This window comes from Alphaproteobacteria bacterium (assembly GCA_016699305.1).
In the GTDB taxonomy this organism is placed as follows: domain Bacteria; phylum Pseudomonadota; class Alphaproteobacteria.
On the sequence record CP064970.1, the window covers coordinates 172216 to 229121 of the forward strand.

At 56.9% G+C, this 56906-nt stretch carries 55 protein-coding genes, 1 tRNA gene and 1 pseudogene (2 of these 57 only partly in view); 34 read left to right on the forward strand and 23 right to left on the reverse strand.

From position 1 onward, the window contains the following. Nucleotides 1-760: the 5' portion of a hypothetical protein gene (locus IPI58_00855; GenBank protein ID QQR69268.1), read on the reverse strand. 275 nt of this gene lie to the left of the window's left edge; the window shows 760 of its 1035 coding nt (coding positions 1-760); it begins with the start codon at nt 758-760; its stop codon lies beyond the left edge, outside the window. Between the two features lie 15 nt (nt 761-775). Next, nucleotides 776-1315 carry a hypothetical protein gene (locus IPI58_00860; protein ID QQR69269.1) on the reverse strand — a complete coding sequence of 180 codons (540 nt, stop codon included), beginning with the start codon at nt 1313-1315 and terminating at the stop codon, nt 776-778. 26 nt (nt 1316-1341) lie between these two features. Between IPI58_00860 and glmS the strand changes: the two genes are divergently transcribed. After that, nucleotides 1342-3162 (forward strand): glutamine--fructose-6-phosphate transaminase (isomerizing), encoded by a 1821-nt coding sequence (glmS, locus tag IPI58_00865; GenBank protein ID QQR69270.1) that lies wholly within the window; start codon nt 1342-1344, stop codon nt 3160-3162. 126 nt (nt 3163-3288) lie between these two features. Beyond that, nucleotides 3289-3918: an HAD family hydrolase gene (locus IPI58_00870; protein QQR69271.1), complete on the forward strand. Its 630-nt coding sequence runs from the start codon at nt 3289-3291 to the stop codon at nt 3916-3918. On the opposite strand, the gene IPI58_00875 is transcribed toward IPI58_00870, so the two are convergent. The 3 genes from IPI58_00875 to IPI58_00885 form a co-directional block, all read right to left on the reverse strand. Continuing rightward, nucleotides 3911-4267, reverse strand: a complete 357-nt coding sequence (locus IPI58_00875; GenBank protein QQR69988.1) for a DUF2155 domain-containing protein — start codon at nt 4265-4267, stop codon at nt 3911-3913. The two genes, IPI58_00870 and IPI58_00875, sit on opposite strands and share 8 nt — an antisense overlap. 225 nt (nt 4268-4492) lie before the next feature. Next, nucleotides 4493-5152, reverse strand: coding sequence for an outer membrane lipid asymmetry maintenance protein MlaD (locus IPI58_00880; protein QQR69272.1), 660 nt, complete (start codon nt 5150-5152; stop codon nt 4493-4495). 6 nt (nt 5153-5158) lie between these two features. After that, complete coding sequence (locus tag IPI58_00885) at nt 5159-5602, reverse strand: NADH:ubiquinone oxidoreductase subunit NDUFA12 (GenBank protein ID QQR69273.1); 444 nt, start codon at nt 5600-5602, stop codon at nt 5159-5161. 196 nt (nt 5603-5798) lie between these two features. On the opposite strand from IPI58_00885, the gene IPI58_00890 reads away from it, so the two are divergent. The 3 genes from IPI58_00890 to IPI58_00900 are packed head-to-tail and all read left to right on the forward strand — an operon-like array spanning nt 5799 to nt 9992. Next, nucleotides 5799-7523 (forward strand): ABC transporter ATP-binding protein, encoded by a 1725-nt coding sequence (locus IPI58_00890; GenBank protein ID QQR69989.1) that lies wholly within the window; start codon nt 5799-5801, stop codon nt 7521-7523. 4 nt (nt 7524-7527) lie between these two features. Further along, complete coding sequence (locus IPI58_00895; protein QQR69274.1) at nt 7528-8382, forward strand: alpha/beta hydrolase; 855 nt, start codon at nt 7528-7530, stop codon at nt 8380-8382. After that, on the forward strand, nt 8379-9992 hold the full coding sequence (locus IPI58_00900; protein ID QQR69275.1) for an ABC transporter ATP-binding protein: 1614 nt from the start codon (nt 8379-8381) through the stop codon (nt 9990-9992). Before IPI58_00895 ends, IPI58_00900 begins: the two co-directional genes overlap by 4 nt. A 71-nt stretch (nt 9993-10063) precedes the next feature. On the opposite strand, the gene IPI58_00905 is transcribed toward IPI58_00900, so the two are convergent. The 3 genes from IPI58_00905 to IPI58_00915 form a co-directional block, all read right to left on the reverse strand. After that, entirely contained in the window at nt 10064-10801 is a 738-nt protein-coding gene (locus IPI58_00905) for a hypothetical protein (protein QQR69276.1), read from the reverse strand. Between the two features lie 373 nt (nt 10802-11174). Next, the gene (locus IPI58_00910; protein QQR69277.1) at nt 11175-12602 is read right to left on the reverse strand and encodes a cytochrome P450; all 1428 of its coding nucleotides are present in this window, start codon (nt 12600-12602) and stop codon (nt 11175-11177) included. Beyond that, nucleotides 12580-13260 (reverse strand): conjugal transfer protein TraI, encoded by a 681-nt coding sequence (locus tag IPI58_00915; GenBank protein ID QQR69278.1) that lies wholly within the window; start codon nt 13258-13260, stop codon nt 12580-12582. Before IPI58_00915 ends, IPI58_00910 begins: the two co-directional genes overlap by 23 nt. A gap of 215 nt (nt 13261-13475) precedes the next feature. Here IPI58_00915 and IPI58_00920 point away from each other — a divergent pair, with 215 nt between their 5' ends. Continuing rightward, entirely contained in the window at nt 13476-15107 is a 1632-nt protein-coding gene (locus IPI58_00920; GenBank protein QQR69279.1) for a rhomboid family intramembrane serine protease, read from the forward strand. Nucleotide 15108: 1 nt separating this feature from the next. Here IPI58_00920 and IPI58_00925 read toward each other — a convergent pair whose 3' ends face one another. Continuing rightward, nucleotides 15109-15702: a hypothetical protein gene (locus tag IPI58_00925; protein QQR69280.1), complete on the reverse strand. Its 594-nt coding sequence runs from the start codon at nt 15700-15702 to the stop codon at nt 15109-15111. Nucleotides 15703-15858: 156 nt separating this feature from the next. Between IPI58_00925 and IPI58_00930 the strand changes: the two genes are divergently transcribed. Further along, nucleotides 15859-17832, forward strand: a complete 1974-nt coding sequence (locus IPI58_00930) for a PBP1A family penicillin-binding protein (GenBank protein ID QQR69281.1) — start codon at nt 15859-15861, stop codon at nt 17830-17832. A gap of 448 nt (nt 17833-18280) precedes the next feature. On the opposite strand, the gene IPI58_00935 is transcribed toward IPI58_00930, so the two are convergent. The 5 genes from IPI58_00935 to htpG form a co-directional block, all read right to left on the reverse strand. Beyond that, entirely contained in the window at nt 18281-18994 is a 714-nt protein-coding gene (locus IPI58_00935) for a hypothetical protein (GenBank protein QQR69282.1), read from the reverse strand. Nucleotides 18995-19385: 391 nt separating this feature from the next. Beyond that, on the reverse strand, nt 19386-20132 hold the full coding sequence (locus IPI58_00940; GenBank protein ID QQR69283.1) for a hypothetical protein: 747 nt from the start codon (nt 20130-20132) through the stop codon (nt 19386-19388). A 414-nt stretch (nt 20133-20546) separates the two neighbouring features. Beyond that, complete coding sequence (locus IPI58_00945) at nt 20547-21242, reverse strand: hypothetical protein (protein ID QQR69284.1); 696 nt, start codon at nt 21240-21242, stop codon at nt 20547-20549. A 258-nt stretch (nt 21243-21500) separates the two neighbouring features. After that, entirely contained in the window at nt 21501-22148 is a 648-nt protein-coding gene (locus IPI58_00950; protein QQR69285.1) for a hypothetical protein, read from the reverse strand. Nucleotides 22149-22255: 107 nt separating this feature from the next. Continuing rightward, complete coding sequence (gene htpG / locus IPI58_00955) at nt 22256-24166, reverse strand: molecular chaperone HtpG (protein QQR69286.1); 1911 nt, start codon at nt 24164-24166, stop codon at nt 22256-22258. Between the two features lie 431 nt (nt 24167-24597). On the opposite strand from htpG, the gene IPI58_00960 reads away from it, so the two are divergent. Next, nucleotides 24598-25263 (forward strand): alpha/beta hydrolase, encoded by a 666-nt coding sequence (locus IPI58_00960; protein QQR69287.1) that lies wholly within the window; start codon nt 24598-24600, stop codon nt 25261-25263. A 71-nt stretch (nt 25264-25334) separates the two neighbouring features. Here the strand turns inward: IPI58_00960 and IPI58_00965 are convergent, their stop codons facing one another. Next, on the reverse strand, nt 25335-26459 hold the full coding sequence (locus tag IPI58_00965) for an anhydro-N-acetylmuramic acid kinase (GenBank protein QQR69288.1): 1125 nt from the start codon (nt 26457-26459) through the stop codon (nt 25335-25337). A 55-nt stretch (nt 26460-26514) separates the two neighbouring features. On the opposite strand from IPI58_00965, the gene IPI58_00970 reads away from it, so the two are divergent. Together IPI58_00970 and prmC are read left to right on the forward strand one after the other, a co-directional pair. Next, complete coding sequence (locus IPI58_00970) at nt 26515-27885, forward strand: histidine--tRNA ligase (protein ID QQR69289.1); 1371 nt, start codon at nt 26515-26517, stop codon at nt 27883-27885. Nucleotides 27886-27914: 29 nt separating this feature from the next. Further along, nucleotides 27915-28745, forward strand: a pseudogene (gene prmC, locus IPI58_00975) (peptide chain release factor N(5)-glutamine methyltransferase). Here prmC and fliR read toward each other — a convergent pair. The 3 genes from fliR to IPI58_00990 form a co-directional block, all read right to left on the reverse strand. After that, nucleotides 28741-29532, reverse strand: coding sequence for a flagellar biosynthetic protein FliR (gene fliR / locus IPI58_00980; GenBank protein ID QQR69290.1), 792 nt, complete (start codon nt 29530-29532; stop codon nt 28741-28743). The pseudogene prmC and the gene fliR sit on opposite strands and share 5 nt — an antisense overlap. Before the next feature lie 5 nt (nt 29533-29537). Then, nucleotides 29538-29804 carry a flagellar biosynthetic protein FliQ gene (locus IPI58_00985; protein ID QQR69291.1) on the reverse strand — a complete coding sequence of 89 codons (267 nt, stop codon included), beginning with the start codon at nt 29802-29804 and terminating at the stop codon, nt 29538-29540. A gap of 77 nt (nt 29805-29881) precedes the next feature. Next, entirely contained in the window at nt 29882-30301 is a 420-nt protein-coding gene (locus IPI58_00990) for a hypothetical protein (protein ID QQR69292.1), read from the reverse strand. Nucleotides 30302-30454: 153 nt separating this feature from the next. On the opposite strand from IPI58_00990, the gene parC reads away from it, so the two are divergent. Beyond that, complete coding sequence (gene parC / locus IPI58_00995) at nt 30455-32686, forward strand: DNA topoisomerase IV subunit A (protein QQR69293.1); 2232 nt, start codon at nt 30455-30457, stop codon at nt 32684-32686. Between the two features lie 4 nt (nt 32687-32690). Here parC and IPI58_01000 read toward each other — a convergent pair whose 3' ends face one another. Beyond that, on the reverse strand, nt 32691-33665 hold the full coding sequence (locus tag IPI58_01000) for an RluA family pseudouridine synthase (protein ID QQR69294.1): 975 nt from the start codon (nt 33663-33665) through the stop codon (nt 32691-32693). Between the two features lie 23 nt (nt 33666-33688). Between IPI58_01000 and IPI58_01005 the strand changes: the two genes are divergently transcribed. Genes IPI58_01005 through IPI58_01025 form a run of 5 tightly spaced genes read left to right on the forward strand, consistent with a single transcriptional unit; the run spans nt 33689 to nt 37363 of the window. Then, nucleotides 33689-33865, forward strand: coding sequence for a hypothetical protein (locus tag IPI58_01005; GenBank protein ID QQR69295.1), 177 nt, complete (start codon nt 33689-33691; stop codon nt 33863-33865). Between the two features lie 39 nt (nt 33866-33904). Beyond that, nucleotides 33905-34516 carry a dCTP deaminase gene (gene dcd, locus IPI58_01010; GenBank protein ID QQR69296.1) on the forward strand — a complete coding sequence of 204 codons (612 nt, stop codon included), beginning with the start codon at nt 33905-33907 and terminating at the stop codon, nt 34514-34516. Further along, the gene (locus tag IPI58_01015) at nt 34513-36030 is read left to right on the forward strand and encodes a hypothetical protein (GenBank protein QQR69297.1); all 1518 of its coding nucleotides are present in this window, start codon (nt 34513-34515) and stop codon (nt 36028-36030) included. The genes dcd and IPI58_01015 overlap by 4 nt, the downstream gene beginning before the upstream one ends. Then, nucleotides 36027-36728 (forward strand): HAD family hydrolase, encoded by a 702-nt coding sequence (locus IPI58_01020; protein QQR69298.1) that lies wholly within the window; start codon nt 36027-36029, stop codon nt 36726-36728. The genes IPI58_01015 and IPI58_01020 overlap by 4 nt, the downstream gene beginning before the upstream one ends. Before the next feature lie 11 nt (nt 36729-36739). Further along, nucleotides 36740-37363: a hypothetical protein gene (locus tag IPI58_01025; GenBank protein ID QQR69299.1), complete on the forward strand. Its 624-nt coding sequence runs from the start codon at nt 36740-36742 to the stop codon at nt 37361-37363. Here IPI58_01025 and IPI58_01030 read toward each other — a convergent pair. Together IPI58_01030 and IPI58_01035 are read right to left on the reverse strand one after the other, a co-directional pair. Next, a complete protein-coding gene (locus IPI58_01030; protein QQR69300.1) occupies nt 37345-38262 on the reverse strand; it encodes a succinylglutamate desuccinylase/aspartoacylase family protein in 918 nt (305 codons plus the stop codon). The genes IPI58_01025 and IPI58_01030 overlap by 19 nt on opposite strands. An 11-nt stretch (nt 38263-38273) precedes the next feature. Further along, a complete protein-coding gene (locus IPI58_01035; GenBank protein QQR69301.1) occupies nt 38274-38891 on the reverse strand; it encodes a GNAT family N-acetyltransferase in 618 nt (205 codons plus the stop codon). Nucleotides 38892-38993: 102 nt separating this feature from the next. On the opposite strand from IPI58_01035, the gene IPI58_01040 reads away from it, so the two are divergent. Continuing rightward, nucleotides 38994-39806, forward strand: a complete 813-nt coding sequence (locus IPI58_01040; GenBank protein QQR69302.1) for a LysR family transcriptional regulator — start codon at nt 38994-38996, stop codon at nt 39804-39806. A 32-nt stretch (nt 39807-39838) separates the two neighbouring features. Here IPI58_01040 and IPI58_01045 read toward each other — a convergent pair whose 3' ends face one another. Then, entirely contained in the window at nt 39839-41740 is a 1902-nt protein-coding gene (locus IPI58_01045) for an OmpA family protein (protein QQR69303.1), read from the reverse strand. Nucleotides 41741-42345: 605 nt separating this feature from the next. Between IPI58_01045 and IPI58_01050 the strand changes: the two genes are divergently transcribed. The 6 genes from IPI58_01050 (at nt 42346) to IPI58_01075 (ending at nt 45947) form a co-directional block, all read left to right on the forward strand. After that, nucleotides 42346-42421, forward strand: a tRNA-Trp gene (locus tag IPI58_01050). Between the two features lie 72 nt (nt 42422-42493). Next, nucleotides 42494-42688 carry a preprotein translocase subunit SecE gene (gene secE, locus IPI58_01055; protein ID QQR69304.1) on the forward strand — a complete coding sequence of 65 codons (195 nt, stop codon included), beginning with the start codon at nt 42494-42496 and terminating at the stop codon, nt 42686-42688. 13 nt (nt 42689-42701) lie between these two features. Beyond that, complete coding sequence (gene nusG, locus IPI58_01060) at nt 42702-43274, forward strand: transcription termination/antitermination protein NusG (protein ID QQR69305.1); 573 nt, start codon at nt 42702-42704, stop codon at nt 43272-43274. Further along, nucleotides 43274-43831, forward strand: a complete 558-nt coding sequence (locus IPI58_01065; protein QQR69306.1) for a hypothetical protein — start codon at nt 43274-43276, stop codon at nt 43829-43831. Before nusG ends, IPI58_01065 begins: the two co-directional genes overlap by 1 nt. Nucleotides 43832-43907: 76 nt before the next feature. After that, the gene (locus tag IPI58_01070) at nt 43908-44510 is read left to right on the forward strand and encodes a DUF3501 family protein (GenBank protein ID QQR69307.1); all 603 of its coding nucleotides are present in this window, start codon (nt 43908-43910) and stop codon (nt 44508-44510) included. 96 nt (nt 44511-44606) lie between these two features. Further along, entirely contained in the window at nt 44607-45947 is a 1341-nt protein-coding gene (locus IPI58_01075; GenBank protein ID QQR69308.1) for a globin-coupled sensor protein, read from the forward strand. 28 nt (nt 45948-45975) lie between these two features. On the opposite strand, the gene IPI58_01080 is transcribed toward IPI58_01075, so the two are convergent. Next, complete coding sequence (locus IPI58_01080; protein ID QQR69309.1) at nt 45976-46206, reverse strand: hypothetical protein; 231 nt, start codon at nt 46204-46206, stop codon at nt 45976-45978. A 221-nt stretch (nt 46207-46427) separates the two neighbouring features. Between IPI58_01080 and IPI58_01085 the strand changes: the two genes are divergently transcribed. The 11 genes from IPI58_01085 to IPI58_01135 form a co-directional block, all read left to right on the forward strand. Further along, nucleotides 46428-47279 (forward strand): hypothetical protein, encoded by an 852-nt coding sequence (locus IPI58_01085; GenBank protein ID QQR69310.1) that lies wholly within the window; start codon nt 46428-46430, stop codon nt 47277-47279. A gap of 118 nt (nt 47280-47397) precedes the next feature. Then, the gene (locus IPI58_01090; protein ID QQR69311.1) at nt 47398-47853 is read left to right on the forward strand and encodes a lytic transglycosylase domain-containing protein; all 456 of its coding nucleotides are present in this window, start codon (nt 47398-47400) and stop codon (nt 47851-47853) included. Nucleotides 47854-47923: 70 nt separating this feature from the next. Next, nucleotides 47924-49012, forward strand: coding sequence for a thioredoxin fold domain-containing protein (locus tag IPI58_01095; protein ID QQR69312.1), 1089 nt, complete (start codon nt 47924-47926; stop codon nt 49010-49012). Nucleotides 49013-49072: 60 nt separating this feature from the next. Then, on the forward strand, nt 49073-49381 hold the full coding sequence (locus IPI58_01100; GenBank protein QQR69313.1) for a hypothetical protein: 309 nt from the start codon (nt 49073-49075) through the stop codon (nt 49379-49381). A 130-nt stretch (nt 49382-49511) separates the two neighbouring features. Next, nucleotides 49512-50021: a DotD/TraH family lipoprotein gene (locus tag IPI58_01105; protein QQR69314.1), complete on the forward strand. Its 510-nt coding sequence runs from the start codon at nt 49512-49514 to the stop codon at nt 50019-50021. After that, a complete protein-coding gene (locus tag IPI58_01110) occupies nt 49996-50844 on the forward strand; it encodes a type IV secretory system conjugative DNA transfer family protein (GenBank protein ID QQR69315.1) in 849 nt (282 codons plus the stop codon). The genes IPI58_01105 and IPI58_01110 overlap by 26 nt, the downstream gene beginning before the upstream one ends. Then, nucleotides 50823-52049, forward strand: coding sequence for a Flp pilus assembly complex ATPase component TadA (tadA, locus tag IPI58_01115; protein QQR69316.1), 1227 nt, complete (start codon nt 50823-50825; stop codon nt 52047-52049). Before IPI58_01110 ends, tadA begins: the two co-directional genes overlap by 22 nt. Nucleotides 52050-52157: 108 nt before the next feature. Then, entirely contained in the window at nt 52158-52448 is a 291-nt protein-coding gene (locus IPI58_01120; protein ID QQR69317.1) for a type IV secretion protein IcmT, read from the forward strand. Continuing rightward, nucleotides 52445-53653 (forward strand): phosphoglycerate kinase, encoded by a 1209-nt coding sequence (locus tag IPI58_01125; protein ID QQR69318.1) that lies wholly within the window; start codon nt 52445-52447, stop codon nt 53651-53653. The genes IPI58_01120 and IPI58_01125 overlap by 4 nt, the downstream gene beginning before the upstream one ends. 374 nt (nt 53654-54027) lie before the next feature. After that, nucleotides 54028-55833, forward strand: coding sequence for an alpha/beta fold hydrolase (locus IPI58_01130; protein QQR69319.1), 1806 nt, complete (start codon nt 54028-54030; stop codon nt 55831-55833). 15 nt (nt 55834-55848) lie between these two features. Beyond that, on the forward strand, nt 55849-56906 hold the 5' portion of the coding sequence (locus IPI58_01135; protein ID QQR69320.1) for a bifunctional enoyl-CoA hydratase/phosphate acetyltransferase. Its footprint extends 367 nt past the window's final position; only the first 1058 of its 1425 coding nucleotides appear in the window; the start codon lies at nt 55849-55851; its stop codon lies beyond the right edge, outside the window.

Sequence of the window (56906 nt, forward strand, 5' to 3'; positions counted from 1 at the left end):
CATTGACGGCACCCTTACCGATTTTTCCATCATTTACCTCTTCATATGGCAGGTATGATTTGTAATAAGACCAGTCTTCCATTTTCAGTTTATCTGCAGGAATATCCCACTCCAAAAGCATGAATGGTGGCTGGATTACAGAGCGATACTTATCCGACGGATTCGTATGGATCGTCACCAACTGATCCACGCCGTCATTTTTATAGGGCAGGATTTGCCAGTATTCAAAGGCCGTATCGCCGATCGAAAAACGGCTTCCATTCTCACCATGAATCCCGCCCTGTATTAAATTCCACTGGGTAAAGATGGGATCGCTGAACAGCGGGTTTTGTGAGCGATAGAAATCCACACCCCTCCATCTGAGTTTTTCGATCTTGTCCGGGCGCGGCGTCGGATGCGTCACGCGCTTGATGGCTTCTTTGGGGTCCATACGCAGCGTGTCGTTCAGCGTCTTCACGATCACCTTGCACACCGGATCGCCGTCATAGACCAGTTTATAGGTACGGCGTGGCCGCAGCCCCCAGCCGCCCAGGCAGTCGGGCGCGTAGCAGCCCAGTTTGTCGCAGGCCGTGGCGGGAACGGCTTTTCTTCCCTGATCGCACGCGCCGCCCCATGAGACTTTGGGAATGCCCTCTTCATCATCGGCCTGCGCCGCACCGCTGGGCGGCGTTTGCGCATACACCGCGCTTGGCATCATGCCCATCAAGGCCGATCCCAAAAGAAAGACGGAGAGGACAGAGCGCGAAGCGGAAAAGGTCATCAAATCACCTCGAAGTTAAGCGGCCAGCGCAGTTGCAAATATGTTTCTTGTCCTTACACGCCCGGATATAGCGCATCCGCGCGTGCCGTGCAATGGAAATAATGTCGATTTATTACATACCCTTGGTTGGTTAATGCGCCGATCGCGCGTGCTATACAGCGCCGCCAGTTTGGCAAAACCGTCAACCGAGGCGCTGCCCAGCAGCTCGTTGCCATTGTCGATCAGCCCATTGCCGTTCAAGTCTCGGCACAGCAACCCATCGCCACCCGTCACCCAGGCCAGGTTCTCGGCCATGCCGTCATTGTCCAGGTCAAAATAGACGCGCGGGCGCGATTGGTCTAAGGCCGATACCTCGACCCCGTCTCCGTCCAAGTCCAACACCAACGGCGACACATTCCGCTGCGGCGCGATCTGTTGACGAATCTTCTCCAGCCAGGGGGGAACCGGATCGGCTGCACGAGATTCTCTGGCACTGGGGCTGTAGCAATCCGTCACAAAATGTGAAGGGCCAGGTCCTTGCGCAATCAAGGTTGTTGCCGATACCGTCCGGTGCATCAGGAATACCGGAAAGGATCGAGCCTATGTGCGGCATTGTCGGTGTGGTGGGATGTGAGCAAGCGGTGCCTTTGTTGATCGAGGGCCTTAGTCGTCTGGAATATCGCGGCTATGACAGCGCGGGCGTGGCCACATTGGTGGACGGCGTGATCGAGCGTCGTCGCCAGCAAGGCAAATTGGAAGGCCTGCGCGGCAAGCTGCAATCGGAGCCTTTGTCTGGGCGCGTGGGGATAGGTCACACGCGCTGGGCCACGCATGGCCGCCCGAACGAGACGAACGCGCATCCGCACGCCACCGACGAGGTGGCCGTGGTGCATAACGGGATCATCGAAAACCACCGCGCCTTGCGCCTCGAGCTGGAAGCCCAAGGCTGTGTGTTTAGCAGCGAGACGGATACCGAAGTCGTCGCCCATCTGGTCAGCCACGAACTGCGCCAAGGCAAGACTCCCGCCCAGGCCGTCGCCGCCAGCTTGAAACGCCTGGAAGGCGCCTTTGCGCTGGGGATGATCTTTGCCGGGCACGAAGACCTGTTGATCGCGGCGCGGCGCGGCAGTCCCTTGGCGGTGGGCGTTGGGCCTGGACAGCAGGTCGCCATCGGTTCGGACGCCTTGGCCTTGGCCCCCATCAGCGACAATGTAATTTATCTAGAGGAAGGCGATTGGGCGCAACTGACCCCCGGACATGTCGAGATCTACGACTCCCATGACGCGCCGGCGCATCGCGCGATGCAGCCAGGCCAGCTTTCCGGCGCGATGACCGGCAAGGGGTCCTATCGTCATTTTATGAGCAAAGAGATCGCCGAGCAGCCCGTCGTGATCGGCAACACGTTGTGCAGCTTGCTTGATGAAGCGCAGCGTAAAGTGGCGACGCCAGGAATCGCGATAGACTGGGACAAAATCACGCGCCTGACCGTCACAGCATGCGGTACCGCCTATTACGCCGGGCTTGTGGCCAAATATTGGTTCGAACGTTTGGCCGGAATGCCGGTCGAGGTGGATATCGCATCGGAATACCGCTATCGCGGCGGGCCGGTCGATCCGGCGGGTCTGTGCGTGGTGATCTCGCAATCGGGCGAGACGGCGGACACTTTGGCGGCCTTGCGACATGTGCGTCAAAAGGGCCAAAAAGTCCTGGCCGTCGTGAACGTCCCACACAGTTCCATCGCGCGTGAAGCGGATTATGTGATTCCGACTCTGGCTGGTCCCGAGATCGGCGTGGCTTCGACCAAGGCCTTTACCACGCAATTGGCCGTGTTGGCGTGCTTGGCGATCCAGGCCGGCGTGGCGCGCGGCGCGCTTACGCCCGATGCGGCGGCGGACCTGGTCCAGGCATTGACCGAGGTGCCTGCCCAGATCAACGAGATTCTACACCGGGAAGCCCAGTTGCAACATATGGCCAAGGAATTCGTCGATGCGCGCCATGCCCTCTATCTGGGGCGCGGCAGCACTTTCCCCCTGGCCCTGGAAGGCGCGCTGAAGCTGAAGGAGATATCCTATATCCATGCCGAGGGGTATCCGTCGGGCGAGTTGAAACACGGCCCCATCGCCCTGATTGACGACAGCATGCCCGTGATCGTGCTGGCCCCGCATGACGAGTTATTCGAAAAGACGGTCTCGAACTTGCAGGAGGTCCGCGCGCGCGGGGGCCGCAGTTATGTGTTCAGCGACGCGGCGGGCCTTTCGCATATCGACACCACCGCCGGTTTCGAGATGCCGACCTGTCATCCCTTGACCGCGCCGATTCTCTACGCCATCCCCATGCAGCTTTTGGCCTATCACACCGCCATCGCCAAAGGCACCGATGTCGATCAGCCCCGCAATCTGGCCAAAAGCGTGACGGTGGAGTAGGTGATCGCCCCTAACAACTGACTTCTTTAGGAGGGATCCAGGCGATTAATATGTGGCTAGGGGGATGGCACGATGCTAGGATGCAAATAGACCAGACATGATAGGTCAAAGCCGATGCGTCAGGATATGCCCGCACTATTCTTAGACCGTGACGGTGTCATTAACACCGATACAGGCTGTGCGACGGATCGTCACAATTTCTCGTTGATGCCAGGTGTGGCCCCTGTACTGCGGCATATTCAGGGGATGGGGTGGCGGCTGGTGGTGGTGACCAACCAGTCCTGGATCGGCCACGGCCATCTATCGTTGCAGGACTATCGTGATGTCACCGATCACATGCGTAGTTTGCTGTCGGCGGAAGATGTCGTCTTGGACGATGTTCTGCACGCTCCCTATCATCCCCATGCTCAAATTGAAGCCTTTCGATGTGAGAGTTTCTGGCGCAAACCGGCCCCGGGTATGATCTTGGATGCCGCCCAAAGTCTGCGCATTGATCTATCACGTAGCGCCATGGTCGGTGACCGAGCCCGTGATGTGCAATCGGCACGTCAGGCAGGATTGGCGATGTCCATCTTCATAGCTTCGCCTTTGCCTGAGACGGGCATGCCCGATCCTGATGGACCGAGCTATGCCGATCATGTGATTGAGCATGTGCGCGAACTGCCGGTGCTGTTGCGCAAAGCCAGCATACCTTCCTTGTTGGGTTATATGAACGCAAAAGGTGTAGGGCAGCGTTTGCCGGGGCTTCCTATTTAGCCGACTGGCAATCTAATAGCCATAAGTCATACACAGGATGTTCCAGGCCGGATAAAGAAGGACTGGAGGCATACATCCAGCCGCGAAACAGCACAACAGGCTGGGTACCTTGGCGCGATTCGTTGATCTCCAGATAGGCTGCGGCCTCGGGCTTTTCCTCGGGCGGCGTTTTGGCGCAAGCGCGTACGGTTACATCGAGTGTGCCAAAATGCATGGGTACGCCCACCGGTGCCAGAAAGCGTTCGGCCTTAGCTGCCACCTTGTCCAGTCCGCGCAGCACAGCGACGGGATAATATTCCATTGGGACCGGGGGTGGCTTTGATGTCTCTGATGAAGACGATACGGCCAGAGGCGGCTCGGTCGCAGCCTCTGGCTGTTCGTCAATATTCGCGCCGTCCTGATCATTTGAGTTCTGATCCGGTAAGAACGATTCATTGGGTGGCACAGAAGTATCCGCCGCATAGGCAAGGCATGGCATTCCAGCCAAGACATACAAAGCCAATATCAAACCGAGAATCCTTACTCGGCTTCCTCTTAAATGCGTGGCCATCTCGGGCGGCATCCGTGCGCTCTCTTATTCTTCCGGATCTTCCATTGCGGGCAAGGGCGCAGGATTTTGCATGGGCTTGGGTGCTGGCACTGCCGTGCGCGGAGCCGGGGGCAGTGGGGCCGGAACAGCCGAACTGCTGGACGGCAGCGCGCTCGGTGCGCTCGGTGTTAGAGCTGGCGCTGGGGCGGGAACAGCCACAGGTGCCGCCGCAGGGGCAGGTGCCGCGCCTTCGCCTGATTTCTGACGACTGAAGACCACTTGGCCGATCAGGTCTTCTAATCTCATCGGAGGTTGTGTGCGCGTTAGCTTGCCGGTGCCGTCATTGGCGATCAGGTCTTCTTCCACGCCGATCTCAAGCGACAGATAGCGCCCACCCAGCAGACCTTCGCTGGCCACCACCGCCACCGTGTCGCTGGGAATGCGAATCTCGGGTGCCAGTGTAAAGCGCACATCTGCCAGGAAGGTCTTTGGATTCAGAACCTGGCTGGATATGGTGCCGACCTTGACGCCGTTGATGCGGACATCGCTGCCCATGTGCAGGCCTTCAATATTCGGGAAGGCGGCGGTGATCTCGTAGCCTTCCACTTTGCGCAGATCGGCGCTGCGATAGGCGAAGGATAGGAAGAACGCGGCCACGGCCAGAACGACGGCGCCGATGACGGTTTCAATGACATTCCGTTTCATGAGGATTTACCTTCCCTGGAGGGTGGAGGAAACAGCCCTTTCGGACGCCGATGGTGCCGTGTCCGAAGGCGGTTGCCAAGTCTGAATATCAGCCGTACTGGCCGGACGTTGCCCGCTTGCCATAGGATGACCTGGCGGCAGCCAGGCACCGGGCAGGCCCGACAGATTGGGCCGATGGGATTTCAGCCAAGAATAATGGGATTCGCGCGGATCCAAGGGCACGTCCAGCGTGTGGTGCAGCCAACCATGCCATCGTGCCGGAACCGAACTAGAATCGGTCTCGCCAGGATAGATCACAAAGCGCCTCTCGCGCTGTCCGGGCCGTGTACGGCGGGCGCGGTAATAGCGATTGCCCGCCTCGTCCGTGCCGACCAGGCTGGCGCAAAGGCCAACCGCCAGCAGCGTACCGATTTGGGACAAACGCCGAATCCAAGAGAGTTTTCCAGTCATCACGAAGCTTTATGACAGCCTCCGGCCTCGGGGGCAAGATGGCTGCGCAAAGGGGGTCGCCCAAAGGCTTGCAGTCTGCTATCGGTAACGGCGGGAAAAACGTTCATGAACAAGAAGGTCGCCGCTGCTCTTGACTACATCATCCACATCTTCCGCCGACCACCATCCCACGGAATCATGGCCCTTGCTGAAACGCATGGCCAAGACCTATTTGCGTCCTCATATCGGGACGCTGGTGGGGGCTTTGTTGCTGATGGCCGTGGCATCCTCCATGACGGCGGCCTGGGCCAAGCTGATGGAGATGATCTTTGACGGCTTCCAGTCGCGCCAGACGGATCGTTTGATCGAACTGAGCCTGATTATCCTAGGGTCCTTTGTGTTGCGCGGCTTGGCCACTTATGGCCACAGCGTGTTGATGAGCCATATCGGCCAGCGCGTGGTGGCCACCATCCAGAATCAGACTTATGGCCATTTGATGAATTCGGATTTGTCGTTTTTCCAGGATAACGCCTCGGGCACTTTGATTTCGCGCATGACCAATGACGTGGGCATCATGCGCAGCACGGTGGTGGAATGCCTGACGGGCAGCGTGCGCGGCGTGTTGACTCTGGCCTTTTTGATCGGCGTCATGTTTTGGCAGGATTGGCGCTTGGCGCTTGGCGCATCGCTGGTCTTTCCGTGGACCGCGCTTTATGTGGCGCGCAAGGCCAAAAAACTGCGCCGCGTGGCCTCGCACACCCAGGCGGCGGTGGCCAGTTTTGCCGATGCCCTTAATCAGACCTTCCAAGGCATTCGACATGTCAAGGCCTATGGCATGGAATCGCATGAGCAGAACCGCGTGGGCGGTCTGACCGAGCGCATGTATGCGCTGGCCATGAAGGCCGCGCGCACCGCATCGGCCGCCGCGCCGATTACCGAAGTCTTTAGCGGCCTGACCATCGTTTTGGTCTTGCTGTACGGCGCGTGGCGCATCGGCGAGGGACAAAGCACGGCGGGTGCCTTGTTGTCATTCATGACTGCCTTTTTGCTGGCCTATGAACCGATGAAGCGACTGGCGCGCGTCAATCCGCAGATGCAAGCGGGCATGGCGGCGGCTGAGCGCATTTTCGCCATGTTGGATACCGCGCCTCAGGTGGTGAATACGCCAGGGGCCAAGACTTTGCCGCCGGGTAAGCATGGCTTGAAGCTGGAGAAGGTCAGCTTTCTTTATGCCGATGGTAAACCGGCCCTGACAGAGGTGGATATCGACGTGCCGCCTGGCCGCACCGTCGCCTTGGTGGGACCATCGGGGGCGGGTAAGTCCAGCGTCATCAGCCTGATCCTGCGTTTTTTCGATCCTCAGCAAGGCCGCTTGCTGATCGGCGGAACGGATATCCGCGATGTGACGCTGGAAAGCCTGCGCGGTCAGATCGCCTTGGTCAGTCAAGAGGCCGTCTTGTTCAACGAATCCGTGCGCACCAATATCGCCTATGGACGGCCAGGGGCCAGCGACGCGCAAATCGAACAAGCCGCCCGCTCTGCCAGCGCCCATGACTTTATCGCCGCCTTACCCCAAGGCTATGACACGGTGATCGGCGAGAACGGCTTATCGCTTTCCGGAGGTCAGCGTCAGCGTTTGACCATCGCCCGGGCCATGCTGCGCGACGCGCCCTTGTTGTTGTTGGACGAGGCCACATCGGCGCTGGACGCCGAATCCGAACGCGCCGTGCAGGCCGCTTTGCGTCAGTTGCAACAAGGCCGCACCACATTGGTGATCGCGCATCGGCCTTCGGCCTTGGCGGATGCGGATTATGTCTATGTCCTGGACCATGGCCGCGTTGTCGAGCATGGGACGCCCGCCGAGCTTATGGGCGGCGGCGGGCTCTATGCGCGGCTTTATGGTCTGGGTAAACCCGCATCATCATCTGTTGATGGAGTCTGATTCGATGTCCTCTTCTCGTTCCTTTGTGTCTCGGTTTATGGCGACAGGCTGGGCGCGGTTTCTGCTGGCGGCCTTGGCGCTTTACCTGTTGGCCGTGGCGGGGCTGACCTTGGCGCAACGTCACTTGATATTCCTGCCCGAACCGCGCGCCTTTTCCATCGAGAAATGGCGCCCCTTGCCGGTCGAAGTGATCCCAGTCACCACGCCCGACGGGCTTACGATCTCCAGTTGGCATGTCCAGGCCGAGGATTCCGCCCGTCCCACGATCGTCCTATTCCACGGCAATGGCGGCAATCCCGATGGTCGCCTGGATAAAGTGACGCCGTGGCTGAATGCGGGCTATGGCGTGGTCGTGGCGGGGTATCGCGGCTATGGCGGCAATCCGGGCCAGCCCAGCGAGGAAGCCTTGACCGCCGATGCGTGGCTTTTGTTGGACAGACTGGCGCAGCGCGGCATTGCCGGAGCATCGCTGATTCTATACGGCGAGTCTTTGGGCACCGGCCTGGCTGTTGCCATGGCGACTGAGCGTTCGGTGGCGGCGCTGGTTCTGGAATCGCCATATACCTCGCTGGCGGATGCGGCATCGCATCATTATCCGCTTGTGCCGGTCAGTTGGCTGTTATGGGATCGCTTTGATTCTCTTTCGCGCATCGGACAGATCAAGGCCCCGCTGTTGATCCTGCATGGCGAGGCGGATGATGTGGTGCCGGTGAAACTGGGCCGCCAGTTGTTCGAGGCCGCGCGCCAGCCCAAGCAAGGCATTTTTCTGCCCGGGCTGGGGCATAACGATCTGTTGGCTCCCGAGACTCAGTTGATGGTGCTGGATTTCCTCAAACCGCTGCCCGACGCCACAAGATGAGCGGTATGCCCGATTCTCCGTTGTTGGAAGTGCGCGACCTGGCCGTGGATTTCGCCACGCCGGGCGGGACGGTCCAGGCCGTGCGCGGGGTCAGTTTCTCGGTGCATCGGGGCGATACGCTGGCTTTGGTAGGCGAGTCGGGGTCGGGTAAATCCGTGACGGCTCTTTCCTTGATGAATCTTCTGCCCCAAGGTTCGGGCTGTGTTCGCCACGGCAGCATTTTGTTTAAGGGGCAGGATTTGGCTTTCGCCACGCAAACGCAGTGGCAAGAATTGCGCGGCAATCGCATGGCCATGATCTTTCAAGAACCCATGACCTCGCTCAATCCCTTGCATCGCGTAGGAAGGCAGATCGCGGAAAGTCTGATTTTGCATAAAAGGCTGGATAAGAACGCTGCTCGGGCCAAAGTGGCCGAGCTGTTGCGCCTGGTGGGGTTGGAGGATGCGGGCCGGTTCATGTCGGCCTATCCGCACCAATTATCGGGTGGACAGCGGCAACGTGTGATGATCGCCATGGCACTGGCCAACGATCCTGATTTGTTGATCGCGGACGAGCCGACCACGGCGCTGGACGTGACGGTGCAGGCGCAGATTCTGGATCTGTTGCTGGAACTGCGTCAGCGTTTCGGCATGGCTCTGTTGATGATCACCCATGACCTGAATATCGTGCGCCGCTTGGCCGACCGGCTATGCGTGATGCGTCAGGGGCAGATTGTCGAACAAGGGGCATCCGCGCCGATTTTCACTTCGCCTCAGCATGATTACACCAAGGCCTTGCTGGCCGCCCAACCGGGCCTGGCCCCGCCGCCGCCTGCCGCCCCTACGCCCGAGATTCTGGCGACAGAAGACTTGCGGGTGCATTTTCCCGTTTTGCGCGGCGTGCTGCGTCGTCCGGTGGATCATGTGCGGGCGGTGGACGGCGTATCGCTGCAATTGCATGCCGGACGCACTTTGGGCGTGGTGGGCGAGTCCGGATCGGGCAAGACGACCTTGGGGCTTGCCCTTTTGCGTCTGATCGACAGCCAAGGCCCCATACGCTTTGAGGGTCAGGCGATCCAGGATTTGAAGGGCAAGGCCCTGCGCCCCATGCGCCAGCGCATGCAGATCGTCTTCCAAGACCCCTATGGCGCGCTTAGCCCGCGCATGACGGTGGGGCAGATCGTGGCCGAGGGCATGGAGATTCATGATATCGGCACCCCCGCCCAGCGGGAAGACAAGGTCATCGAAACCTTGCGCCGCGTGGGACTGGACCCACAGGCGCGGCATCGTTATCCGCATGAATTCTCGGGCGGTCAGCGTCAGCGCGTGGCCATCGCCCGCGCCTTGGTTCTGCAGCCGCGCTTGATCGTCCTGGACGAGCCGACCTCGGCCCTTGACGTGTCCATCCAGGCGCAAATCGTGGGCCTGTTGCGTGATCTGCAAACCCAGATGGGCTTGGCCTATCTGTTCATCAGCCATGACCTGCGCGTCGTGCGCGCCCTGGCCCATGACGTGATGGTGATGAAAGACGGGCGCGTGGTGGAATCCGGCCCTGCCGACCAGATATTCAACGCCCCGCAACAACCCTATACGCAAACTTTGTTCAAGGCCGCCTATCTGAACGCGGGGTGATGTGATCGTTCAAGGTTCGAACTTTGCTATAGGCCATGAATATGATGATGTGCTGGATGGGATGATTGCGGCTATTCGCCGTCATAATATGATCTTAGATCGCTTGGTATCTGGCATTTTCTTAGAACATATTGGCTGCATATCCTTGGCTGCTTAAAAATAAGGAATATATTCAGAATTGTTATCAATATAGTCGTAAAGATATATATTTCTTTATTATAAGTAAAGATCATATAAAATATATATATAGAAGACATCAACGAAAAAAATAATATTAACAGTAATATTGTATCAATAATATTCAATATGAAGAAGTAACCATCAAGTATGATGGAGCCATCATCTGGATATTTATATATATGCTTATATGATATACCCCCTTTTATACATATATCGTACAATGGAGAGGATGTTATTACATTCGTAACAAACCCTGATTTTTGAGGAATTTCTTCAGGTAGAAACGAAATTTTGTTATCATCTCTACTTATCCATTGTTCTAGATGAACATTATTCGTGTGAATCTTGGAATGGAAGCCCCTGGAAAGATTTATACTAATACACTCCGTTATGTCGGATTTCTCAATTTTTGCACCCGGATTCCAAATAGCTACAACTGTCATGTATTTGTATTCATCTGAGCCGCCTTTGGATGGTAGCTCATAACGTCTCTTTTTGTAGAAAAGAAATTTAGGTTTTTTTGACAAAAAAAACCTGCATGCCCATGCAGAAACGCCAGCTATTACTAGAACAACCAGGCCGGATATTATCTGCGGAACTACATTTTCAAGGAAAATATTTCCCGTCATATAGCTACCTCTCTATCTTTTTCAACACCGGGAGGCCGATGTTCTTAAAGGCATGTTGGGGCAGAAGATGGTTGTGCATGCTCTTGAAGACCAGTCCAAGGTGTTTCATTAAAGCGATCCAGCATAAATCATGTTTCCTTACAAACAAGGGAACACAGAGACACGATGGATAATGACCGAGTGTAATATGCATGATTCCATTCGTGTTGTGCAAGTGATCAAATGAATAGAAATGACGGCCGTTACAGTAACGCGCGTTATCATTTTTTGTATTTGCAAAGAATATCGAACCTATTCTGCGTCTTCAGCAAGAATCCTAATTAGTTACGAATGTAATTCCATAGGACCCAGGCAAACCTGTCCTAGTACCGTATCAACGCTGCCTAATCCTCAAACGCAGATTCCGGCTTGGGCGCAGCACCACGGCGGCCAGGGGACGAACGGGACGCTTGTTGATTGGAGCAAATTCAAAGCGGCGCGCCAGCATGGCCAATAGCAGAACCGACTCCAACTCGGCCAGCCTTGCGCCGATGCATATGCGTGGCCCGCCGCCGAATGGGAAATAGGCGCTTTTCGCGGCAAGGGCCTGTGCTCCCATGAAGCGGGATGGGTCAAAGCGTTCGGGATGCGGCCATAGGCCGGGATGCTGGTGCAGGGCATGGATGCATCCCATCACGGTTGTCCCTTGGGGAACTCTGACTCGTCCATGGCCGGGGAACGGTACCAAGTCGTCTTGCGTTGCTTGGCGCGAGATTGTCCATACGGGGGGATAAAGCCGCATGGATTCTTGCAAGACCGCATAGGTATAGGGCAGATCCGATAATAGGGTTTCGGCACGAGCTAGGTCATTGGATGACAAGAAATCTTCGGCCTCTTGCGCCATGGCATCCGCCACTTTCGGATGCTGGGCCATCAGCATCAGCGTCCAGGATAGGGCCTGGATGGTCGTGTCAAAGCTGGCGACCATGAAGAATAAGACTTGGTCGCGCAGGAAACGCGCATTCCGATCTCCGTTGTCGCAAGCGGCGATCAGCCGCGCTAACAAGTCGTTTCCTGCCGTTGTTTGGCGGCGGCGCGCGTCGATGATCTCTTGCGCCTTGCGGCGCAGCAGTGCCAAGGCACCCTTGCATGGCGGCAGTGCCAACGCCCATTCTTGCGGCAGGGTCATGGGCGACCACATGCGAAACTCCGTCTCGCGCAGCAAGATCATGCTGGCTCGCGCAAGGGCAGGGGAGTCTTGGCACTGATGGCCGAATAATCCTTGAAGCGCGATACTCATGACGGCGGCGGCAAGGTCGGGCGCTATCGCCACGGGCTTGCCGGTATCGGTCTCTCCCGCCCAGCGTCTCACCAGATAGTCACCCGCCGATTGAATGGCGGGGATCAGGGCTTGGAGTTGCGCTTGGGCGAATGCCGGTGCCGCGCCGCGACGTTGCGACCGCCAAGATTCGCCCTCGGCGATCAACAGGCTGTCGCCGATCACGGGGCGGAAAGGCTCATAGAACGGGCTTTTTCGGTAAACTTGCGCGGCGTCTTGCAGCACATGCCGCATGGCGATGGGATGGTTCAGCACCAACATGCGTTGGCCGCGCGCCTCCAGCCATACCACCTCGGTTGATCGAGTCAGGCGCTGGAAGAATTTCAAACGATCAAGCGTCAGATTCAGCATCAAGCCCCAGCCGCGCCGATTGGCGGGAATAGAGGCGGGGGGATTTAAGATGGGGCCTGTCTGGTTCTCGTTCTCGGCTTCGGTATCGGTTTGTGTCCAGCTTTGCTGTCTATGCGCAACGGGGCACGGCATCCGATGATCCTTTCTTTCTCAATGCCCAGGCTTGTGCGGGCAAATCATCGGGATGCAGCACAGGATGCGCAAAGCCCAGATGGCGGCGTAGGTCTTTGCTTTGCTCGGGCGGCATGAGGAAACGCGCGGCCACGCATTCATAGTTTCCCACTTTTTGCGCGGGACCCACCCAATCGGGCTGATAACCAAGACGGCTTGCCAGTCGCAGCATGGATACCTCGCATGCGGTCCATATCTCGCGCAGTTGCATCAAGGCCGAGAAATCGCATAAGGCGGCGATCATCTCACGCAGCGCCGCGCTGGATTCGGCCAGACTGACCCGGCCTTCCCCGTGCCGCTCGACGACAAAGCGGCTGGCTTCCCAGGCGGCGGGATCGCGGGGCATGGGCTGATGGGCGGGCAACAAATGCCCAAACACGTCGCCCAGCATCGTCGTGCCGGTACTGGGCAACAGCCGCCAGCAGCCGCGCACTTCTTTGCGCTGATTCAAGGACAGAAGGTAAAGAGTGTCGGGCAGGTCATATTGATCGACCTCTAACCCCCGTTGCACCGATACATCCCATTTCAGTTGTTCGCGCAGCACGCGCGCGCGCAATCGGTGCATTTGAAATAAAAGGTCGGATTTGCCGCTTTGCCCTGTCATCACAATTTCGATCATCGGGATTATCCCTTGGCTGAAAAGAATGAGGATGCATGTATTTTCATAAATCCAAAGGCGGGGCATGATCCATGAAAACAGGGGAATAACTAGTTACCATCGTATTTGTATTTGTGATGCGAAGGCATGCGGTTATGAGTACGATTGTATGCTTATTTCCATTCGCAAACCAACTGTGCCAGATGCTCGATCCACCGACATAAAGAGGTATTTCAATGAATATCGTCCATCCAGAGTCCAATCCAACATTCGCCCAACTGTTGTCCTGCCATCTGGTGGCGCGGCGCGGCTATCGCGCGGATATCGATATCCCCGAATTTTTACCTGTGGTCCAAGCATGCGATATGGTGCTGGTGCGTCCCAATTTACAGGGTTTGCAGATCGTGGTTCTGGTGGATGGCGAGGCGGATCCGGATCGGGCATTCGCCTTGTCGCACGAGGAACTTCAAGCATGCGCCGCCAGATTGCGAGAAAGACTGGGGCAAGAGAAACTGGTGCTTTCCCTATCCGTGATCGAGATTCACGCGCGTCCCGTTAGCGTGGCGGATCGGCAAAGATTAAATCGACTGCCATGCGCCGCGCCTGTCCCGATGGTCACGCATGTCTGGCATGTCGATGTCACGCGCGGCGATATCTGGACGAATATGCGGCTGGGCGGTTTATTGAGCTACAAACCCATGCTGCAAAGCGTGTGGCGGCGGCGATGGTGTTCGCAAGATCGCCTGTTCCAAACGCCCCTTGTGCCGATCCCCGCGCGCCCCGGTCCGCCGGTTTTGACTCAAGCCATGCTGATTGCTTTATTGATCGTCTATGTGGCGGAGCTGATGCTTCAAATGGGGATGTCTGGATTCCAGTTCAGCCCCGATGCTCAGACATTGACGGCGATGGGCGGCCTTAGCAATCGAGCGGTACTGAAATTCGGAGAATGGCACCGTCTGCTAACGTCAACCCTGCTGCATGGCAGTGTGCTGCATCTGATCTTCAATGGCATCGCCTTGTATATGGCCGGTCTGGTGCTGGAGTCGATTTTGGGCCGCGCCTGGCTGTTTGCCTTATTCGCTATCGGCGGATTGGCTGGCGCTTTGTTGTCGTTGACGCTGAATCCTTTAAACAGTCTTTCCATCGGGGCATCGGGTGCCATCATGGCCTTGTTGGCGGCGGCCTTTATCGTCAGTTTCCGTTTGTCCTCGAATATCGATCGCGACAAAATCCAGATTCAGTTGATGCAAATTCTCATTCCCTCTCTGCTGCCTCTGACATTTGGCATAGGCGGACACAAGGTGGATTTCAGCGCCCATCTGGGCGGCGCTTTGGCCGGGCTGGCCATGGGCTGGGCATTGCTGGCCGCATGGTCGGACTCTTCGCCCCATCCGCCCTTGCGCGCTGTGGGGATGATCCTGGCCGTGTTGGCAGGGTTAGCCTATGGCGGCTCGGCTTTGGCGGCTGTCGATGCCTATCAGCGCATTTGGTCGCAGCAAGCTTGGTTGGCGGATGACAAATTGATGGAGTCGCAAGGTCGCACGCTTGCCCAGAGTCAAACGCTGACAGAACGCTATCCCCATGATCCCCGCGCCCATATGTTCTATGGCCTTCATCTGTTGCGCGCCATGCGCAGGGCCGAGGCCGAGCAGGCCTTTCGAACGGCGCTTGAGGAAGATGCGATCTTGACCCATATGCTGGATCCCGGTCTTAAACCCGCTCTTCAAGCGGCTTTGGCCGCCACTGTCGCGCTGGATCCGCACCGCCTGGCCGAGGCGCGTGGCTTGGCCCAACCCGTCTGTATCCAGACAGTTCATGCGGATATTCGCCAGCGTTTAACCCAATCGGGATTGTGCGACAGCCGTTAGATTACATACGCAGTGGCGACAGATGCGTGGCGATGCCGTCACGCAAACGGACATCTATGTCTGGCATAATGTCTTGCAACAGGCGGTCGCTGGCCCGGTTCATGGCTTCGGCATCGCTGACATCGTCGGCCAGGTTCATGCCCACGGCGCGATCCACCTCGACATCGACAAAGCCGTTATAACGACGGTCTGGCACGTCCGCGATCACTGAAAGCTTAACGCGCGCTTCGGCGGAAAGTCGGCGGCGGTCGCCTATGAACCAATCATCCGAGGGGATGATATGGATTTTCCCGCTCAACCGTGCATCGCGCAACAGAACCGTTACGCGGCCATCCATGCCCGAGGCGCGTATGTTGTCCATCATCCAGCGCTGAGCGGAGTCGGCCAGAGCCATGCCAAAGCTAGAATCGGGGGCCATACGGGGCAATTGATGCAAAAACCGTATCTCGGACACATTCAAGACGATGGGAGCCACCGGCGGCGGTGTCAGTACGACCGATTCGGAATCCATCTCGGCACAGCCTGTCGCCAGCATTGTGCAGATAAGAAAAGCGGCGCTCAACGCCAGACTCCGTAATGACCGGTGCGTTTGCATGATGTGTACCCTTTCTGTCGCGGTTTCTTGTCCCAGGAAACGCATCCAAGATCAAGCCTCTTGCGCCTGACTCCGCCATGCGCCCGAACTTGGCCATAATCGATCCCCACAGTGACGCCAAACCCGTGCGCAATCAAGACTGCTGAAGCTGCCTCCATGTTACACCGCCGTCGCAACAAATCCACGCCCCATCGCCGTCCGGCCAAGACGGCGCGGCGAAAATCTGCGCCTGCCAAGCCTCGGCGCGTGCATCGAGGGGGATGGTTGCGCGGATTGGTGCTGCTTGGCCTATGGGTGCTTATTGGATTGGCGCTGATGGTCAGTTGGTATGCGTGGGACATGCCCGATCCGCGACAGGCAGTCGAGGCCGAGCGGCGGCCATCCATTACCCTGCTTTCCAACGATGGCAAGGTTTTCGCCCGCTTTGGCGAATTCCACGGCGAAAACTTGGCCGTGGCCGACCTGCCACCTCATCTGGTGCAGGCCGTACTGGCGGTCGAGGACCGACGTTTTTATAGCCATTTTGGCGTCGATCCTTTGGGCTTGGTGCGAGCGGTTGTCAGAAACTTGGGGCGAGGGCATTTGAGCCAGGGCGGATCGACGATCACGCAGCAATTGGCCAAGAATTTGTTTCTGTCGCCGGATCGCACCATCCGGCGCAAAGTCCAAGAAGTGCTGATCGCGGTGTGGTTAGAGCGGAATTTCACCAAGGATGAAATCCTGGCCGCCTATCTGAATAAGGTCTATTTCGGGGCGGGCGCTTTTGGCGTCGATGCCGCTTCGCAGATTTATTTCGGCAAGAGCGCGCGCCATATCAGCTTGCGCGAAGCGGCTGTATTGGCTGGGCTGTTGAAGGCCCCTTCGCGCTATGCACCGACCAGCAATCCCAACGAGTCGGCCTTGCGCACGTCCCTGGTGTTGGACAGCATGCAAGATGCCGGTTTCTTATCCCCCGAACAAAGGGCGCGTTTATCTCTTGAACCGCCGCCTCCCCGGGCTAAGCCGGGGGCGGCAGGCGACGGCTTGTATTTCGCCGATTGGGTGATCGAGCAGGCGGCGGGATTGACCGGCGGAGATTTTGGGCATGATGTGATCATCCAGACGACGTTGGACATTAAACTGCAACGCGCCGCTGAACGGCATTTGGATTCCATCTTGGCGTCGGCCAGCGCGGACCAGGTAGGGCAGGCGGCTTTGGTCGCTTTGGCGCCCGATGGCGCGGTGCGGTGCTTGGTGGGTGGACGTGATGCGCGGACCAGTCCTTTTAATCGTGCGACTCAGGCCAAGCGTCAGCCCGGTTCCGCCTTTAAGCCGATCGTTTATCTGGCGGGGCTTGAAAGCGGGCTGGAACCGGACAGCATCATGAACGATCAACCGATCCGCATGCGCGGCTGGCAACCCGAAAATTATGACGGACGTTGGCGGGGGCAGATGCCCCTGCGCGAGGCACTGGCGCAATCCATCAACAGCATTGCCGTACAGGTGCTGCAACAGGCAGGTATCACAAAAGTCCGCGATATAGCGGCCAGGCTAGGAATCACCACGCCTATGGGCCGAGACCTTAGTCTCGCATTAGGCACCAGCGAGGTCACGTTGATGGACCTGACCACCGCTTATGCGACTTTCAGCCAAGGCGGGCATGCCGTATTGCCCTATGCCATCGAGGAAGTCCGCACGCCCCAAGGAACGGTGCTTTATCGCCGTCCGGACGTGTCCACGCCCCAAATCGCCTCGGAAGATCGCGTGTCGGCCCTGGTGTCGATGATGCGCGACGTGGTGACGGAAGGGACAGGCAAGCGCGCCGCCTTGGGCAGCCGTCCGGTGGCCGGCAAGACGGGGACCAGCCAGGATTATCGTGACGCTTGGTTCGTCGGCTTCACCGCCGACATGACCATGGGCGTCTGGATGGGCAATGACGACAACAAACCCATGCGGAAAGTCGTGGGCGGCAATTGGCCCGCGCAGCTATGGCATGACGTGATGGCCGAGGCCAGCGCCGGCCTGCCGGAACGCGATCTGCTATCGGGCGCGGTGGTGGCCGAGGAGGGGCAGGATCCCGTGAGCGTGGGCAACGGCGATCAAGGTTCGGACATGATCGGCAATCTCATCGACTGGATCGACAAGCTATAACGATGCGACCAAGAGCGTCCCTCAGAAGCCCGCGCCCGCCCGTCATATTCTTGTGATCCATACTTGTTGAGGGGGGCGGTTTTATATGAATAGGGCATGCCTTGTCGTGGGCCTCCCTCTCCTGACCTGGCCGATGGTGCTGGGGTTCAGAAAGGATTCTGCGATTCAGCCCCTTTCAGGCCATCCACGGCCCGTTAAAACCCAAAAGTCAAAAGACGGTCTCCAGGGCGAAGGCTGAACCATCGTTCACCCCAAACAGGCCCATAGGAGGGGCAAGGAAGGGCCTGTAGAAAAAAGCTAGGGTAAGGAGCATCCAGACCATTTCAGGCCATCCACGGCCCGTTAAAACGGAAAAGTAAAAAGATGGATCGGCAGGATAACGAGGAAACCGACAGACGCGACGAACAACGCCCCCTATCTGACAGGCAGGACGGAGAATAAGATAAGTCTAATTTACTTTAAGGACGTAATAAAAAAAATAATGTATGCCTAATTTAATAGGAAAACTGATTTCATTATCATAGATATGAACACAGGCACTCATGACACCCGGCGCATAGTGATCATATGAAAACGCAGTGTAATAACCAATAAAGTATCCAACAGTATATGTCGCGCCATACAGTGCAAAAGTATCATTTATATCGCTGATTCCAAGAATATTGTTTATTGCAGCGCATAGCTTTTGTTCAGAAATTGGTAGATATAAAACTAGCTCGTTACTATTTGTTCCAATATTTGGAATTGCCGCGTATCCACCAATAATATATGGAACATAATCTGTAGTCCAAAAACCTCCACCATCCAAAATTTTATTGGCTCCTTCTGGCGGTTTTTGTAGAACAACTCCACCGCCACTGACATCAAAGACATGGCAAGACTTATCTGATGGTGCATTTGGATTTGTATAGCCACTGACAACATTGTTTTCAAAGCTGATTTGTGTATCTGTGCAGCCCTTTCCCAATACCCTATCCACAGCAAATTTCACTTCATGGGCATATCCAAGAATGGCCGTTGCCTGTGCTTTGGCTTTGACGGCGGAGGTATCGCTATTGAACGAACCCGACCCCGCCGCAATGGCAGAGACCAAGACGGCCAGAATCGCCACGATGTACAGAATCGGCCCTATGGCAATGCCACGCTGATGGGTTTGCCTCATGCTGTTTGACCTTGCCATGCTTCACAGAAACGCAGCCCCCTTGAGAGCCGTGCCCCCCGTTACCCTGTGCGATCATCGGCTTCGCAGCCTGTACCACCCCCAATCCATAGCAATTTCATTCAGTCCCCGCAAACCAGCCATCCAGGATATTTGAAAGAAACCAACCGTTAGAGGGATCGAAACCGCCAAAAGTCAAAAGACGGTCTCCAGGGCGAAGGCTGAACCATCGTTCACCTCGAACAGGCCCATAGAGGCCCGTAGGAGTGGCAAGGAATGGGCTGTAGGGAAAAAAGCTAGGGTAGGAGCATCCAGACCATTTCAGGCCATCTACGGCCCGTTAAAACCCAAAAGTCAAAAGACGGCTCGGCAGGGTAACGAGAAGGCCGCATGATTAGCGGGGGACAAGAACTGAACGGAAATAGGTGTACCCACTTGCATTACGTGCCTGTCCACATCCCATCATTTTACCGATAGTTGCCTTGGCGTCATACCCAGATTCATTATCCTTTGTGTATGAACCGTGAAAATAAAGGTTTAAACTCCCCCAAATGCCACTAGAGTAATTATTCCCAGAACTTAAGATATCTACGCCAAGCATAGTATTAAGTGCGTTACAAACACTTGGCTTGATGTCATGCGTGACCATGACAAGAGATGCGGGACTTGAGTCAGAACGGCACCCAGCAGAAGGCCCACCCTGATACCCGCCACTGGCTGAGCCAACGCCACCAACACACGAGTTCCCATGGTAAACCCAATACCCATTCGTGTAACCTGTTTTAATAGCACTGTAGATATTATCATCAGGCTTCTTCCAAACAATGCCGCCACCATTGACATCAAAGACATGGCAGGATTTATCGGATGGCGCGTTCGGATTCTCATAGCCACTGACAAAAGGATTTTCAAAGCTGATTTGTGTATCTGTACAGCCTTTCGCTAGCACTCTTTCGACAGCAAATTTCACTTCATTGGCATATTGGAGAATGGCGGATGCCTGGGCTTTGGCGCTGACGGTGGAAATATCGCCATTGAACGAACCCGACCCTGCCGCAATGGCAGAGGCGGTGACGGCCAGGAGAGCCACGATGAACAGGATCGGGCCAATGGCTATGCCGTGCTGATGGGTTTGTCTCATGCTCCCTGTCTTGTGCCCGTCCTTGACGGAAACGCGGCCCCCTTGAGAGCCGTGCCCCCCGTTACCCTGTGCGATCATCGGCTTCGCAGCCTGTACCACCCCCAATCCATAGCAATTTCATTCAGTCCCCGCAAACCAGCCATCCAGGATATTTGAAAGAAACCAACCGTTAGAGGGATCGAAACCGCCAAAAGTCAAAAGACGGTCTCCAGGGCGAAGGCTGAACCACCGTTCACCTCGAACAGCCCCATAGAGGCCCGTAGGAGGGGCAAGGAAGAGGCTGTAGGGAAAAAAGCTAGGGGGCAAGGAGCATCCAGCCCCTTTCAGGCCATCCACGGCCCGTTAAAACGGGAAAGTCAAAAGATGGTTCGGCAGGGGAACGAGGAAGCCAGCAGTCGCGGCTAGTTTCTCCCGCTACCCCCCCCAAACTGTTCTGTTATGCAGCACATAGAAGAAGTAGTGAAGACCCAGCGGCAATCCTGGTGTTCCAGCATTTGGCATAGACAAATTTATACATCCAAATTGACCATGTTCCCCAGTGCCCCAAGAAGAATAGATGCCCACAAATTTATTGAGTACTACAGCGCCGTAAGTACTATTATTACCACCTAAATTTATTATTGCATTGCATATATCATCACTTAACCCGGGCAGAAGTATTGCTATATCGCCATTCGCAGCATTATTCGTGACTGCACCTCCCATGAGATTCATATAACCAGTAAACACATATGATTGATAGTTTAAGGGAACGGAACTCAAATCAATCCCGGATGGTGGATTTTTCCAGACAATACCGCCGCCATTAACATCAAAGACATGACAGGATTTATCGGATGGTGCATTTGAATTTGTATAGCCGTTGTCGATAGGGTTTTCAAAGCTGATTTCCGTATCGGTGCAACCCTTAGCAATCACTCTATCCACGCCGATTTGCAACTCATTGACATATCCAAGAATGGCCGTTGCTTGGGCTTTGAGTTTAACCGCCGAGATATCACCATTGAACGCGCCCGACCCCGCCGCAATGGCAGCGGCCAGGACAGCTAGAATCGCCACGATGAACAAGATCGGCGCTATGGCTATACCGCGCTGATTGGTTCGCCTCATGCTGTTTGTGGCCTTGCCATGCTTTACGGAAACGCAGCCTTCTCAAGCGAGAAGACCGCGCCCCCCGTTACCCTGTGCGGTCATCGGCTTCCCAGCCTGTACCGCAATCCCGGCCCTAGTGTAGCGTCTGCATAGCGCTGTTGCAATGAGGGGTCCAGGGGGGCGAGGCCCCCCTGTGATTGTGCGTCAAGTGCTGCAGCACCGAAAGATCAAGGCGTTGGATCATCAAAAATATGACGGGTGGTAAGATCAGACGCCTTAGACGAAATAATCGAAGACGTTAATGTAGGTATAATAATTATAGCTGTAACCGTCTCTTGGGTCTTGAGCATCGCCCACCATATTGGCGATGGAGGTGCCTGTGGATGTGGAGATCGAAGTTTTCTGGAATTCTGAGGCGGGTGTTTCCACGGTGTCATAGTCCTTACTGAATTTGCCCGCGCTCAGCTGAATGGCATAAGAGGGAGATTTTGAAACGTCGCCGCCTGTCTCGCGCGTGGTGCGCAGAACATAATTTCCGGCGGCCATATCGAATTTGTCCGCTCTCATCTTGTCATAGGCTGTCTTTAGGTCGCCGCTGGTGGCTTCGCTGTCGGCGATGACACGGCCATTTTGTAGGACTTCGACTCGAACAGGAGGCCGAGTTGAGGTATCAACGACGCTCTCATCATCTGTTCTACTGGTGGTCAGGGTCAGGCCCACTTGTGTCGATGCGCTGAGGCGAAAGCTGAAGTGATCGACGCGATCTTTGTTTGTGAGGGCGCTGACAACGGTCAGACGTGTTCGATCCGCCGTCAGCGTGCCGATGGCCCGGGCGTTCAAGATGTTCTCTCCGCTGACGTCTTCAGTCGCCTGACTATAGGAGAGCGGATTGCGATACACATCGGTGTCGATGGTCAAGGGCATGGGGTCCCCGCCTTATAGATAAACTGTCCGAGTCCATTTTTTCCCTAAATGGTTGAGAATTTGTTACGATGCGTGTGGGGTAAGCAGCTCCCCCCGAAAAACCTCTTTTATTGATCCTGCACACTCCCCGTCAGCAACCGATCTAACCGTGCCGAGAAAAGGGCGGCATCATGTGGGGGCAGGCCTTCCAGGATGCGGGCTTGATCCAGTAGCAGCCAGGCCGAGTCGGTCATGTGTTGATCCGCTTGGCCTTGCTGGGCGCGAGTCAGCATGGCTTGCACCAAGGGATGGCCGGGGTTGATCTCCAACACGCGCTTGACCGGGTCGGGCAATTGTTTGTGCATGCGCAGCAGTTTTTCAAGATGCATGTCCAGATCGCCGCCATCGGCCACCAGACAAGCCGCGCTTTCGGTCAGCCGCGCCGAGGCTCGCACGTCTTTGACGGCGTCCGACAAGGTGGCTTTCATCAGAGTCAACAAGGGGGCTAGATCGCGCGATGAATCGTCTTGCGCGGGGGCGGCTTCGTCGGTTTTCTTGTCATCACGCTTCGCGCCCGAGTCCATGTCCATTTTGACAAAATCCGCATCGCCGCGCGTGACCGAGCGGAACGGCTTGTCCTGGAAGGCTCCAACCATACTGATCCAAAAATCGTCCACGGGATCCGTCAGCAAGGCAACCTCGATTCCCCGCGCGCGGAATCCCTCAATCTGCGGACTGCGCTTTAAGGTTTGCGCGTCGTCGCCCGTGATGAACCAGATGGCATCCTGTCCAGGCTTCATGCGCCCGATATAATCGGTCAGGGAAACCGGCTGGTCGGGCGAGGTGGTGGTGCGGAATCGCAGCAGGCCCAAAAGCGTGTCGCGGTATTCGCCGCCCGTGTCGTCGTACAGACCTTCCTTTAGCACCGAGCCAAAATTGTCCCAGATATTTGCGTAGGTTTCCGGCTTGTCCTGGGCGCAGCGTTCTAATTCTTGCAGCGCGCGCCGAGTGATGGCACCGCGCAGACGGTGCAAGATGGGGTCCTCTTGCAGCATTTCACGGCTGATATTGAGGGGGAGGTCCTCGCTGTCCACCACGCCGCGCAGGAAACGCAGCCAGGGAGGAATAAGGCCCTGCGCGGCCTCGGTGATGAACACGCGCTTGACATACAGCCGCACCCGATGGGCGCGCTTTGGATCGAACAGGTCCAAGGGGCGCGACGAAGGCACGAACAGCAAGGCCGTGTATTCCATGCGGCCTTCGGCGTGCCAATGGGCGGTCAGCGCCGGTTCGTCAAAGCTATGGGCCACATGGTGATAGAATTCGCGCAGGTCGTCTTCGCTGATCTCGGATTTGGGCCGCATCCAAAGCGCCTTGGCCCGATTGATCATCGGGGCCGTGTCGTCCTCGCCCAACAGGATCGGAACGGCGATATGGTCCGAGTAGGTATGGACGATGTGCTTGATGCGTTCCTCGGTCAGGAATTCATCGGCATTTTGCTTAAGGTATAAAGTGACGCATGTGCCGCGCGGCGATTGTTCGGCCTCGCTGACCACAAAATCGCTCTTACCGTCCGAACGCCAGCTCCATCCTTGCTCTTCGCCCGCGCGGCGGCTGGTCACCTCCACCATCTCGGCGACCATGAAGGCCGAATAGAATCCAACGCCGAACTGTCCGATCAACGACAATGGGTTCGAAGCATCCGCCGCCCCCGCCGCCTTGTCGATGAAATCCGCCGTGCCGGAACGGGCGATGGTGCCCAGATTTTCGATCAGCTCGTCCCGGTTCATGCCGATGCCGTTGTCGATGACGCTCAGCGTCCGCGCCTTAGGGTCCACGGATATGCGGATACGGAACGCAGGATCGCTGTCCAGTAATTCGGGGCGGGTGAGGGCCTCATAGCGTAGCCGATCGCACGCATCCGCCGAATTCGAGATCAATTCGCGCAGAAAAACATCGCGGCCGCTGTACAAGGCGTTGGCGACAATGTCCAACAGCCGGGCGACCTCGGCTTGAAAGCAAAGCCGTTGTTCGGCCATGGTGATGCTCCTCTGTTCGAAACGTTAACAAGTGCGCGACCTTCAAAGTAAATCTGTTGGCCAGGTTGTCAACTCTTTGGTTGTTTTCTCAAATGTGGATAGAAATCAAGCCCATATTGCGCGACATTTTGTCACGCAGACAAAAGTCCAGTTTAACCATATCTTAACGCTGGAAGTAAACTCCTCGGCACTGTATAACGTTCTGACTTCGGTGTAGTCTGGTTCCGGAATGGATGGCGGCCAAATGTCTGCTGACTTCTCGTACGGACAGACACTGAAGACGGTATGGGCCGGTCGTTCTGCAGAGTGCGGATAAGGCTGGCAACGAATGAAACGGTGCGGAAATAAATGCCACTTCCATGCCTCATTGTCGAAAAACGGTGGATCTGACTGTCCTTGTCCGGTAACCATCAACGCACGTGGAGGGAAGCATGCCTGATACGCTTTTTACGGGGCCAGCTGGCCGCCTAGAAGGTCGCTACAGCCCTGGTCGTTCTCCGATCGCTCCCATCGCGTTGGTGCTGCACGCCCATCCCCAATATGGCGGGACCATGAACACCAAGCTGGTCTACTCGCTGTTCAACAGCTTTGCTCAGCGTGATTTTGCCACGTTACGTTTCAACTTTCGTGGCGTTGGTCGCAGTCAGGGCAGTTATGACGGGGGCGAAGGCGAGCTTAGCGATGCGGCAGCGGCTCTAGATTGGCTGCAAACTGCCAACCCCAATGCGCGTTCGGTATGGGTGGCGGGATTCTCGTTCGGCGCTTGGATTGCCATGCAGCTGCTGATGCGCCGTCCCGAGATCGACGGTTTTGTATCGGTTGCGCCGCCTGCTGGCCGTTTGGACTTTAACTTTCTGACTCCGTGTCCGGCCTCGGGGCTGATTGTACAAGGAGGCAGGGATGACATTGCCGAGGAGACGTCCACGGCTGCCTTGGTACAGAAACTGTCTCGTCAAAAAGAAGTGATGATCGACTACCAGGTGATCCCCGAAGCGGGGCACTTTTTCAGCGATCATTTCCAGGATATGGAAAGCGCTGTGGGCGGCTATCTCGACCGCGTTTTGCGTATGCCTACCGCTCTGGCCGCCAGCGCCTGACAACGGTGCCCTCTATGAAGGTGTTCAGCCCAATGAGCCGAGCATCTCCATAATGCGGGGTAAGGGGCGTTTTACGCTGCCATATGAATGACGCCGCCGGTCATAGGCTCGGGTACGCCGGTGGTCTCGGGTACGGAAAGCGGCAGATGGTTCACGCTGCGTACGGCCATCCAGGCAAAGGCCTCGGCCTCAAGGGCGTCGCCGTTCCAACCCAGAGTCTCCACTGCCGCGACGGGCATGTCGCATGCGGTCGAAATCATCTCTGCCATATAGGCGTTATGCCTCCCGCCGCCCGTGACATAGAGCGCGCTTGGTCGTTGGGGCAGATGGCTCAGGCAGCGCCCGATTGCGCGCGCGCTGAAGGCGGTCAAGGTGGCGGCACCGTCTTCGGGTGACAGCGATTCCAGCCCTGGTGTATGCAATTCATCGCGGTCCAAAGATTTGGGCGGCGCGCGGTGGAAATAAGGTTGATCCAGCCAAGTATTTAGTTGGTCGTGGTGAATTTTCCCTTGGCGCGCCAGCTGGCCGTTGCGGTCAAAGGGCATTCCTGTATGGCGCATGACCCAATCATCCAGCAAAGCGCCGCCAGGGCCGGAATCAAATCCCATGATGTCCCGCTCGCCCAATCCCAGCCATGTTACATTGGCGACGCCGCCGATATTCAAGATCGCTGCAGGTCGCCCCTGTTTGCCTAAACGCGCCTGGTGGTATAACGGCACAAGCGGTGCGCCTTGGCCGCCGGCGGCCACGTCATGCTGGCGGAACTGGTTGACCACGGCCAGGTTCAGATCCGCCGCTAATCGGTCGCCATCGCCAATCTGCCAGGTAAAACGGTGCGCGGGATCGTGCGCCAGCGTATGGCCGTGAAAGCCGACCAGGTCGATATCGGATGTGTCCAGTTTCATCTGGTCCAGCAAATGCCGCACGGCCTTTGCATGCAAATCGGTCAAATCTTGTTCGATTTCCGGAATTTGTTCTGTCTGCTTGCCACCTAGGCATGAGCGCAGGCGTTGGCGGAATGCGGCATCATAAGGAAGTGTGGCAAAGCCCAAAGGCTCGATCACCTCGCGCCCATCGGTACGGATGATCGCGGCATCCACGCCGTCCAGGGAAGTCCCGCTCATCAGCCCCACAACGGTCACCAGAGGCTTCGCGTCATCGAGGCTCTTCACCTCGCGCTGTTTTTGTTGTTCCATGTCTCCGGCCCTCCCTGGCGAGTGGCAGACGAATATTCGGGAAGGATATACCAAAATGGATCAGAACCCAACACTTCAACGTGTAACCCCGCGTTTGCCGTCAGGGACGTTAGAGCTGCTGCCGCGTCAGCAAATTGCCTTTCAACATCTGATGGATACCATCCGATGCGGCTATGAACGCTTTGGCTTTCTGCCGATTGAAACGCCGGTTTTCGAATTGACCGATGTGCTGCTGACCAAGTCCGGCGGCGAGACGGAAAAGCAGGTCTATTTCGTGCAGTCCACGGGATCCTTGAAGCAGGGAGACACGCCGGATATGGCGCTGCGTTTTGACCTGACCGTGCCGCTTGCGCGTTATGTGGCACAGCATGAGCGTGAATTGAACTTTCCCTTTCGGCGCTATCAGATGCAGCGCGTCTATCGCGGCGAGCGGGCGCAAAAAGGGCGCGAGCGTGAATTCTATCAATGTGACATCGACATCATCGGCAAGGATCATCTGGATATCGGCTTTGACTCGGAGCCGCCCGCCATCATCAACCATATCTTTGGCGAGTTGGGCGTGGGCGATTTCGTCATCAGCTATAACAATCGCAAACTGCTGAAAGGCCTTCTTTCGTCATTGGATGTGCCCGAAGGCGAGGCGCAGACCTTGGCCCTGCGCGAGGTGGACAAGCTGGATAAGTTAAGCCCGGATGTTGTGTCTGAAAACCTTGCCAAACTGGGCATGGCCGAGGCCGCGCGGTCGCGGTTGCTGGAGTTGATGAGCATCCGTTCGGGCACGTCCGATGCCTTAGCCGCCTTACGCGCATGGAAATCCGACCATCCGCTTTTTGTGACCGGCGTGCAAGAAGTGGAACGTGTGGCGGCGGACCTAAAGGCCATGGGTGTCAGCGAGGATCGCGCGCGGTTGAACCTGTCCATTGTGCGCGGCTTGGACTATTACACCGGCACGGTCTATGAAACCCACATCAAGGGCCACGAGAATTTCGGCAGCGTCTGCTCGGGTGGACGTTATGACGATCTGGCCAGCCACTACACCAAATCAACCTTACCGGGCGTGGGCATATCGATCGGCGCGACACGTTTGTTTGAACAGATGATGGAAGCGGGACTTGTCGGCGCGGCGGACAGCACGGTCCAGGTGCTGGTGGCGCGTTTGGACGAGGGCTTGGCCTCGGATTATCTGTCTATCGCCACGGCTTTGCGCAAACAAGGCGTCAACACGGAAGCATGGCTACAGCCCGGCGCCAAGATGGACAAGCAAATGCGCTATGCCGATAAGGCGGGCATCCGCTTTGTCGTGATGATGGGCGCGAATGAGAAAGCCTCAGGTCAGGCGACGTTTAAGGATATGCGCAGCGGCGTGCAACAGACTGTCTCTGCCGGCGATCTGGCCGCGCATATTGCGGGGGCGCTGCGGTCTTGAACGCCGATGGTACGACCTTATCTGCGGTATTGGCCAAAGCGCGGGCGACATTAAAGGCCGCCGGGATTCCCGATCCGCAATTGGATTCGCGTATCCTGGCCGCCGCCGCCTTGGGCTTGGAGTCGGGCCAAACGGCCCTGCATGGCAATATGTTATTGAGTGAATCTCAACAGCAACGCATCGCGCGTTTGGTGGATCGCCGCTTGGCTCATGAACCGGTCGATCGCATCTTGGGCCGCCGCGCGTTTTGGACATTGGATCTGCGTTTGAACCAAGACACATTGTCGCCGCGCCCGGATAGCGAGTCTTTGGTGGAAGCTGTTCTTGGCGAATTGTCCGCGCATGACGCGCCTTTGCGTTTGCTGGATATCGGCACCGGCTCGGGGTGTCTGCTGCTGGCTTTGCTGTCCGAGATTCCCCTTGGCTGGGGGCTGGGTGTGGATATCGCTCCCGGCGCGGCGGCCATGGCGCGCTTGAATGCTCGGCTGAGCGGCTTGTCGGACCGGTGCGCCTTTGCGGTCATGGATGGTCATTCAGGGCTGGCCAAGCTCGCTCGGTTTGATGTGATCCTGTTCAATCCACCTTATATTCCCCGGGCCGATGTGGCGCGGTTGGCCCCCGAAGTGCGCGGACATGATCCGCATCAAGCATTGGTGGGTGGTTCCGATGGATTGATGTTTTATCGTCGTTGGATTAAATCGGCCCGCGCTTTGCTTGAACCTGGTGGCCTATTGGCGCTTGAGATCGGCCAAGGTCAGGCGGCGGCGGTCACGAATATCCTGCGCTTGAATGGATATGCGGTGCGCGTGCGTCAACGCGATCTTGCGGGAATAACGCGCTGTCTTTTAGCCCGGCTTAGGGGGCCGTCCCACCCAGCGCGACCGACATCCCCGCAGGGAAAGCCTGCAGCCAAGCGACCAGGATCAACGGTATCGTCACAGTCATCATCACCAGTCCTAACCAAACCTGGGCAGGCAGGGCCAGGAAGAAAACCTGAATCTGCGGAATCAGCCGAGCGATCACGCCAAAGCCGACATACAGCACCGTCATCAAGATCAAAAAAGGCGCGGCCAATTCGCAGCCCAGCATAAAGGTTTGTCCGACCAACCGGGCTAGACCCAGGCTGAATTCCCCAACTGGCAGGGCGGCTCCGGGCTTAAGCGTGGTGTAGCTGTCCGCCAAGGCGCGCAGCATCATGTGGTGCAGGTCTGCCGCCATGAACAACAACACGCCCGCCATACCGATGATGGCAGCCGGGGGCGAACCTTGACCGGCCATGGCCGGGTTGAAGATCGCCGCGCTATTTAAGCCCACTTGGTAGGCGATGACATTACCCGCCGTATCAAGAGCCGAGAGCATGATTCGCGCCAAAGTGCCGATGAATATCCCGATCAAGCATTCGCCCACGATCAAAGCCGTTAGCTCCGCCAACCCTTCGGGTTGAGGGGGCAACACGCCGCGCAGCGGCGGCATCATGAGAACCACGAGTGACAAGGCCACCAATAGGCGTATGCGCACCGGCACAAAAACCTGGCCAATGCCAGGCATGACCATCAGCATGGATCCGAGACGCGCGAACAGAAGCAGAGAGGGAAAGACCTGTTGCCCCATCATTTGGGCAGGATCGAAGGTCAGCAGGGAATTCATGACTCTTAGCCGCCGGTGATCATACGCTCGGCCAAAGCGTGCGTGAAATCGCTAAGCGTGGCCAGCATATAGGGCAGCATCAGCAACGCGCCGCCGAAGATGGCGATCATCTTGGGCACGAAGGAAACGGTCATTTCTTGAATCTGGGTCAGCGTCTGGAGAATGGAAATCAGCGTGCCGATCACCAGCCCCAGCAACATCAAGGGTCCGCCCAATTTAGCCGAGACGATCAGCGTCTCGCGGCATAAGGCAATCACTTCACCTTCATTCATGGCGACGTCCGTTCATTGCTGCTTTCCCACAGATAAGGAAAGAGCCGATATCCTTAAACAAACGCTAATGCGCCGTTTTAGCCACCCATATCATTTTGCAGGCGTGTAATGTGATGCCGCGGCCCGGAGACATTCATCTGACTGCCCAGGAATTCCACGCGGATGCGGTCGGCGAATAGGCCAGCCTTTAATGTCGGTTTGAAGGTCATCATATGCTGCATGCGCGTCTCGACGCGATACCCCATGCGACCCAATAGTAATTGCAGGTGCAAGGATGGGTCTCCCGGCTGTCCCGAGGAACCGAGTGATAAAGCATATTCCTGTGCGTGATAGCCGATGCCCACGCCAAAGACCAGGCCAACCATGATGCCGATGACGATTGCTGTAGTGGGCGGCACATTGGTGATCCTCCAATAGATCATTCCAAAGGTCAGAGCGCTGCCCAAGCCTATCAAGAGCATAATTTGAAGAAAGCTTCTGCCGCTTAGGTTATTCATACAGCCACTCCTGTCCGAGGATATCCCTGGTCTTTCTCATGCTTTTAACTAAGAAACCTTTCATAATCGTCAAGAAGACAAGTTAAATCTCGTTGCAAATACGGCCATATCTCCGGTTGACCCGCTCGCCATCAGACGCCATGATGCGCCGCCATGAAAGCATCATCCGCCGAATCCTTGATCATTGAACGTCCGTTTGCCGATTTATTGGGTGAGCGGTACTTGTCTTATGCCTTGTCCACGATCATGTCGCGGTCCTTGCCCGATGTGCGCGATGGGTTAAAGCCGGTGCATCGGCGTCTGCTATACGCGATGCGTCAGCTGAAAATGTCGCCATCCACGCCGCCGCGTAAATCCGCGCGCGTGGTGGGCGAAGTGATCGGCCGGTTTCATCCTCATGGCGATGTGGCTGTCTATGATGCTTTGGTGCGTTTGGCCCAGGATTTTAATCTGCGCTATCCGTTGATCGAGGGCCAAGGCAATTTCGGTACGCTGGACGGCGATAACGCCGCCGCGATGCGCTATACCGAGGCACGTCTAACGGACATTGCCGAGGCGTTGCTGGACGGCATCGACGAGGACACGGTGGATTTCCGCGCCACTTATGACGGCGAAACCCAAGAACCCATTGTTATGCCAGCCGCTTTCCCCAATCTGTTGGCCAATGGGTCATCGGGCATCGCCGTGGGCATGGCCACCAGCATTCCGCCGCATAATGTGGGCGAGATATGCGAGGCGTTGCGTCATTTGATCGCCACGCCCGATGCGGGTTTGGACAAACTGGCCAAACTGATTCCCGGCCCCGATTTCCCGACAGGCGGCGTCCTGGTCGAGGACCGAGCGGCGATTGTCGAATCCTATCGCACCGGCCATGGCAGCTTCCGTCTGCGCGCGCGGTGGGAGGTGGAGCAGCTGGCGCGCGGCGCGTGGCAGATCGTAGTGACGGAGATTCCCTGGCAGGTCGCCAAAGGCCGATTGATCGAGCAATTGGCCGATCATATCACCACACGCAAGCTGCCCTTGCTGGACGATGTGCGCGACGAATCGACCGAAGATGTGCGCCTGATTCTGACACCCAAGAGCCGCACGGTGGAACCGACGGTTTTGATGGAATCCGTCTTCCGCGCCAGCGATCTGGAATCCCGCATACCCTTTAATATGAACGTCCTGGACGCCCAAGGCGTGCCGCGCGTGATGGACCTCAAGGAAGTGCTGCGCGCCTTCTTGGACCACCGCATGGAGGTGTTGCAACGCCGTTCACGCCATCGTTTGGCGGCCTTGCGCGCGCGGTTGGAAATCCTGGCCGGATACCTGATCGTCTATTCGCATCTGGACGAGGTGATCCGTATCATCCGAGAAGAGGACGAACCCAAACAGGCTTTGATGCAGCGCTTTCGCCTGACGGAGAATCAGGCCGAGGCGATCTTGGAGATGCGTCTGCGTTCGTTGCGCCGTCTGGAAGAGAAATCTTTGCGCGACGAAAAGAACCGCTTGGACGCCGAGAGCGCGGATATCGAATCCCTGCTGACGGACGAACCCCGACGCTGGAAAAAACTGGACGCGGAAATCTTGGCTACGTCCGAGAAATACGGCAAAAAGACCAAGCTAGGCAAACGCCGCACCCAATTGGCCGAGGCTCCGGCTGAAGTCGAGATTCCCGAAGTGATCGAGCGCGAGCCGGTCACGGTGTTCTGCTCGGAAAAAGGCTGGATCCGCGCCGCGCGTGGCCATATCGCGGATATCAGCGAGATTAAATACAAAGAAGGCGACGCCGCGCGTTTCGCGCTGACTTGTGAGACGCCCGACAAACTGCTGTTGCTGGCCAGCGATGGACGCCTCTATACGCTGGCTGTGGACAAGCTGCCGCGCGGCCGTGGCCTTGGCGAGCCGGTGCGCCTGATGATCGACATGGCGCCTGATGTCGATATCACCGCCTTGATTCGTCATGAGCCGGGCGGAAAATTGCTGGCCGCCAGCAGCGACGGGCGCGGATTCCTGGTGCCTGCCGATGATGTGTTGGCGCAAACCCGTGTGGGCAAGCAGGTGATGAATCTGGCCGATGGCGCGCGTGCTTTGTGGCTTATTCCCGCCCGGGGCGATCAAGTCGCGGTCCTTGGCACCAACCGCAAGATGGCGATTTTTCCTTTGGCGGACTTGCCGGAAATGGCGCGTGGCCGAGGCGTCATGCTGCAAAAATACGCGCCGGGCGGCGGCATGCGCGATCTGATCGTCTTTGCCCTTGATAAGGGCTTACCCATCCCCGGCAAAGCCGATGCGCGCGAAACCAAACTGCACCTATGGCAAGGCGCCCGCGCCGCCACCGGCCACCTAGCCCCGCCCGCCATCGCCCGCAGCGGCTTTGGAGTGCCGGGGGAAAAGGGTTAGCCCATTACTTCGGGAACATCCGGCATGACGGATCGAAGGGGGGCTCAGGTTCGTCCGTGGGGGGTGTTAGGCCCAGTTGGGTCAGCATCAGGCTGAAGGGGTCGGGCAGGGGGGCTTGGATGTCCAGCTTGCCGCCGCGCGGATGAGGAAGGACCAGGCGGCGGGCATGTAGGAACATGCTCTTTTCCTTTTGATCGGGGCGGCCATACATCAAGTCGCCCAGAACCGGAGCCTTCATAAAGCGCAGATGCGCGCGCAATTGATGGGTGCGCCCGGTTTGCGGCCACAGACTGACCAGGGCGGTCTTTTCCGTCGAATCCAAAACGCGATAGAGGGTGCGGGCGGATTGGGCCTGTTCCAGGTCCTTGCCGCGCGCGATCATCATCACCTTGCCTTTGCGGAACAGGAATTGGTCGATCAGGCCGGAATCAGGTTGCGGCACGCCGCGTGTGATGGCCCAATAGGCTTTATGCGCTTCGCGTCCGCGAAAGGCGCTGGCCAGTTTGTCGGCGGCAAAGGGATTCAGGGCGATCAATAAGACTCCGCTGGTCTCACGATCCAGCCGATGGACCAAATGCACCGGTTGGCCCAATAAGGCGGCCATCACTCGATCCAGCGAGGTGGTCTGCCCTGTTCCGCCTTGCACGGCAAGTCCGGCGGGCTTGTTCAGGGCCAGCAGGTCGTCGTCTTGAAACAAGATGCGTTCGCGCAAGTCCTGAGCCAAACGCGGCGGCAAAGACATGCGCGCTTTGTCGGCCACCGAGGAAGACTCGTCGCTGAGAAAGGGCGGCAAGCGCACGATCTGGCCCGCCTGCAGGCGTTCCCCCGATTTCACGCGGCGGCTATCGACGCGGATTTGCCCCTCGCGCAGCAGGCGCAGCAGCCATATCTGTGTCAGTTCGGGCACATGACGCTTTAACCAGCGGTCCAATCGGACGCCGGTCTCATCTTCGGTGACGGTCAGCTTTCGTACAGGCATGGGGATAGGGTATACAAGGTTTTATGACGAATGAGAAAGTTTCACGAACTGCCCAAACACCGGCCAAAACCGCCCAAGCTCAACGACAAGCTAAGTTGGCCTCTGCCTTGCGTTCCAATCTGCATAAGCGTAAGGCTCAATCGGCCATCCAGGCCTCTGGCGCGACCTTGTCCAAGCTTGACGCGCCCCGGGAAAAGTGAGCAAATCCCAAACGAATTGACCGCGTACACGGGGCGAAAATGAGACTTTCCGATGTCGATATAAAACGACTCATGGAATCGGGTGAGGTTGTGGTCACACCCAGGCCCGGGGATAACTATCTAGGCTCGGTGTCGTTGGACTTGCAGCTGGGATCGCATTTCCGAGTCTTCGTGCCGGGCCGCGCGTCCGGCGTCGATCTGATGCCTTTGGACGGGCGTAAGCCGACCGACGAGGTGGCGGATCTGATGGACGATGTCCATATCACCGCCAATGACATTTTCTATTTGCATCCGGGCGATTTTGCCTTGGGCGTCACTTTGCAGCGTGTGAAATTGCCCACGAATATCGTGGGGCGTTTGGACGGTCGCAGCAGTTTGGCGCGGTTGGGGCTGATGGTTCATGCGACGGCGCACACCATCGATCCCGGTTGGGACGGCAATATCGTGTTGGAATTCTTTAATTGCGGTCGTCTGCCTTTGGGATTGCGCCCTGGCATGCGGATTTGCGCCCTCAGTTTCGAAGAGCTGAAAACCGCCACCTCCAAGCCTTATGTCTCGCGCGAGGACGCCAAATATCGGCAACAGGAATTGCCCTTGGCCAGCCGCATCGGCATGGACGAGGCCTGTAAGAAGCAATCGGAGGCCGCATGAGCGCGCCTTTATCGTTTGAGCCGCTTTACTACAAAGAACGCCTGAATCTTATTAATCCCACAGGCGATGTCGGCGTCGCCACCTTGTGGACGCCTGTGAACACCGCCGTGGACTATATGAAGAATCTGGGCATTGATCTGGGGCCTGAAACATCGCGCATTGCCGTAGTCGCCAATTTATACGGCGATGGCTTGGCCCAAATGATTCGCAATCTGCTGTGGAATCCGCAAATCCGCCATCTGCTGATATTCGGCCAGCCCTTGACCGAGGCGGGGGCCGAGTTAGAGAATTTGCTGACCCTGGGCGCGGAGCCGGTCGAGGATATGGGGCAAAAACGCTTGTTGATTCGTGGCACCGATCGCAAGCTGGATTCCCATTTCGATCCCAGCCTGCTGCAGGGATATTATAAGATCAAGCGTTACGGTAAGCCCTCTTTGCCGGAAACCAAGCAAGGCGTGGGCACGTTCTTTAGCGACTTACCGCCTCCGGTTCCCGCCGCGCGTGATCGTATCGAGGCCCCCTTGCCGCAATTCAAGCCTAATTTCTTTCCATCCGAAGCGCGCAGCCATACCATCACGCGCCGTCGTCCCTTGGATGCTTGGGAAGAAGTGGTATGCCGCATCATGCGCTTTGGCGTGCCTTCGGTGGCGGGTGTCACCAAGCAACGCTTGGAGCTGCAAAACTTGAAGGTCGTCATCACCGAGCCTGTCGAAGACCGCGACGAGGATTTGCGGCCCTATGGATATTCGCGCGAGAAATTCGCCCGCTATCAGCAAGAATTCTTGTGCGGCGATGTGCCCGAGGATGTGCAGTACACCTATGGCAGCCGTATGCGCGGGGGGTGGCCCGGTCTAGATGGACGTACTGATGATGCCGTGACATTCATTGCAAACAAACTGGCCGAATCTCCCTCCGAGCGCAGCGCTTTTATCTCTATCTGGCATACCCCTGAAGATTTATTCGCTCCCGAGGAACGCAGCCGTCCTTGTTTGGCCAGTCTGTTCTTTCGTGTGTTCCAGGGGCATCTGACTCTGAACGCGACTTTCCGACTGCATAATGTGATGAGCGCGTGGCTGATGAACGTCTATGGTCTGATTGCCTTGCAGCGCGAGGTGGCTGAGAAAGCGGGTGGATTGCCCATCGGTCCCATCACCGTGGTCAGCCAATCCATTTCCATTGATCCCGACTCCCAAGACCGCTTTGCCGTGGCGCAACAGATACTGGCCAATAAGATCGATGATCTGGAACTTGACCGCGAAACCGGCAAACGTATCCTGCGCGAAGATCCCAACGGATATTTTACCTTTACGACGGACAACGAGACGAGCGAGATCGTCGTGGATCTCAAAATGGGCGGCGAGACGCTGCAACGCTATCGCGGGAAGACGGCGGAGTCGGTGGAGAATCAAATATCCCGCGATAACGCCATTTCAGATATCGGCCATGCGCTGTATGTCGGGCGGCAATTGGCGATCATGGAACAGAGGCTGAAAAAAGGGCAGGCTGAATCGTGACCACCCCGCCTATGATCTTCTTTGATATCGGCATGACGCTGATGCAAGGGCCTATTTCTGCCGCGCCTTCTAATCCTTTGGCCGAGAAGCTAGGTTTGAGCGCTGCTGCCCAAAAAGACCTGCGTCATCAGATGATGGTGACTCCGTTACTATCTTACGAGGCTCTGGCGCAATTTCTGGCCGATCGTTATGTGGTGCCCTTGCCCGCCGCCTTGGAAGCTTCCGAGCATGTTTGGAAATCTCAAGCGGGGGATGATGTCCAGCCTATACCCGGCGCGAGGGAATTGTTGCAGGACTTTAGGAATGCCGGGATGCGCGTGGGGTTCATCTCGACGATCTGGTTTCCTTATGCCCAAAGTTTTGATCGACTGTTTGGTGATTTGGCTGAAAGCGAATACCGCTTTATGTCCTATCTGCTGGGGCGTGAAAAGCCGGATCCCAGTATTTTTCAAGACGCCGCACGCGCGGCGGGATGTGAGCCTTCGTCATGCCTAATGATTGGCGATTCCTATGACAGCGATATCCGACCGGCCATCAATTTAGGCTGGAAGACGATTTGGCTGTTGCATCGGGCCGATAAAGAAGCCGCCTTTGTCAATGCGGTGTCAGCAGGAACTGCACCCAAACCAAGCCTTACCATCGATTCGATCACTAAGCTTGACGTGAAACGGTGCCTTGATATCTTGTCGCTATCCTAAAGGAGACGACCATGAAATTGCTGCGCTGGGAGATGATGTCTGCGGAAGAAACGCTGGACCGTTTGGCCCAGACTCGTTTGCGCGGACATGGACAGAAGCTGATCTACGAAAAGGCGCGGCTTTCATTGATCCAGCAGGTCGATACGGATCGCCTGGTTCCTGCTCAGCGTTATCTGTGGAAGCGGGATTTGGACAATGCCATGGCCATGCAACGCCTGTTCGCGCAACAGGGCTTAGACGTGTTTGCCTTGGAAGGCGCCGTCATGTTCTGGATCGAACGCGACGGCGAAGAGGAAGGCCCCATTCCCATGACGCCGCCCATCGTGGAAGAGTCGATTGAGGCAGACGGCCAGAAAATCTGGCTGATCAATGACGGCATGCACCGCATCGCCGCCGCGCGTTCCTTGGGCCAAAAGATCAATGTGGTCTTGGCCGAGAACGTCCCCACCGAATACCCCTATTACGCCTTCCCGGCTCCGGGTGGCTGGCAGGATGTGCAGACCTATGATGTGCGTCCCGAGGGCGCGACGAAAAAGCTTTATCGCTTCCCCGAGACCTATAAAGACCTCTTCCGCGATTTTAACGATGTCTTTCCCGGCATGCAAAAAGACCGCCGTCAGGCCGAGGCGGCGTAAGCCTCTCTTGCCGAGATATGTGCCGGCTGCCGGGTTCCCACATAGAACCATTCCTCGCCCAGCGGACAATCGTGCCGAGGGAGAAGGATGTAACCGTCTTGCTGGGCTGTGACGGGAGTTCCGTCGGCACGGATGGCTAATATGTCTCCTGCTTTGACGGAATCAGCGTGTTTCCAGTCCTTCGCCAGTTCGCCGCCATCTGTGCGCCAATAGACATGTTCCAGTCTGATGCGCAGCCGGGCAGGACGGGGCGGGACCTTTCTTACTGACGACAGCAGGCCAGCGTGAGACATAGCGCGCAAGATGGCGGTCATGGCGACTTGTACAGATGCGGGGTCTTTGTGCCAGCCGCATTCCAAAGTGACGGCGGTTGCCCCATATTGACGCGCATATTCCGTGGTGCCGATAGATGTGCGGTCATCAGTCTCGGCCACCTTACCCAGCAAACGGGCATAGGCATCGCTCCAACCATAAATTTCGGTCTCTTGTCCAAGGGCCGCTCGATAGGCGTCTTCTCGCTGGGATGGCGGACCGGCAAAGAGAAAGGCCGGCCCTTTCGAGTGATAGGAGTGCAAATCCAATAGGAAATCGCATGATTCCAGCACCGGACACAGGATATTCCCCAAGTAATCCTCGTACAGAACAGGCCGTGCGCGGCGGCGCAGGTCGCGATTGAGATTACGGTCGATATATCGCACGCCCCTCTCATAAGCCAAGGGATTGGCCACCGGCACGAAGGTCACCGCGCCGCGTGCAAGGGTGATGTCCTTACGGATCAAGCTGTCCACGATGGTGCGGATGGCCGCCGTGCCGCAGGTCTCGTTGCCATGGACGGCCCCCAGCACCACCATATGAGGGCCAGGCTGTATCGCTGCGAAACGTAGGATTTCTATGGTCATGGGGGATCCTTTCAGGCAACCGAGTAGGACGGAATAAATGGGATAGGGGCGTGACATCTCGATGCCGCCATCACCGGCTCAACATTCATTCCCAATAACCGACAGGGCACCACAAAAGTGATGCCGTTGCGGGTGTTGTATTCGGTTCGCTCGGCCATGACATGCGCGCCCATGGCCGTATAGAAGGCCTGTGTTCCCGGCTTGTCGCGCAAGGCATTGATGACCATGCCGTTATACCCCAGGCGACAAAGCTCGGTCGCTGCCCGGGCGAAAAGCTGGCGGCCGATGCCTTGGCGCTTTTTTGTGGGGTCGGGATACAGCCAATGCAGCTCGCCACAGATGGCTGCGGGCAAGTTTGTGCGGATCTCGGGATAATCGTCTGCGCGTCCCACCATGAAAAAACCGACAAGCTGACAGCCTTCTTGAGCCTTCATCATGCAGGAAGGCTCATAGTGCCCGGCTAAAAATTTTGTGATGGCCTTGTCGAAATAGCCTTCGGCCATAGCCTGCGTGATATAGCCCGGGATCAGGGCTTCATCTTCGGCCAGCCGCGCCTTGGCGAATAGTTCCGCTAGGGCGGGTTGGTCTCGGTATGTCACGGGAGTTAGATGCACATTGTTCATCATCATATTTCTGTATCTTTCCATGTAATGAATCTGAAGGCTCTTTTCCTACGTATTATCTAAAATTTCCAATTGTCATTACTCATCCAATGATGCATTTTATGCATCATGGAGCTGGCGTGGCTGGAAGATTTCCTGGCATTAGAGCAAACCCGCAATTTCACGCGGGCGGCTGCCTTGCGTTGCACAACGCAATCCGCCTATAGCCGCCGTGTGATGCGGCTTGAGGAATGGTTGAAATGCCGTTTGTTTGTGCGTCATACGCGGCCCGTGCAGATGACTCCCGAGGGGCAAGAATTCCTGGCCCGCGCGCGCCGTCTGCGCGAAGACATGATGGATTCGCGCCGCGTGTTGGGGACTTTGGCTAGCCATTACGAATGCGCCACCCGCATCTACACCACCAACACACTGGCTATGGGATTCGCGCCCGATTGGTTGCGCACGAGGCAATCCACATCGCTGACCCTAATTGTTTCTTCGGTCACAGGCTGTATCGAGGCATTAAAGGCGGGGCGGGCTGATTCCCTCTTGCTGCCCGTAGTGCCAAGTCATGATGATGATTTGGCGGCCTTTCAGGTGGACGTGGTGGGGCATGACGTGTTGGCCTTGATGGGCGTTCCGGATTTACGTCAAACCATCAAGATGCGTGCAGGAAAATTGCAAGGTCCGGTGATGCGCTACACGCCCGGCACTGTCTATGGCCAATGGATAGAAGCTATGCTCGGTCTGCGCGGCATCGCTTTGGTATCGTCCGCCCCGTGCGAAAGTCCCTCCGCCGAAGCTTTGGTCTCCCTTGCCGTGCATGGATTTGGTGCCGCTTGGATTCCTAAAATCCTCAGCCGCGCGCCTCTTGTCGAATACAGGTTAGCCGACGACCTTCGCGTGCCTTACGACATCGGTTGGGTGCGCAAGATCCTATAACCGCCCACGCCCTGCAGGCTGAATGGTGACGGTCAGCCCGATGTGGTGACTTCGACGCGGTCCGCGTCCTTATCCGAATTGTCCACCGGCGTGCCCAGAGCGCGGATGTCCATACGCTCACTGGAAATGCCGGATTTCAACAGGAAGGCTCGAACCGCCAAGCCCCGTGACAATGCCAGGCGGCGCGCACCTTGAGTGGTGCCTCCCACAGGAGAAGAATAGGCGGTGATGGTCAAACGCGCGGACTGGTTGGCTTCCATCGAACGCAACAGGACGCGCAAGGAATCTTCCCCGTTTGCCCCAAGATTGTCGGACCCCGGCGTGAAGGATAAACGCACACGCTGCATGGGTTTTTCCGCCATGCTGGTGCTATCCGTGCTTTTTGCCGGTGCCAGCGGCGTTTCAGGCTTGACCGTTGGCACTGTAGCAGGCGCAGGAGCGCTAGGCGCGATCGCGGGTGGTTTTGGTTGCGGTGGAGCCACCGGCTTAGCCTGAGGCACAGTCGGTTGAATATTTGGCATAACGCTGTTTTGAGGGCTGGCTGGGCTATATGGCACGGGTGATGCGCCGCTCTTGTTTAATATCATGCGCACAGGCGGGATGGGCTTGGCCAGGTCTCGCACAGGAGGTGGCGGCAGACTGGGATTGGGCGCGGCCAACATCTTGTCCTGATCGGGAATGTTGGCCTCAGGCGCGGCTGTCTTGGGCAGACGAGGTATCCGCAATTTTTGTCCATTTGGCTCGGGTGCGGCAGCTGTGGCCGCAGTCGGTGATTCATCAGCCTTAGTAGCCGGTTCTTCCTGTGCCAATTGCGGTTGAGCATCAGGTTGTGTGGACGGCAAGGGGGCATCAGCAACGACCTGAGACGCCGGCGGTGGTGTTGCGGGATTTGAACGGTCTGCCTGTTGTTGGTTGGGTTTAGGATCATTCGCGGGCTTCTCCGCCGCAGATTCCTTGACGGCTGCGGGGGCAGTCTCTTTAGACACAGGTAAAGTGGGGGCGGCGCGCATAGCAGGTTCGGTCGAAGTGGGAACGGGCTCCGCCGCAGATCCCTCGCCACGCGTGAACAGTTTGCGCGAATGCGGCGTGGGTACCGGCTCATCCGCTGTTTGCGGTGACAAAACCTGCGGCTCGTTCATCAAAGCTGTGGCTAAAGGCGCAACAGGCAAATCCAACCCGCGTCCGATCTGGGCAGGACGATCTGCCGTATCCGTCTTGCTCGGCAGTTCAGGAACAGCAGGAGCGACAGCCGGTGTCGCTTCCTTGGGTGTAACTGGGGTCGAGGCCACCACAGGTGGCGGCGCAGGCGGTGTCACAATGCTCTGCTGGGCTGGTGCTGACTGTATTGCTGGGTCAGATGGCTTGGCATCAGCCGTTTTGGCTGTGGGTAAGGGTGCCGCATTCTCAAGCTGAGGTTCCAAGGGCTGGATCGGCTTAGGCGATTCTGGTTCTAGGGGCTTGTTGGGCACAGCGGATGCCACAGGATTCAAAGATGGAGCGACTGCGGGTGTAAGTGTAGGTTCCGCCACAACGGAATCGGACTTAGTTGCCGCCATGGCTTTATGAAAGGCCTGATCCAAACTGCGCGAGTCGAGCTTGGTAGAAGGCTGTACAGACGAAGAATCTTGTCTATGCCGGGCAAGAACCAAGGGATCTCGGGAATCAATCGGCTGGGCGATGGGCGTGGCGGCAGGTCGATCAACCCCCATAGGTACCTGGGCTGCAGCTTCAGGTGCCGTAGGAATAGCGATGCTGGACTGCGATGTCGGACGCGTGACGACTAAGCTGCGCGTCTCGGGGGATCGGTAGCCGCTGGGCATAGATATAGATGATGAAGGCACGGCAGCAGGCGCTGCGGGGTTCCTTAGCAAATTGACGGGGGACGGAATACCCTGATTGGAGGCCTTTTTAGCCTTAGAATTATGTCCCAACATGGCCTCGGGTGACAGCTCGTTGGCTCCCGGCCATTCACGAGGAAGTATCCTGCGTTCCGGGTTATATGTCTCCACACTAGGAGCTGTGTTGGCCGTTGTGTTCTTGGACTGAATGACCACCTGACCAGATTGAGCATGAGCTACCCATGGTGACAGGGAAAACAGCGCCAGTGCGGCTAAACCGCAACGCCCAAAACGAACGCGCCGTAACGCATCCTTTCCGGACAGGCCGAAACAACGAACTATAATCTGGCCGTAAGACAACGCACTCTCCCTGGAACGACGGCTTTCCCGTTGCCTGCGAACGATGTGGCATCTATGCCAAAGATCGATTCGAGGCGATACGCATATTGCCGCAAGAATGCCCGGAAAACAATGCTCGACGGGGATTTTTCTGTTTGGGCGTCTCATGGAACGCAATAGGCCGATTTTATCGGCACATTGTCTGGTGTTACGCCTTTCTGGTTTAAGGTGCTGGCCTTGCTTCGATGCTGATGGTCATAGCAAACAATATTTGCTATGGAATTGGCCGTGCCATCGTTCTAAGATGCCCCGCCGCTAGGTAGGGGCACATGGCGCGTGTCCGGGTGCGGATAGGCACATGCAGGAGTGTAGCTCAATTGGTAGAGCACCGGTCTCCAAAACCGGGGGTTGGGGGTTCGATCCCCTCCACTCCTGCCAGTGCCATGGTTATCCAGTATGGGATTCCCCGCACGGGCGAGTCGTTGATCGAAGGACAAAGGTTGAACGCTGATGATTAAAAACGTAGTGCAGTTCAGTCAGGAAGTGCGAAGGGAGATCGGCAAGGTCACTTGGCCGACTCGTCGTGAAACCTGGACGACCACTCTATTGGTCTTCATCATGACGGTGCTGGCCGCGCTGTTTTTTTTGTTTGTCGATCAGGTCTTGGCCTGGGTCGTCAAGCATGTCCTAAGCCTGGGTTCGTAGGAGGATGCAAACCATGAGTGAGACTCCAGCGGCGAAGGCCGCTTCCCCCCGGGCGAGCGGGCCGCGTTGGTACGTGATTCACGCCTATTCCGGCTTTGAGAAGAAGGTCGCGGCGGAAATCCGCAAACAGGCCGAGACCAAGGCCTTGAACGATATGATCGTCGAGGTCGTGGTGCCTTCCGAAGAGGTGGTCGAGATTCGGCGTGGCGCTAAGATCAAGTCGGAACGTAAGTTCTATCCCGGCTATGTGCTGGTCAAGATGGAGCTGACGGACGAGACATGGAATCTGGTGCGCAATGTGCCGCGCGTGTCGGGCTTTCTGGGCGGCGGCAATCGTCCTTCGCCGATCAGCGAGGCCGAGGCTCAGCGCATCTTGAACCAGATGGAAGAGGGCGTTTCGAATCCACGGCCTTCGGTGACCTTTGAGATTGGCGAGCAGGTTCGCGTATGCGATGGACCGTTCGCTTCCTTTAATGGCACTGTCGAAGAAGTCGATGAGTCGAAATCGCGCTTGAAGGTTTCGGTGTCAATCTTTGGTCGCTCCACGCCCGTGGATCTGGAATACGGCCAGGTCGAAAAGGTCTGATGCCCAAGATGGGGGTGCCCATGCGCCTGACGGTCTTGTCTTTTGTCCTAGCCTTGGGCTGCCTGGCCCTGGTTGGCTGTGGCTTTCGTCCCGTTTATGGGGGACTTGGCGGGCCTGTGTCGGGTGGGGAAAGGCTGAACGAGGTTTGGATCGGCACCATCCCGGACCGCAACGGCCAGATGTTGCGCAACATGCTGACTGACAGAATTCACGCCGAGGGCGTCCCGTCAAAGCCGCGCTATCGTCTGGATGTAACTTTGACAAGCGGCGAAGGCGATCTGGGGTTGCGTAAAGACGCCACCGCCACAGGGCGTCAGCTAACGATCCACGCATCTTGCGTGTTGACCGATGCGATCGAGGGCCGCCAGGTGGCACGTTGGGCGGATCGTAGTGTTGTGCGACACAATATCCTTATGGCACCCTATGCAACGCAGGTTTCGCGCGACGATGCATGGCAACGTGGGTTAACTGACCTAAGTGACAGCATCATCCGCAGTCTGACGGTTTACCTGCAGCCTGCCCCCAAAGCAGGGCAGAAAGCGCCGACACAGCCTTGATTTTGCGGGGCCACGTCCTACTTAGAAATAAGCCCATGTGTAAGATATGGGCCTGCCCCTTGATCTGGAGAGCTTTATGTCCAAGCATGCCTTGACCACGGCAGATATCCTGTCAATGGACGTTTATGAACGGGAGCGTGCCGAACGTAAACGCGCCATCCAGCCGATGAAGCGGTTGCGCCGTGTGGAGGTGGGGCCATGCGCCGCATTCTACTTCGAGAACTACGACACAATGTGGCTGCAAGTCCATGAAATGCTTTTCATTGAGAGGGGTGGAAACGAACAGCTGGCCGATGAATTGGCCGCCTATAACCCGCTCATTCCCAAAGGCAACGAGCTGGTTGCTACCTTAATGTTCGAGATCGAAAACGCCACAAAGCGGCATGAGCTTTTGGCCAAATTGGGTGGTGTCGAAGAGACGGTCAGTTTCACGGTAAATGGCTTGTCTGTTCGCGCAGTCCCCGAGGACGATGTGGATCGCACCACGGCGGATGGCAAAGCCTCATCTGTCCAGTTCCTGCATTTTGTGTTCGATAAGGAACAAATCGCGGCATTTTGCCAGCCAGGGCAAAGCATCATTCTGACCATTAGCCACCCGGCTTATGCGCATAGTGCCGTTATTCCAGAAGCAACGCGCACGGAACTGGCCAGGGATTTTGATCTTAACTTGTTAGCTTAGGCGGCCCATCGCTGCCTTAGATTAACGCAATATTAAGTCGCTTGCTGTGTAGTTTCTGGCGAAGCTCATCCCGCCACGCTTGCACAGGGAACGGACATGGCAAATTTCAACTTTGACAGACCGACACGTCTCAGATTTATGCGCCTGGATGACAAGGCCACGTCCCAATTACGCGAGACATGGCCCAAATTGGAACCGAAAATCCAGGGCATTCTTGAGGAGTTTTATCGTCATCTGATGGGGTTCGACGCCTTGTCCAAGATGCTGGGCGGACCTGACAATGTGAAGCGTTTGATCGGCGCGCAAAGCCAGCATTGGCGCGCTTTGTTCTCTGCCCAGTTCGACGATGCCTTTATGGATCGCGTCACGCGCATCGGCCAGGCTCATCAGCGTATCGGCCTAGAGCCGCGCTGGTATATTGGCGGCTATAGTCTGGTTTTGGAACGGTTGTTAGCGGCGCTTAGCGCGGTCGAATCCAACGAAGAACGACGCCGCGACATATCTGGGGCCATCACCCGCGCTGTGTTCCTGGATATGGACTTATCCATTTCCGTCTATCAGTTCGCCGAGATCGAGGCGCGCGAAAAGCGGTCGAGCAAGGTTGAAGAAATCCTAGGCAACTTTGATCACATCGTGGGCGGGATTATGCAAACCGTCGATCAAGCCGCTGATAAGGTCAGCGGCGCGACCCAGCAGGTATCCAGCCTGGCCAGCGAGACATCCTCACGTTCTTCGGAGGCGGCGCATTCGGCGCAGGAGGCCTCGGGGAATGTGCAGACCGTGGCGGCGGCGGCCGAAGAGCTGTCGGCCTCCATTCGTGAGATCAACAAGCAGGTAGCCGATTCCACGTCTTTGGCCACAACCTCGGTCGGCAAGACCCATGTCATTCAAAATACGGTGCGTACCCTTAGCGACGCGGCGGCCAATATCGACAACATCATTGGCTTGATCCGCAGCATTGCCAGCCAGACCAACATGCTGGCGCTGAACGCTGCCATCGAGGCGGCACGGGCAGGGGCGGCGGGCAGTGGGTTCCAGGTGGTCGCCAATGAGGTCAAGACCTTGGCCAAACAGACGGCCAAGGAAACCGAAGCCATCGGCGCGGTGGTGGCATCCATGCAAAAAGCGACGTCGCAGGCGGTTACGGAAATCAGCGAGGTTTCTGGCGATATCAGCCAGATATCGGATATCATCGCCTCGATCGCCTCGGCTGTGACCCAGCAAACGGCGGCGACGCAGGAAATAGCCCGGAACATTCAACAGGCCCTGGACCGCACACGCATGGTCAGCGACGATGTGGACATTGTCAGCCACAACGCTTCGGACACACTGTCAGCCACGAATGAGACGCGCGAGTCCTTGCAGAATTTTCTGGATCAGTCTCGCAGTCTGCAAGACAGCATCCAGAAGTTCTTCGAGCAAATCCGCGCGGTTTAGCCGCTTGCTTTAGCGGTATAGGAGCCGATCATCCTTCTGGGCTTGCCTTCTGCGTGTTGGGAATATTGTTTTTGTGTCGATGAAAGACAGGCAGATAGGCGCTGGTCTTGGGCATATCCTCCAACAACAGCCCCTGATGCAGAAAAAGCCCCGCCAGCCAAGGCATATAAGTCTTTCGTGGGGTGGGGTCGGCGTCCATAAGCTGCCGATAGGTACCTGGCTTTTTCGCCTCGATGATGGCTTTTAACTTGCTGCCCATGGAAACGGGGCTTGCTCTGATAAACTGTTTGGAACGATGATCCTAAGGTAGGCAATAGTCATATCGACATAAGAATGTCGCTTTCGTGGCATGGTTCTATGCCGCGTGAATCCTTTTCTTAGAAACTTTCTTACCCGGAAGACATGCCATGTCTTGCCAATTTATGTGTGGTGTGTATCGTGTGATCGATGTCGTGACTTTGAGTGGTTAGAGAATCGTCCATGTCCGCGCCTGCTTTGTCCTTACCTGCCGATCCTGCCTCGCTTTCATGGAGCGCCTTGGCAGTTGCCATTCGTCAAGTTGCCTTGCCTCTGATGTCTGCGGCGTGCGAGGTCAAGGCTATGGGCAGTGGAGGGGAGTCAGAGGGCGCGACAACGGAAGCTTCTGTCTTTGTTGAGCTTCTTGAACATGTTGTCCGTGCGACTGAATCGAGTTTGGCGCGTCATGGCGCCACCGATCCGGTCCCCGACTCGGTGCGTTGGGCCATGGCGGGAGCGGCCAGTTCATGCGTCGCGGCATTGTATCGCGTCAGTGGGCGCGTCCCCGAACAGCAAGAAATTGAAGGTACTTTGGCGGCCTTGTTGGAATCGCCGCGCACATTGGCGGTGTTGGGTAGTGCCGTGACCGATTGTCTGCCCAATACGGCGGCAACCTTTCGCGCCCGGTTGATTGACGCCCTGGCCCCTGTTGTCGGTGCCGTGGCCCAGTACTCTTATGGTCGTCCCGAACATGCTTTGCTGTCGGATGTCACTGCCCGCATCTTTAAGATGGGCGACCAGGTGACGCGCGCCCTGGCCCCGCGTGGGCTTTCGGCGGAGGACTGGCGCATTCTGACATGGAATGTCGTGCGTGCCTTGTGCCAGCTCTATTCGGACGCGCATTATGCCGAGGCGGATCGTTTATTGTATCTGGATCCGACCGAGCGCGACGCATTGATCCAGAAAAACAAGGGCGTGATGCCGATGGATCGTGTCTGGCAGGCATTTGATCAGCGAGTCAGTATGTTGGCGACTTTGGCCGCCTATCTAGAAATCCCCGAGACTGCAACCTTAGATGCACAGGATCTGTCGTAATCGGGACCTGTTGATGAAACATTCTTGACGCTAACGACTTTGCAAGGCTTGTTAGAGAATGATATAGGCCGTTGCGCGTCGCGCTTTGGCCATCGGCGCAACGGAAGTTAGGAAAATCATGCTTGCATCTCCACATGTCATTGCGGCTTGTCTTTTGGCGGCAGCCAATACCTACCAAGTGCCTCCCGCCGTGATGATCGGCATTTTGCATGTCGAGCGCGGCCGCGTGGGGGCTGAGTCTGGCCCGAACATTAATGGCAGCTTTGATCTGGGACCGATGCAGGTCAACACCATGTGGATGCCGCAACTGGCGCGTTATTGGGGTATTGATGCCCGCAAGGCGCGTGTCATGGTGCGCGACAATGTCTGTGTGAACATGAAGGTTTCCGCTTGGATATTAAAACAGAAAATTGGCGAAGCTGGTGATTTGGCGGGTGGTATCGCCCGTTATCATTCGGCCACGCCCGCGCTGGGGCAGCGCTATGCCCGCAAGGTGATATCGGCCATGGAGCGCCATGGCCTGATCGATCACGGACAGGGTGCGGGACGAGAACGGCGCGTGGCCCAAAGATAGCTTTAAGGGTTTTGACGTGCTAACCTCCCGCTCGTGAGATTCGCGTGTCCATGAGGGGGAGGTTGTTCGCATGACGGCTTTGTTGAGTGGCTGGCGGTTTTGTTTGTGCGCCAGTCTTATGGTGGTCCCGGTGACCTCTATGGCGGCACCTGCGGAAGGTACCCCAATCCAAGCTCCTGGAATGCCCGGCTTGTCCGCACAGGCCCCTGTGGCCCAGCAGACAGAGGCGCAGCCGTCTGTCCGTCCTGACCCTTCGCGTTATCTGCCTTTTCAGACCATCATGAAATTCGGCGGCAAGGTCTATTACATGGGCCGCCGCTATGGATTGGATGGCTGGTTCATTGTCCAGGAAGGCAAGATTCAAATCGCCTACACCACGGCCGATGGCATGGGCATTATGTTTGGTATGCTGATGTCCAGCGACGGTGCCAACATCACCAGTCAACAATTGGCGCAATTAAGCGCGTCTGAAGAAGACGTGCGCAAGCTGATGCAAGGCAATAACCCGCAATCGGGTTCAACGCCGCCGGCATCTCCTGCTTTCAATCCGCCGATGGCTACGCCGCCTTCCACCGCGTCGAGTTCGGTCCAGGCTCCGGCTTCGGGCAATTGGATCGAGTCCGCCAGTCGCGCGCCCGTTATGCCGCAAGAATCGTTGCTGACTCCGCCGGACAACAAACAGCTTTCTCCGGGCGAGCAGTTGTTGAGCGAATTTGCCACCAAGGCCCAGGGCGTCAGCATTGGCAAGCCTGGATCGCCGGAAGTGGTGATGGTGATGGATCCGCAGTGCTCGCATTGCAAGCAGACATGGCGCGATCTGTATGACGATGTAGCGGCGGGCCGGTTGCGGTTGCGCTTGGTGCCGACGGGCAATGACAATGCCGAGCATGATAAACTGGCTGCTGGCCTGTTGGCTTCGCCCAAGCCGGGTGAGGCTTGGAATAAACACACCAAGGGTGACAGCAGTGGCCTCGAAGGTATGGCCAGCCCAGATATGATCGCCGCTATCCACGCGAATCACGAATTGATCGTGCGTTGGGGAATTACCCGGACTCCTTACCTGATCTATCGCGGACGCGACAACCAGGTGAAGATTGTCGAAGGGAAACCCAAGAGCGTCAGTACGCTTATCGCTGATCTGCCGCCTGCGGCTCCTTAACGATCATTCTCCTAAGGGTGATCTATCGGCCATGTTGGACATCAAGTAAGAGGCGTAGGCATGAGTGAGGATGAAAACTCGGGCGGTCACGAGATTGCTCAACGCAAAAGCAATGCTTTGCCAACCCGCAAACCCTCTGCTTCGCAGGCGCTGGACGTTGCTTCCAGTTTAACTCGGGCCGTGCATGGTCATGCCAAACAGATGCAATCCACGCCTGCGGCCATGATCTATGGTTTGGCTTCGGGTGTCATGATCGTTCTGGCCGTGAAGTTCATGATTTTTGACGGGAGGCCTGTAGCTGGGATGATCATGATGTTACCTAGTCTAGTTTTGGCAGGGTTTTGTTGGCACTACATGAAAAATAACTAAGTGAGCATGCGAATCGGTTCTTGCCGCATCTTGCGGCGCGCGTTACCATCCCGACCAGGGGATTCGGTTTGATCGATTCCTTTGTTCGGCGCTATCTGTAAGAGGCTGCTGTCTAGTCATGAGTGTATCAATGCCCTCCACGATCCTGTCGGCAAGCCGACGTTCTCTAGTGCTTTTCGGAGCTTTGCTGGCTGTGGTCGGTTGCGCCGAAGATGCAAGGCCAGTCGTGCCGCTTGTGTCACCTACCGATCCTGTGACTTTGCGTTTGGCTAAGGCTGCCGAGCGCGCCGCCAATGCGCTGGATAACATCTCGCGTATTGATCAGGTGCGCACGCCGATGCCGCCGCCGCCTAATTTCGTCGGCGTGCCGCAGCAGATGTTGCAACCGGTCACTCTGACTTGGACCGGTCCTGTCGAGCAGGTGGCCCAGCAATTGGCTGAGAAGGCGGGTTATACCTTTGATAAGACGGGTGCGCCTCCGCCCGTGCCCATCACCGTGGCTCTTGACGTATTCGAGCGTCCTATAATTCAAGTGCTGCAGGACATCGGTCTGCAGATTGGCCGTCGGGCCGAGATGGTTGTCGATGGTCAGACACGTCGTGTGGAGATTCGGTATGCACCGGTTGAAGGCCTTTTGTAACGCCCTCTTGATAGGGGCCTTTCTGGCCTGGGTTGGCGGCTTGTCTGTCGCCAAGGCAGAAGATGTCGTGCGTGAGCCGGCACCGCCGCCGCCGCCTTTGGTGGAATTGCAGGCCAAGGAATTCAGCCAAAGATCGGATTTGGTTCCGACCAGTGGCTTGCAGATCCGTGGTGAGGCCATCCGTGAGGCTGCTTTATCTTACGGGGCTCGCGGTGGTTTGGCGTGGCGGACATTCGAGATTCAGCGTCGCTTGGCCGAGCATGAGTCCACATTGGTGCGGACATATGATTTTAAGCGTCTGTTGATCTCTGCTCCTTCGGGATTGCTGATCGAGCCGCCCGTGATTTCCGAGGCCGAGCGTGCCGTGATTGTGGGGAGCGGTGGGCAGGATGCCGCCGTGGCTGATCGAGTCTATCGTATTGGCCGCACGGCACGCATTGTGACGGCCGGGCGCGATTGGCGTCATTACCTGGAACGCGATTGGGGCGTGGTGGAGCCACCGCCCGAGGTGTTGTTCCCTCGCGATGAGATCGAGCGTATCCGTTGGCAGGAATGGGTGGCTAAGGGCTGGGAGGAAGGAGTCCGTCAGGCCGATGACATCTTCCAGGCCGATTTGGATCGTCTGACGGCGGATTTTGTTGGCATGGTGCGCTATCGCCAACTGTTGGCACAAGGTATCGTGACGCCGACTTACGCGGCGCAGAATGACCGTGGCGTCACTGGCGGCGGTAGGGAGCTGCGCATCGGTGATCGTGCTGTCAAGATCACATCGAATCCTCAACTGACAGCGCATAGCGAACAATGGACACCGGCTCAGCGCTAATTCCTGGTGCCGGTGGTGCGCCGCCTGCTCCCGCGCCTCTCAAGGGCACGGCTAGTCTTGTCGGTACATGGCCTGAAGAGCCTTTGCGCTTTCGCGAAGAAAATATCGATGATCTGCTTTTGTGGAGCTATCTGCAAAAGGCGTCGGATGTCACCATCCAGACCGATCAACCAATCTGGCTAGAAATCAACGGCATCGTCTATCCGGTGACGCAGCGGCGCTTGGATTCGGCCGATCTCGCGGCGGTCGTTACGCGCATCTATGGCGCGGATGCTTTGGCTAAGCTGGCCGCGGGACGTGATTTGGATTTATCCTATGAGGTCCGTCCCGAACGCAACACGCATATCCGCTTTCGTGTCAACATCACTGCTATTCTCAGCCGTGGGCGCGATTCTATTCAGCTGACTTTGCGCATTTTGCCCAATATCCCGCCCAGTATGGCCGAGCTTGGAATTGAAAGTGAGATTATTGACAAATGGGCCCCGCGCCAGGGGTTGGTTCTCGTGACAGGCCCTACCGGTAGCGGTAAAACGACATTGCTGGCCGCTGGGTGCCGTATGCTGATCGAGCGTCCGCAAGGCTGCGGCAAGTTGCTGACCTACGAAGCACCGATCGAATACGTCTATGACGCCGTTGTGGGTGAGCATAGCGTTGTTGCGCAAAGTGAGATTCCTCGCCATTTGCCTGATTTCGCCGCAGGTGTGCGCAATGCTCTGCGGCGCAAGCCAAATATTATTCTGGTGGGTGAAGCGCGTGATCGTGAGACAGTGTCGGCGGCCATTGAGGCCGCACAAACTGGTCATTGCGTCTACACCACGGTTCATACAATCGGCGTAGCGGCGACGATCCGCCGTATGGTCAGCGTGTTCGAACCGGAAGAGCGGGTTGAGCGTTCCTTTGCCATGATGGAAACCTTGCGTCTGGTGGTTACTCAGGCGTTGGTTCCTCGCAAAGATGGTAAAGGTCGTGTGGGTGTGCGGGAATATATGGGCTTTGACGAAGACTCGCGCGAACATTTGCTGTCAACGCCTTTGGAAAAATGGACCTTTGAGATTCAACGCTTGTTACCTGAACGTGGACGTAGCATGCAGCAATCGGCCAATTTTCTTTTTAATGATGGCGTGATCGATCGACGTCAGTATCTGTTACTCTCTAAGGGATTTGTTCCTGGCGAGGACACTGCTACGGGCAAGGACATTGTCTAATGTAAACTTTCTTGTGATGTGGGGGCGCGTGTTGCATTTCGTACGAAAAACATTAAATTTTGTCGATTAAACTGATGCCACACGCATGAAAGGGGAGGGGAATCCTGGATGGAAGAACATTGGCGAAACGCAATGAAGCCCATGAGGTTCCTGTTTCTGGATGTCCGTGTAGCGCTTTTTGTGTTCATTTGTTTGGTTCATTTTCGAACGTATACCGTTGTTTTAACTGTATTTATGATCCTTTTCTTTTGGATTCTTGAATGGCGCGGCTTGACCTTTAATGCGTCATTGCGGTCGATCCGGCTTTGGATAGCCGGTAATTATCGACCGGCTGTGCGCCAGACGGGGCGTCAGTATTGGGTGGATTATGGTGCCGGGCAACCTCCGGGGCATCAATGAAGAAAAAGCGGTTTCAAACTCTGGATGACTACGATGTCTTCCGGAAAGTGGTGCTGGTGCGCGCGGATCTGAACGTGCCGATGCAAAACGGCGTGATCACCGACATGACGCGCATTGAGCGTTTTGCTCCGACATTGTACGAGCTATCTAGTAAAGGCGCGAAGGTGGTCATCCTATCCCATTTCGGGCGGCCTAAGAATGGACGAGATGAATCTCAATCTCTTGGGCCTGTGGGCAACGCTTTGGAAGGCGTTCTGGGGCAGCCCGTTGGCTTTGTTGTAGATTGCATTGGTCCTACGGTCCTTCATGCCATATCGGACATGACTCCCGGTCAGATTTTGTTGCTAGAGAACACCCGTTTCTATCCCGAAGAAGAGCAGAACGATCCAACATTCGCGGCGCAATTGGCGGCCTTGGGGCAGTTGTATGTCAATGATGCCTTTTCGGCGGCGCATCGTGCCCATGCGTCCACCGAAGGTCTTGCCCATCACTTGCCGACCATGGCGGGGCGTTTGATGCAGGCCGAGCTTGAGGCTCTCGAAAAGACCTTGGGTGAGGCACAGCATCCTGTGATGGCGATCTGCGGTGGATCGAAGATATCCACCAAACTGGCTTTGCTGAACAATTTGGTAAGCCGGGTCGATATTCTTGTACTTGGGGGCGGCATGGCCAATACGTTCCTGGCCGCGAATGGGGTGAATATCGGACGCTCGCTGTGCGAGCACGACATGCTCGGCCAAGCTCGCGAGATACAAAAGAGGGCCAAAGAGGTTGGCTGCCAGATTTATCTGCCCGGCGATGCCGTGGTGGCCGAAAAGCTAGAAGCAGGACAAAAGGTGCAGACGGTTCCTATCAACGCCATTCCGGCGGACCAGATGGTGTTGGATATTGGTCCTGGCAGTATCAAGGCGATTATGAAGGCATTGGATGACTGCCCGACTTTGTTATGGAATGGTCCATTGGGTGCTTTTGAGGTATCTCCATTCGATACAGCCACGACATCTATAGCCAAGAACGTTGCCGAACGGACCAAGACGAAGAAATTGCTGAGTGTGGCTGGTGGTGGTGACACAGTGGCAGCTTTGGCGAAGGCGGGTGTTGCCAAGAACGCACTGACCTATGTCTCTACTGCTGGTGGTGCTTTTTTGGAATGGCTTGAAGGTAAGGAACTTCCAGGGGTTGCTGCTCTATTTCTCAACCGGTAGCTTAGCAGCTGGCGTATAAATCGCCATGAACATGCAGCCAGTGCTGATCTGGATGTCTGAGATCATGCTGACATATGCGTGGCCTCTATCCAGGCAGGAGTTCTGACGATACTCGAATATGCCACCAAGCCTCCTATTCTGCTTTCGAGATATCTGCCTTGATGCCAGTCAACCATTCTGTATGTGTGAACTTGAAGATTTTTTAAGCTTTCTGACGTATGAATAACCAAGCGTGTTAACCATATCCCAAGAATCGGATGCCGGCGCGTCTGCAGGTGTTCGACCGATTGGGTCATTCTAAGATAGGCGGTGTTGGCATGACTAAGGCGAAAACTGGGCGCATATCCAAGTCCCAACGGTTGTCGCGCAAGGCGATGGCGAAATCTTCCAAGACGACTGCATCGCAAAAGACCAATCTCTTGGCCTTGCCGCCTCCGCCCGCCGTGCATGAGGATGATCTGGCCTGGCTGGACCATCTGGAGTGCGTGGGGTTGGCCCTAGCTTCGGAATCGAGCGAGGCGATGCCAACGGTCGCTCAATGGGCGGCATGGCAGGATTGGCTGGCGCATTTGGCGACCCGTCCGGCCAAGCAGGCCCGTTTGGTGATGAAGGCTCTGCGCGACTCGGCGCAGATGGCCTATTACGCCTCGAACAGCTTGGCTTGTCCGAATATGCCGACCCCCATTGCTCCGTCCAAGGAAGATCGCCGCTTTGACGATGCGTCATGGAAGGTCTGGCCGTTTAATCTGTTCGCGCAAAGTTTCCTGATGGTGGAAGACTGGTGGGATGCGGCGACCACCGATGTTCGCGGCGTGTCCAAGCGCGACGAGGAGCAAGTCAATTTCATGACGCGGCAGATTCTGGACCGCTTCGCCCCATCCAACTTCCCGGCCACCAATCCCGAAGTGATCCATAAGACCACGCAGCGCGGCGGCATGAATATGGTGGAAGGTTGGCGCAACATGAATGACGATGTCATTCGCCACTTCCGCCGCGAAAAGCCGCAAGGCGCGGATGATTTCCGTCCCGGCCATGAACTGGCGACGACGCCGGGCAAGGTGGTGCTGCGCAATCAGTTGATGGAGCTGATTCAATACAGCCCCTCGACACCCAAGGTGCAGGCCGAGCCGGTGTTGATCGTCCCCGCCTGGATCATGAAATACTACATCTTGGACCTGACGGCGCAAAACTCGTTGGTCAAATATCTGGTGGATCAGGGACATACCGTCTTTATCATCTCGTGGCATAACCCCGATGCGCGCGACCGCGATATGGGGATGGAAGACTACCGGCGCATGGGCGTCATGGCGGCTTTGAACGCTGTCTCGGCCATCGTGCCGGGGCAAAAGGTCCACATGGCCGGATATTGCTTGGGCGGCACCATCTCGGCCATCTCGGCTGCGACTATGGCGCGCGATGGCGATGATCGTCTGGCCAGTTTGACCTTGTTGGCGGCGCAAACCGACTTCACCGAAGCAGGCGAGTTGATGCTGTTCATTAATGAGTCGGAGCTGGCGCGTCTAGAAGACGAAATGAGCGTGCGCGGTTATCTGGACTCGCGCTATATGGCAGGAGCCTTTCAATTGCTGCGCTCGAACGACCTGATCTGGTCGCGCATCGTGCGGCAATACATGCTGGGCGAAACCTCTCGGTTGAACGATCTGATGGCTTGGAACGCCGATGCGACACGCATGCCCGCGCGCATGCATGGCGAATATCTGCGCGCCTTGTTCCTGGAAAACAAGTTGTTCAACGGCCATTATCAATCGGATGGCCGCCCGGTGGCGCTAAGCGATATTCGTGCGCCGATCTTCGCCGTTGGCACCACGAAAGACCATGTGTCGCCCTGGCGGTCAGTGTTCAAGATCCATATCCCCACCGACACCGAAGTCACCTTTGTCCTGACCAATGGCGGCCACAACGCCGGCGTGGTCAGCGAGCCTGGCCATGGCGGGCGCGTCTATCAGATCCTGGCGCGTCAGGATCAGGATCGCTATATGGACCCCGACACATGGCTGAAAGTCGCCCCGCGCAAGGAAGGGTCCTGGTGGGTGGATTGGAGTGCCTGGATGAAATCCAAAGGCCAGGGCAAGCAAGTTGCCCCGCCACCCATGGGTGCGCCAGCCAAGGGGTATAAGCCCCTGTGCAATGCCCCCGGAACCTATGTCCTAGAACGATAAGCGAGGCACAAACCCATGACCGATCTGATTGAAAACCGCACCTATGACGAAATCCAGGTTGGCGACTCGGCCAGCGTCGTCCGCGTTCTGTCGCGGCAGGACATCGAGCTGTTCGCCATCATGTCGGGCGACGTGAACCCCGCGCATCTGGACGACGAATATGCCAAAGACAGCATGTTTCATGGCATTATCGCCCATGGCATGTGGGGCGGCGCGTTGATCTCGACGGTGCTGGGCACCAAGATGCCGGGGCCGGGAACCATCTATCTGGGCCAGGATTTGTCTTTTCGTCGTCCGGTTTCTGTGGATGATACGATCACCGTGACCGTGACGGCCAAGGAAAAGCAGGACGACAAGAAGATCGTTATCTTCGATTGCAAGGCCACCAATCAAGACGGCAAGGATGTCATATTGGGCGTGGCTAAGGTGATCGCGCCCAGCGAGAAAATCAGTCGTCCACGCGTGGTGCTGCCTGAAGTGCAGGTGATGCGCCACGAACGGCACAATGCTTTATTGGCGCGGTGCCAATTCTTGGACCCCGTGAAGACGGCGGTGGTGCATCCATGCGATGTATCCTCGCTGACAGGCGCGATTGAGGCCGCATCAAAGGGATTGATCGAACCCATCTTGGTGGGGCCCGAGGATAAGATCCGCGCAGTGGCCGCCGCCCAAAAGCTGGATATCGGCTCGTATCGCATTGTCTCGGTCGAGCATAGCCATGCGGCTGCCGAGGTGGCGGTGGCGTTGGCCAAGAACGGCGAAGTGAACGCCTTGATGAAAGGCAGTCTGCACACGGACGAGCTGATGGGCGCGGTGGTCAAGCGCGAGAACGGTTTGCGTACCGATCGCCGCATCAGCCACGTCTTTGTCATGGACGTGCCCACCTATACCTGGCCGCTGTTGATCACGGACGCTGCGATCAATGTGACGCCGGGCCTGGAAGAAAAGAAGGACATCTGCCAAAACGCTATCGACTTGGCCCATTATCTGGGAATCGAGAATCCCAAGGTGGCCATTCTGGCAGCGGTGGAAACGGTGAACCCGGCCATGCCTTCGACCATCGACGCGGCGGC

Excerpts from the sequence above, each read along its gene's own strand:
- IPI58_01065 (QQR69306.1), top strand. The coding sequence starts at position 43,274 with ATGCCCAAGATGGGGGTGCCCATGCGCCTGACGGTCTTGTCTTTTGTC.
- IPI58_00945 (QQR69284.1), bottom strand. The coding sequence starts at position 21,242 with ATGAGGCGAACCAATCAGCGCGGTATAGCCATAGCGCCGATCTTGTTC.
- IPI58_00905 (QQR69276.1), bottom strand. The coding sequence starts at position 10,801 with ATGACGGGAAATATTTTCCTTGAAAATGTAGTTCCGCAGATAATATCC.
- htpG (QQR69286.1), bottom strand. The coding sequence starts at position 24,166 with ATGGCCGAACAACGGCTTTGCTTTCAAGCCGAGGTCGCCCGGCTGTTG.
- IPI58_00985 (QQR69291.1), bottom strand. The coding sequence starts at position 29,804 with ATGAATGAAGGTGAAGTGATTGCCTTATGCCGCGAGACGCTGATCGTC.
- IPI58_00870 (QQR69271.1), top strand. The coding sequence starts at position 3,289 with ATGCCCGCACTATTCTTAGACCGTGACGGTGTCATTAACACCGATACA.
- IPI58_01110 (QQR69315.1), top strand. The coding sequence starts at position 49,996 with ATGCACCGGTTGAAGGCCTTTTGTAACGCCCTCTTGATAGGGGCCTTT.
- IPI58_01025 (QQR69299.1), top strand. The coding sequence starts at position 36,740 with ATGAAATTGCTGCGCTGGGAGATGATGTCTGCGGAAGAAACGCTGGAC.
- IPI58_01090 (QQR69311.1), top strand. The coding sequence starts at position 47,398 with ATGCTTGCATCTCCACATGTCATTGCGGCTTGTCTTTTGGCGGCAGCC.
- IPI58_00890 (QQR69989.1), top strand. The coding sequence starts at position 5,799 with ATGGCCAAGACCTATTTGCGTCCTCATATCGGGACGCTGGTGGGGGCT.
- secE (QQR69304.1), top strand. The coding sequence starts at position 42,494 with ATGATTAAAAACGTAGTGCAGTTCAGTCAGGAAGTGCGAAGGGAGATC.
- IPI58_01125 (QQR69318.1), top strand. The coding sequence starts at position 52,445 with ATGAAGAAAAAGCGGTTTCAAACTCTGGATGACTACGATGTCTTCCGG.
- IPI58_01120 (QQR69317.1), top strand. The coding sequence starts at position 52,158 with ATGGAAGAACATTGGCGAAACGCAATGAAGCCCATGAGGTTCCTGTTT.
- tadA (QQR69316.1), top strand. The coding sequence starts at position 50,823 with ATGGACACCGGCTCAGCGCTAATTCCTGGTGCCGGTGGTGCGCCGCCT.
- IPI58_01045 (QQR69303.1), bottom strand. The coding sequence starts at position 41,740 with ATGTTGGGACATAATTCTAAGGCTAAAAAGGCCTCCAATCAGGGTATT.
- IPI58_00925 (QQR69280.1), bottom strand. The coding sequence starts at position 15,702 with ATGCAAACGCACCGGTCATTACGGAGTCTGGCGTTGAGCGCCGCTTTT.
- IPI58_00860 (QQR69269.1), bottom strand. The coding sequence starts at position 1,315 with ATGCACCGGACGGTATCGGCAACAACCTTGATTGCGCAAGGACCTGGC.
- IPI58_01085 (QQR69310.1), top strand. The coding sequence starts at position 46,428 with ATGTCCGCGCCTGCTTTGTCCTTACCTGCCGATCCTGCCTCGCTTTCA.
- IPI58_01005 (QQR69295.1), top strand. The coding sequence starts at position 33,689 with ATGACGAATGAGAAAGTTTCACGAACTGCCCAAACACCGGCCAAAACC.
- fliR (QQR69290.1), bottom strand. The coding sequence starts at position 29,532 with ATGAATTCCCTGCTGACCTTCGATCCTGCCCAAATGATGGGGCAACAG.
- IPI58_01040 (QQR69302.1), top strand. The coding sequence starts at position 38,994 with ATGGAGCTGGCGTGGCTGGAAGATTTCCTGGCATTAGAGCAAACCCGC.
- IPI58_00965 (QQR69288.1), bottom strand. The coding sequence starts at position 26,459 with ATGGAACAACAAAAACAGCGCGAGGTGAAGAGCCTCGATGACGCGAAG.
- IPI58_00920 (QQR69279.1), top strand. The coding sequence starts at position 13,476 with ATGAATATCGTCCATCCAGAGTCCAATCCAACATTCGCCCAACTGTTG.
- IPI58_01130 (QQR69319.1), top strand. The coding sequence starts at position 54,028 with ATGGCGAAATCTTCCAAGACGACTGCATCGCAAAAGACCAATCTCTTG.
- IPI58_00910 (QQR69277.1), bottom strand. The coding sequence starts at position 12,602 with ATGCCGTGCCCCGTTGCGCATAGACAGCAAAGCTGGACACAAACCGAT.
- glmS (QQR69270.1), top strand. The coding sequence starts at position 1,342 with ATGTGCGGCATTGTCGGTGTGGTGGGATGTGAGCAAGCGGTGCCTTTG.
- IPI58_00990 (QQR69292.1), bottom strand. The coding sequence starts at position 30,301 with ATGAATAACCTAAGCGGCAGAAGCTTTCTTCAAATTATGCTCTTGATA.
- IPI58_00880 (QQR69272.1), bottom strand. The coding sequence starts at position 5,152 with ATGAAACGGAATGTCATTGAAACCGTCATCGGCGCCGTCGTTCTGGCC.
- IPI58_01030 (QQR69300.1), bottom strand. The coding sequence starts at position 38,262 with ATGACCATAGAAATCCTACGTTTCGCAGCGATACAGCCTGGCCCTCAT.
- IPI58_00930 (QQR69281.1), top strand. The coding sequence starts at position 15,859 with ATGTTACACCGCCGTCGCAACAAATCCACGCCCCATCGCCGTCCGGCC.
- IPI58_00970 (QQR69289.1), top strand. The coding sequence starts at position 26,515 with ATGGATCAGAACCCAACACTTCAACGTGTAACCCCGCGTTTGCCGTCA.
- parC (QQR69293.1), top strand. The coding sequence starts at position 30,455 with ATGAAAGCATCATCCGCCGAATCCTTGATCATTGAACGTCCGTTTGCC.
- IPI58_00900 (QQR69275.1), top strand. The coding sequence starts at position 8,379 with ATGAGCGGTATGCCCGATTCTCCGTTGTTGGAAGTGCGCGACCTGGCC.
- IPI58_00960 (QQR69287.1), top strand. The coding sequence starts at position 24,598 with ATGCCTGATACGCTTTTTACGGGGCCAGCTGGCCGCCTAGAAGGTCGC.
- dcd (QQR69296.1), top strand. The coding sequence starts at position 33,905 with ATGAGACTTTCCGATGTCGATATAAAACGACTCATGGAATCGGGTGAG.
- IPI58_01075 (QQR69308.1), top strand. The coding sequence starts at position 44,607 with ATGGCAAATTTCAACTTTGACAGACCGACACGTCTCAGATTTATGCGC.
- IPI58_00950 (QQR69285.1), bottom strand. The coding sequence starts at position 22,148 with ATGCCCTTGACCATCGACACCGATGTGTATCGCAATCCGCTCTCCTAT.
- IPI58_01100 (QQR69313.1), top strand. The coding sequence starts at position 49,073 with ATGAGTGAGGATGAAAACTCGGGCGGTCACGAGATTGCTCAACGCAAA.
- IPI58_00895 (QQR69274.1), top strand. The coding sequence starts at position 7,528 with ATGTCCTCTTCTCGTTCCTTTGTGTCTCGGTTTATGGCGACAGGCTGG.
- IPI58_00940 (QQR69283.1), bottom strand. The coding sequence starts at position 20,132 with ATGAGACAAACCCATCAGCACGGCATAGCCATTGGCCCGATCCTGTTC.
- IPI58_01015 (QQR69297.1), top strand. The coding sequence starts at position 34,513 with ATGAGCGCGCCTTTATCGTTTGAGCCGCTTTACTACAAAGAACGCCTG.
- IPI58_00885 (QQR69273.1), bottom strand. The coding sequence starts at position 5,602 with ATGACTGGAAAACTCTCTTGGATTCGGCGTTTGTCCCAAATCGGTACG.
- IPI58_01070 (QQR69307.1), top strand. The coding sequence starts at position 43,908 with ATGTCCAAGCATGCCTTGACCACGGCAGATATCCTGTCAATGGACGTT.
- IPI58_00935 (QQR69282.1), bottom strand. The coding sequence starts at position 18,994 with ATGAGGCAAACCCATCAGCGTGGCATTGCCATAGGGCCGATTCTGTAC.
- IPI58_01000 (QQR69294.1), bottom strand. The coding sequence starts at position 33,665 with ATGCCTGTACGAAAGCTGACCGTCACCGAAGATGAGACCGGCGTCCGA.
- IPI58_01095 (QQR69312.1), top strand. The coding sequence starts at position 47,924 with ATGACGGCTTTGTTGAGTGGCTGGCGGTTTTGTTTGTGCGCCAGTCTT.
- nusG (QQR69305.1), top strand. The coding sequence starts at position 42,702 with ATGAGTGAGACTCCAGCGGCGAAGGCCGCTTCCCCCCGGGCGAGCGGG.
- IPI58_01080 (QQR69309.1), bottom strand. The coding sequence starts at position 46,206 with ATGGGCAGCAAGTTAAAAGCCATCATCGAGGCGAAAAAGCCAGGTACC.
- IPI58_01105 (QQR69314.1), top strand. The coding sequence starts at position 49,512 with ATGCCCTCCACGATCCTGTCGGCAAGCCGACGTTCTCTAGTGCTTTTC.
- IPI58_01035 (QQR69301.1), bottom strand. The coding sequence starts at position 38,891 with ATGATGATGAACAATGTGCATCTAACTCCCGTGACATACCGAGACCAA.
- IPI58_00915 (QQR69278.1), bottom strand. The coding sequence starts at position 13,260 with ATGATCGAAATTGTGATGACAGGGCAAAGCGGCAAATCCGACCTTTTA.